Below are 56588 nucleotides of genomic sequence, written 5' to 3'. Positions count from 1 at the left end.
TTGTTTTTCGCCACTGCCAGCATCGGCCCGATGTTGCCGGCGCGAACCGACAGCGGCAGATCCATGAAGGAGCCGTGTTTGAGGAACTTGGTGGTGAAACCGGCGTATGGCCCGAACAGCAGGGACTTCTTGCCATCGACCACACGGGTGTCGAGGTGCGGCACCGACATCGGTGGCGAACCGACGGCAGCCTGGCTGTACACCTTGGCCTGGTGATGCTTGACCACTTCCGGGTTGTCGCAACGCAGCCATTGGCCGCTGATCGGGAAGCCGCCGAAGCCTTTGCTTTCTTCGATGCCCGATGCCTGCAACAGCGGCAATGCCGCGCCGCCCGCGCCGAGGAAGACGAATTTGGCGTCGACTTCACGGCTGCTGCCGCTGTTGACGTCCTTGATGCTCACGGTCCAGCCGTTGCCGTTACGCTTGAGGCCGGTCACGCGTTTGCAGTACTTGACCTGAGCATCCGGAGCGCTGGTCAGGTGCTTGAGCAACTGATTGGTCAGGGCGCCGAAGTTGACGTCGGTACCGTTCATCACGCGGGTGGCAGCGAGGACTTCGTCCGGCGAGCGGCCCGGCATCATCAGCGGCATCCACTCGGCCATTTTGGCCTTGTCTTCGGTGTATTCCATGTCGGAGAAAGCGTGGTGCTTGCTCAGCACGTCGAAGCGTTCCTTGAGGAAGGACACGCCTTTGTCGCCCTGCACGAAACTCAGGTGCGGCACCGGGCTGATGAAGGATTTGCTCGAGCCGAACGTGCCTTTCCTGGTCAGGTACGACCAGAACTGCTTCGACACCTCGAACTGGGTGTTGATGTGCACGGCTTTCTTGATGTCGACGGTGCCGTCGGCGGCTTGCGGTGTGTAGTTCAGCTCGCACAGGCCAGCGTGGCCAGTACCGGCGTTGTTCCATGGGTTGGAACTCTCGGCGGCACCGGAATCCATCAGCTCGACGACTTCCAGCTTGATCGCGGGGTCGAGCTCTTTGAGCAGCACTGCCAGGGTGGCACTCATGATGCCGGCCCCTACCAGAACTACGTCGACTGCTTCGTTATGCGCCATTTAACGCGTCTCCAAAATCTGCAGCACCAAATTGTCGGCATGGCTGCCAGGCGTTCCGGGACAGATCTGTTATGCCCCAGCTATCCATGGTCAGGTCGCCATGTCCGAATCTTCGCAATTTTTCGCAACTTCGACGGATGCGTGCGGCCTCGCTTCAAGAGCTCCATGAACTCATTTCAGCACGTGGCTGGCAATTCGACTTATGGTCGAGACATCCGTTTTTGTGCAACCAAATCCGTAGCGGACAGGCTTCAGGCTCCGATATTCGAGGTATACCCGGTCCTGTGTCGTTGGGCTGTTTCAGACGCTAATGGTGCATGTTCAGACGCAAAACTATTCATTTGCTCGCCACACTCTTGTGAAGTTGTGAAAACCCGTTTTTTTCACGCTCTTTTGAAGACGTGAACCTCAAAAAAGGGCTGTCCAAGCCTGGCACCCTGCCCCCAAGGGCAAAACAACGCGGTGGCCGAGCGTCATGACAGCTCTGCAGATTCGCGAAAAGCGGGTTTTTGCCGGAAGAACAGGCAAGCGCGCCAACTTCACTCGATCTGTGTGGGCGGCTCTCTGTGGGCGATTTTGATGTCGATGCATGCGCATTGACGCTGTTGCGGGGCCCGATCAGGAGACGTCCTTATAATCGGGGGGAGATTGTATCGAAGAAATGCGGGCAGTTGCTCGTGTTTAATGACTTTTATTAGGCATCCGGTCAGATGCTCAACATCGCCTGCACCCGTGCGCGGGGCTGCGACGCCATGACGCGGGCGCTGGCGGGCAGTGGCTGGTGCAACCAGTTGAGACGGATTTCTTCAATTTCCACCCAACCGTCGCCCATGGGTTGCAGGCTGCACTGCTTGAACGCCTGACAATGACCGTTGCGGTCGAGCAGGGCGAAGCTGCGATGCAGTGGGCGCGGGGCGAATAACGAGATCAGATAACGCATGGCTGAGTACCTTGTTGGAGGACTGCTTTGAAGGTTGGCGAAGGGGCGTGACGTCAACGTGTATGGCAGGTGAACAATCTGTGACAGGAACCGCTTTTGCCCGGGTTGGTCAGACATTGCAGTATTCGCTGCCGGGCGCTGGTTACCCGCAGTGGCCCACCGCTATACTGCCGGCCTGTTTGTGCCTGATTCTGGAGAGAAGAGCATGTTGCAACGCCTGTTGTTCGGTTTGATCACTGTGGCCGGTTTGACCCTGGCCGGCTGCGCCCACAGCCCGCAACAACTGAGCCCGGAGCCGAAGCTGACCACGCAACTGGCAGCGGTCGGCCGTGGCCAGCCAGTCGTCGTGCGTGTGGTTGACGGTCGTCCGTCGCCAACCCTGGGCACCCGTGGCGGTCTGTACCCGGAAACCAGCGCCATCACCGTGCAGCGCGAGCAGATCCTGCCGAAGTTGCAGGCTCAGGCGGAAGCCGCCGTGCGTCTGCTCGGCTTCACCCCGACCAACAACGCGCCAAACGCGCCGCAGTTGACCGTGACCCTGGCTGAGCTGAAATACCAGTCGCCGAAAGAAGGCATGTACGTGACCGAAGCGACCATCGGCGCAACCTTCCGCTCCGACGTGCAAAACGCCAACCGTCGCTACAGCGGCCGTTACGGTGCTTCGTTGGACCAGCGTTTCGGCATGGCGCCGAACCAGGAAACCAACACCAAACTGGTCAGCGATGTGTTGAGCGATGCGCTGACACGTCTGTTCAAGGACCCGACCGTGGGTCAGATCCTCGCCGAGTAAGTGTTGCGGCGGATGTAAAAAAGCCCGGTGCCAGTGATGGCCCCGGGCTTTTTCAGGCGGCCTGCGAGTAGAAGTCGAGGACACTGACGCCCGTCAGCAAATCAGTCTCAGGCAAATCCGCATGCTGATGCCCGCCCAGTGCGCAATACACCAGCCAATGGCGATCCTGAACATTGAAGGCGAGGCTGCCGACGAGGCTTTGCTGTTCGTCGTAAGGGGTGATGAGGTACAGGCGATCCTGGTTTTCAGCGTGAAGCATGTCGCGTTCCATGTGCGTTTCGAGGCGCGCAGGGTGGCGTATCCACATGACGATGCCGTGACACAGGACAGCCATCGGTCGATTGTCAGGTTATTTATCGCAAAGGCTGGGGCAGGGGGGGAAGGTTTCGGTAGAATTCGCGCCGCGGTCGTCGGTCTGGCGTCTGCCACACCGGTTTAGATTGAGGTCTGTGATGTCGCTGCACTTGATGACGCTGTTTACCACTCATCCCGCCAAATTGATCAACCTGCTGGCGTTGCTGTTGGCCTTTCCGGGCAGCTGGCTGCTGCACGCGACCCGCCGCCGTGAACAGCGCGCCATGGCCAGTATTGCCGCCCAGCGTCAGGCGCAACCCAATGCCGAGCCGATGCTGGATTGGGCGACGTTGCGCATGAACCGGTTTTTCTATCGTTTTGGTTTTGCCTGCCTGGGCCTGGCCCTGATCGTCTCCTGGATCAGCACCCGCTTCTGAAGCGAATGCAAAACCTTGTGGTGAGGGGATTTATCCCCGATGGCCTGCGCAGCAGGCCCATGATTTATCAGGCAGAAACATGGGGCCGCTTCGCGACCCATCGGGGATAAATCCCCTCGCCACAGGTGCGCAGTGCTGTTGAATTTACAACGGCAACCCAGCCTTCACCCGGTACTGATTACGCACCGGCGTCGCATATTGCAGCACCAGATACGGACGATGCTCCACAGGGCACGCGTCCAGCCGGCTCTGCCACTCTTCCTGCGCCTTGGCCAGTTCGTCCGCCGGGAATACCTCGGCAGCCTTCGGCACATTCAGTTGCGGATCGGCATCGGCCCACTGCGCGTACGCCAGGTAATGCACCGGAAACAGGCGATAACCGCCAAGAATCTGCTTGTCCATCTCGACTGCCAATTGCTTGGTGTCTTCGAACAGCTCGCTGATCGGCGCGGCGAAGTTTACGTGCACGCGGCCCTTGTAGCCGGTGATGCCCTTGGCAATGCTCACGTCATCTTCGCCCGGCGCTTTCGCGTAAGTGCCGGTGGTGGCGCGGATGTACAGCTCGCGAGCCTTGGCCTGGTCGCACGGGTCGTATTCGTAGCTGATCGACACCGGGGTGACATTCAGTGAGCGAATGACTTCGCCGAACGGCTCGTCCTTGCGGCTCATGTGGAACATTTTGAGGATCGCCGACTCGGTGCGATCGTCGCCATCCTTCGCCCGGCCCTCGGCCTGAGCAATCCAGATCGAGGCGCAATCGTTGCGGATCGAGTGGTTGATGTACGCCGACAGCAGTTGATACGCGGCCATCTTCTCGCGACGGCCGGTGATCGAACGGTGGACGATGAAGCTCTTGTTCAAACGCATCAGGTCGCTGACAAACGGCTTTTGCAGCAGGTTGTCGCCGATCGCGATGCGTGGCGTCGGCAGGCCGGCGTGGTACACGGCGTAGTTGACGAAGGCCGGGTCCATCACGATATCGCGGTGGTTGGCGATGAACAGATAGGCGCTGCCGGACTTGAATTGCTCGACACCGGTGTAGGTCACGCCGTCAGTGGCGCGCTCGATGGTGTGGTCGACGTAGGACTCGACCTTGTCCTGCAAAGTCGCCACCGATGTCACGTCGGCGAACTCACGACGCAGCCGATGGGCTATAAGTGGTTTGAGCATCCAGCCAAAAGCACCGGCAAAACGCGGGAAGCGGAAGTGGGTGAGGATATCTAGAAACGCCTTGTCGCCGAGCAGTCTTGCCAGTACCACAGGTACTTCGCTGTCGTCGTAAGGTCGGATGGCATCGAATTCGCCCATCATGCTCTCTTGTTGGAAACGGCTAGGGTAAGTAAAGGTTTTGATCGAAAACCAACGGGGCACGGTCTGAAAAGGTAGCCAGACAAAAATAGCCCTGCAAATAGACCGGCGATTATACGCACAAGTCACTTGGGAGACCGCGATGCTGGAAGCCGCTGAATACGAATGTCCTTATTGTGGGGAGCCGGTCGAGACGACAGTGGACCTGTCCGGCGGCGATCAGACCTACATCGAGGACTGTCAGGTGTGTTGTCGGCCGATCACGTTCGTATTGCAGGTTCATGGCGAGGATTGGTTTCTGGAAGTCTTCAGCGAAAACGAGTGAGGCGCGCCCATGCAGCGAATCTACGAGCCGGAAAACCTGATGGAAGGTGAAATGCTCAAAGGCATGCTCGCCAGCGAAGGCATCGAGGCGCATCTGGTCGGCCGCGATCTGCTCGGCGGTACCGGCGAATTGCCGATCTTCGGCCTGCTGGGGCTGTCCGTCGATAACGACCAGGCCGAGTACGCCCGTGAGTTGATCACCGCGTACAATGCCGCGCTGCCACTGCCCGGCGATGAACCGGAGAGTTTCCCCGGTACGCTGGTCTGTTAGGCTGACGTTCGTTTTATTCAGAGTCGTGTTGCCCCATGTGTGGACGTTATGCCCTGTTTCGCTGGAACCGCGACTTTGCGGCCCTGCCAGGTTTTCCTGCCGATCAACTGGCGCAGTGGAACATTTCCCCCAATGATTCGGTGTTGATGCTGCGTGCCGGTGAAGCCGGCGAGCGCACCCTGGCCCGCGCCCGTTGGGGGCTGACGCCGCCGTGGCTGACCGATTTGTCGAAAACACCCGCGCATGCCCGGGCGGAAACCGTGGCCGAACAGCCGATGTTCCGTGAGGCGCTGCGACTGCGTCGGTGTCTGCTGCCGGCCAACGGCTTTTACGAATGGCGCGGCACCCAGCGCAAACGCCCGTACTGGCTGACGCCGGGAGAGGGTTCTTCACTGTTTTTCGCGGCGATCTGGGAGGCGTATCCGGTGCAGGAGCAGGTCTGGCTGAGCACGGCCGTGATCACTCAGCCAGCGTCGAGTCAGCGCCGGCCGTTGATTCTCGATGAAGCGGGGCAGGCGGCATGGCTCGATCCTGCGACGCCGCTGCATACGCTACAAGCGCTGCTCGCCAGTGAACCCGGCGCGCTGCGCGAGCGGGTACTGGCGAATCTGATCAATGATCCGAAGCTCAATGGCCCGGAGTGTCTGACCCCGGGTTGATATGAAAAGCAAAAAGATCGCAGCCTTCGGTAGCTCCTACAGGAAAACGCGTATTTTCATGTAGGAGCTGCCGAAGGCTGCGATCTGTTGATCTTGCCCTTAAACCTTGAACTGATTGATCAACCGCCGCTGCTGCTCCGCCAGTTTGGTCAGATCGGCACTCGCCGAACTCGACTCATCCGCGCCGCCCGCGACTTCATTGGCCACTTGCCCGATGTTGATCACGTTGCGATTGATGTCATCCGCTACCGCACTCTGCTCTTCTGCCGCACTGGCAATCTGCGTGTTCATGTCGTTGATCACCGACACTGCTTGCGTAATCGTCTCCAGCGCTTGCGCCGCTTTCGCCGCGTGCTGCACGCTTTCGTCGGTGCGGTTCTGGCTGTCCTCCATGACCCGCACCACGTCGCGCGTGCCCTGTTGCAGTTGCTGGATCATGCTCTGGATTTCTTCGGTGGCTTTTTGGGTTTTCTGCGCCAGATTGCGCACCTCGTCCGCCACCACCGCAAAGCCGCGACCCTGCTCACCCGCGCGTGCCGCTTCGATCGCTGCGTTCAACGCCAGCAGATTGGTCTGCTCGGCAATCCCGCGAATCGCCGTGAGGATCGCGTTGATGTTCTCGCTGTCCTTGGCCAGCGTTTGCACTACGTCCACGGCCTTGCCGATTTCCACCGCCAGCACGCCAATCGAGTTCGACGTGTCACGGACGATCTGCATGCCCTGACTGGCCGCCTGATCCGCATGGCTGGCGGCTTGCGCAGCTTGCGTGGCATTGCGCGCAACATCTTGTGCGGTGGCAGTCATCTCCTGCACGGCGGTGGCCACCTGATCGATCTCGGCCATTTGTTTCTGGATGCCGATGTTGGTGCGAATGGCGATGTCGGCGGTGTGCTCCGAGGAATCGCTGACGCTCTGCACCGACGTCACCACCTGAGTGATCATCGCCTGCAACTTGCTCAGAAAAGTGTTGAAGCCCTTGGCGATCAAACCCAATTCATCGCTGCGATCACTGCTCAAGCGTCGGGTCAGATCACCTTCACCCTGAGCGATGTCATTGAGCATGGCGACCATTTGCTTCAGCGGTCGGGCGATGCCGTGACCGACCAGCCAGATCACCAGCAGGCCGATGCCGGCGATGAGCAGGCCGACCATGGCCATGCCGAAGGTGTCGGATTTGCGTTGGGCATCGAGATCACCCTGAAGCTTTTGCAGGTCAGCCATCACCGCGTTGAGCGGCAGTTGCAGCATCAGCGTCCAGCGCGCATCAGTCTGGCCGATGCCGAACGGCAGGTACAACTCGATGCGCCCCTTGTCCTTATTGACCGAATAGGTGACTTCGCCGCGCTGTAATTTGGCCATATTGGCGGTCTGTTCGGCATCAAGAATGTCGCTGACTTTCTCGCCGAATTTGCTCGGGTCTTTGGTGTAGGCAACGATCCGGCCATTGCCGCCGATCAGGGCCATTTGCCCGGCGCCGCTGTAGAGTTTCTGGTTCGCGCTTAGGAGCATTTCCTGAATGAAGTTCACCGACAGGTCGGCGCCGACGATGCCCTGGAACGTGCCATTGAGCATGATCGGTTCGATAAACGAGGCGAGCATGACGATCTTGTCACCGACCTTGTACGGCGCCGGATCGATCACGCAGGCTTTCTTGCTCTCTTTTGAACACAAGTAGTACTCACTGGCGCGCACGCCCGTGGAAAGCACTTTTTGATCGTCGACATCCGCCAGTTTGTCCAGGCCCAAGGTGCCGTCGTCATTGCGGAACCACCACGGCAGAAAGCGCCCGTTGGCGGCATCGATGCCGACCACGCTGGTGCCGACGTAGGCGGCGTCATTGTGATCAAGTGCGTTTTTTTCCCAGCCGATGTAGGTGCCGAGAATCTTCGGATTCTTCTCGACGTTCTCTTTGATCAGGCTGATCAGTTGTTCGCGGCTGACATTGAGGCGCGGCTGGCCATCGGTGCCCGGCGTACCGAGCAGAGCGTTGACCCGCACCAGTCCGCCGGCAATCAGCAGCGGCGCCTCGAGTTCGCGCTGGATCTGGCTGACCTGGGTTTGTGCCAGCGATGTCAGGCGCTGCTCGATGACTTGTTCGAACTGCGCCTGAGTGCGCTGCTGCACCATCTCCTGCGTGCGGGCGCCGGCAAACAGCGCGTAAAGCACCAGTGCGGCCACCACGCTAAGGACGATGGCGCCGGCGAGGGCGGCAACGGAAAACTGGATCGACTTGAACTTCATGGGAGCTCCGCACGCGAGAGGACGTCTGCGGTGATGTATCGGCAGCAAGCATTGGGCCATGAGTGCGAACAATTGCCATTGAACGCCGATGTCGCAAATGGATCAGTGTGCGACGCAGTTGCAGAGGGCCTGGCGCTCGGTATGAATCTTTTACGACAGCAGCGGTGGGACGCGTCTGAAAGTCGCTGCAATACGTCCGTTGTATCTGGCGTCGATACAATTACCCGCCTAGGATACGCGGCAGGTTTTCAGGGAGCTTTTGAATGAACAAGACATTGGTTGTAAGTGCACTGAGCGCAGCGCTGTTGCTGGCCGGTTGTCAGTCGGTCAACACCACCAGCGGCGGCGCCGTCGGTGTCGAGCGCAAGCAGTACATGTTCAGCATGCTGTCCTCGCAAGAGGTCGACCAGATGTATGCCCAGTCGTATCAGAAGACCGTTGGCGAAGCGTCCGGCAAAGGCGTGCTCGACAAAACCAGCGCCGATGCCAAACGTATTCAGGTGATCGCCGATCGGTTGATCGCCCAGGCGCCGACATTCCGGCCGGACTCCGCGCAATGGAAATGGGAAGTCAATCTGATCAAGAGCGATGAGCTCAATGCCAACTGTGGTCCTGGCGGCAAGATCATCGTTTACACCGGTCTGCTCGACAAACTGCAACTGACCGACGATGAAGCGGCCGCAGTGATGGGGCATGAAATTGCCCACGCTTTACGCGAACACGGTCGTGAAGCGATGTCCAAGGCTTACGGTATCGAGATGGCCAAGCAGGGCGCGGGTGCGTTGCTCGGTCTGGGGCAGGACAGTCTGGCGCTGGCCGACACCGTGGCCAACTACGGCATGACCTTGCCCAACAGTCGTACCAATGAAAATGAAGCTGACCTGATCGGTCTCGAACTCGCCGCCCGCGCCGGCTACAACCCTAATGCGGCGATTACGCTGTGGGAAAAGATGAGCAAGGCCAGTGAAGGTGCTCCGCCGGAGTTCCTCAGTACGCACCCGTCTTCCAGTAGCCGCACTTCTGCGTTGCAGGCGGCGATTCCGAAGGTCATGCCGCTGTACGAAAAAGCCCCGAAGTCCTAAGAGTCGAAGGACACAACGATTCTTCAGGTTGGGAGGGCTGTTGTGGCGAGGGGATTTATCCCCGATGGGCTGCGAAGCAGCCCCAAAATCTGCAAATGCGCTATGTCTGACACTCTGAGGCAGCAGGTTTGGGGGCGCTTCGCGCCCCATCGGGGATAAATCCCCTCACCACAGGTTTTGGGTAGTTCAGTAGACGGGGGTTAAACCCAGCCACTGCTCTGCATGGCCTTGTACACCGCGACAATTGCCAGAATCATGAACGCCGAAGCCGCGAGGCGACGGATCAAGGTCAGTGGCAATTTGTCTGCAGCAAAATTACCCGCCAATACCACCGGCACGTTGGCAATCAACATGCCCGCCGTGGTGCCGAGAATCACCAGCCACAGATCCGGATATTGCGCCGCGAGCATCACTGTGGCGACCTGCGTCTTGTCACCCATTTCGGCGAGGAAGAACGCAATCAGCGTGGTCAGGAACGGCCCGAACTTGCGCGCGGTGCTGGTTTCATCGTCGTCCATTTTGTCCGGCACCAGCGTCCACAACGCGGTGGCGGTGAAGCTGGCGGCGAGGATCCAGTGCAGCGTCGCATTCGAGAAGAAGCTGCCGAACCAGGCGCCTACCGCACCGGCTGCTGCGTGGTTGGCCAGGGTCGCGGCGACAATACCGGCAATGATCGGCCAGGGTTTGCGGAAGCGAGCGGCGAGAATCAGCGCGAGCAGTTGCGTCTTGTCGCCGATTTCGGCCAAGGCAACGATTGCGGTGGGAACGAGTAACGAGTCCAGCATCAGGATTTCCTAAGGGGCGGGTCGACACGGCTATGACACGTACAGCCTTCCCGCCCCGGGTAAGGTGTGCGTGTCATAGGTCTTGTCAAACCCTGCGATCCGTCTGGTGCGGACGCTTGGGTCGCATACGCCATGATCTGAGGATCAAGTATGTTGACGTATGCCGGACGAGCTTGGCGCTCGTGGGAGACTACTCCCCTAGGACGGAGCGGATTCTGCCTTCGCAAAACCGATACGGCAAGCCTCTTTTTGAAAAGAGTTTTCAGCCGCGCTTGGCTCGGTAAATGCGGAAACCATTGCCCTCGGCCTTGATTGCACACACACCCAGATGCTCTTCGATCAGCGGTTGATACTTGAGGAAACTGTTCGCGACCAAGCGCAGTTCGCCGCCGTTTTTCAGATGTTTGGCTGCTTTTCGCAGCAAGTTCTCGGTGGCGAAATAATCGGTGTGCACCCCGACATGGAACGGCGGATTGCTCAGAATCGCGTTCAAACCCATCGGCGCAGCGTCGATGCCGTCACCGGTCAGCACTTCGGCTTCCAGACCGTTGGCGGCCAATGTCAGACGGCTGCTGGCGGCAGCAAATGCATCGACGTCGAGCAAAGTCACCTGATTGTGCGGATAGCGACGTTTGACCGCCGCGCCCAACACACCTGCACCACAACCGAAGTCGAGCAGATGGCCACTCGGCAGTTTGTCCAGATGCTCCAGCAGCAGAGCGCTGCCGCGATCCAGGCGACCGTGGCTGAACACGCCCGGCAGGCTGATGACTTTCAACGGGCCTTCAGCCAGTGGCAGTTCATAGGTCTGCGCCAGGCTTTCCAGGGATTTCGCTTCAGGGGCGTTGGCCACGGTCACTTGCCAGAGTTGGCAGTGACGTGCGCTGTCGAGTTTGCGCGGTTTGCCGAACGGGTTGAGCTGTTTCGACGCACCTTCGATACCGCTGCGCTTCTCGCCGACCAGAAACACCTCGCGCCCGGCCAGACGCGAAGCCACGGCGTTGAGGATGTAATCGGTCAGATCCTTGGACTTGGGCAGGAACACCACAGCGCTGTCGAACTCACGCTCCGGGACATTCACGCCGAAATGGCTACGGCCTTCGAAGCGGGCGTCCAGTGCGGCTTGGTCGCCGGCATGCCAGCACCAGCCGAACGCGTTGGGCAGGCGCCCGAGCAAATCGTCGGCGGGCAAACCGGCCAGCAATAACGAACCTTGAAACAACTCGGGCTGACGAAGCAGTACTTCACTGCGCGGATCCATAACTGCTCCTCAAAAAAAAGTGCCGCAGTTTATCAACTGACGACACGCAGCGCCTTACCGCTGAAGAACGCTTGAGCGTTTTCGGTCAATTGGCCAACGATGCGCTGGCGCGCCTCGCGGCTGCCCCAGGCGTTATGCGGGGTGACAATGAGGCGCGGGATGTCCGCCGCCAGCAATGGATTGCCCTGAGTCGGGGGCTCGACGCTGAGCACATCGGTCGCCGCGCCGCCGAGATGACCGGCGCGCAAGGCATCGGCCAGCGCCTGTTCGTCGATCAGCCCGCCGCGGGCGGTGTTGACCACGAATGCGCCGGGCTTCATCGACGCCAACTCGCGGGCACCGATAAAGTGGCGAGTGTGTTCGTTGAGCGGGCAGTGCAGGGTGAGCGCGTCGATCTGCGGCAACAATGCATCCAGCGGCAGACGATCCGGGCGAGCAGGGCGCCCCGGAATTTGTCCGAGCAGTACGCGCATGCCGAACGCTTCGGCCAGCCGCGCCACGGCACCACCGAGTTCGCCGTGGCCGAGCAGACCGAGGGTTTTGCCTTCGAGCTCGACAATCGGGTAGTCGAGCAGACAGAACTGTTTGGCTTGCTGCCAGCGACCTTCACCGACGGCTTTCTGATAGTCGGCCAGTCGCGTGGCGAGGTTGAGCAGCAACATGATCGTGTGTTGGGCCACCGACGGCGTGCCATAACCCTGGCAGTTGCACACGGTAATGCCGTGGGCGCGGGCGGCTGCCAGATCAACGTTGTTGGTGCCGGTGGCGGTGATCAGGATCAGTTTCAGATCCGGGTTGGCGGCCATGGCGGCGGCGTCGATGTGGATCTTGTTGGTGATTGCCACGGTGGCGCCTTGCAGGCGTTCGCTGACTTGCTCGGGCAGGGTCTGGGCGAACAGTTGCAGGTCGCTGAAGCAGACGCGCAATGGACTGAGGTCGAGGTCGCCGAGGTCCAGCGAAGGGTGATCAAGGAAAACGGCGCGGCGCGTGTTCGTCATCAACTGTACCTTTTAGGCTTTGAGCGTAGGGCGTAATCTGCCGAGCCTACCAGATGAAACAAAACGTTACGCAGCCCCCGCAGTACCCTGTGGCGAGGGGATTTATCCCCGTTGGGTTGCAAAGCAGCCCTAAAACACCGCGTTGTAACAGTTGGACCGCATTGGCTGGACTTGCGACTGCTACGCAGCCGAACGGGGATAAATCCCCTCGCCACAAGGCACTGCGTTTCCTGCAGATTTTTTTTTGACCAAGCTGCCCCAGAGGAGCCCCCATGTACTGGACCGAGTTCTTGACCGTTGCACTGATCCACTTACTGGCCGTCGCCAGCCCCGGCCCGGACTTTGCCGTGGTGGTGCGTGAAAGCGTGACCCACGGTCGTCGCGCCGGTACCTGGACGGCACTCGGTGTCGGCACGGCGATTTTCCTCCACGTCGGTTATTCGCTGCTCGGTATCGGCCTGATCGTGTCGCAATCGATTGTGCTGTTCAACGCCCTGAAATGGGCCGCGGCGGCTTACCTGCTGTACATCGGCTTCAAGGCCTTGCGTGCGCAACCGGCGAAAGCGGTCACCGATGATCTGCACAAAGAGGTCGGTGAGCGCACAGCGCGCGGCGCGTTCACGTCGGGTTTCGTGACCAATGGCTTGAACCCGAAAGCCACGCTGTTCTTCCTGTCACTGTTCACCGTGGTGATCAACCCGCACACGCCGCTGTCGGTGCAGGCCGGTTACGGGGTTTATCTGGCGGTCGCCACCGCGTTCTGGTTCTGCCTGGTGGCGATGCTGTTCAGCCAGCAACGTGTGCGCGCCGGTTTCGCCCGCATGGGCCACTGGTTCGACCGCACCATGGGCGCTGTGCTGATCGCCATCGGCGTGAAACTCGCCTTCACCGAGATGCACTGATCCTGCTATGAAGGAGCTGCCGAAGGCTGCGATCTTTTGATCTTGTTTTTAAGGACCAAGATCAAAAGATCGCAGCCTTCGGCAGCTCCTACGTGGCTCCTATACGAGTTGGCTGAGCTTGCTCAGGGTGTTGAGGTAATCGCGGGGATTCTCGCCAAGCAAACGGCGAAACATCGCGCTGAAGGCGCGGGCACTGCCGTAACCCAAATCCCGCGCCACGCTCTGCACGCTGTCACCGGCGAGCAGGCGCGGCAGGGCTTCCATCAGGCGCAACTGCTGGCGCCAGGCGTTGAAACTCATCTGCAATTGTTGCTGAAACAGCCGCGCCAATGTGCGTGAGCTGGCGCCGACTTGCTGCGCCCAGTCTTCCAGCGTGTTGGGATGATCCGGGGTGTGTAGCAGCGCCAGGCAAATATTTTGCAGGCGCCGGTCGCTGGGCAGCGGAATGTGCAGCGGCAGGTTTTCGAGACTGGCGAGTTCCTCCAGCATCAATTGCTGAATCAGCGGATTGTCGGCGTGAGGCGGGCCTTGCACCGCACGCAGAATCAGTTCGCGCAACAGCGGCGTCACCGCCAGCACACAGCACTGTTGCAGGCTGGCCGGCGACAATTGCGGAGCGATGAACAGCGAGCGCATCTGCACATCGCCACTCATGAAGATCTCGTGCGCCACCTCGGGCGGAATCCACACCGCACGACTCGGCGGAATCACCCACGCGCCCGATGCAGTGACCACGCGCATGATTCCGCTGACCGCATACAACAGCTGCGCTTCGCGATGCAGGTGCAACGGCTGATGCGCACCGTCCAGGTAATCCCGGGGGTAGGCACTCACCGGGCCGTGTTCGAAGTGGCTGATCAACATGTCTGATTCGCTGACTTGCTTGGCAGGAATGCGCTTTCTAGCCAACTTAGCATAGGCCGCTCACAACAACGCAAAGCGTGCTGCCATGAATCAATCCAGAAACGTCATACGCTACATCAATGCCGCCCATGTGATCGATCACATGTTCATGCTGATTTTTCCTGCCGCCGTACTTGGCATGACGCAGGCCTTTGGCCTCGACTACGCCGCGCTGATCGCTCTGTCACTGGGGGGCTTCATTGCCTTTGGTGCGTGTTCGCTACCCGCTGGTTGGCTGGGCGATCACTGGAGTCGGCGGCAGATGATGCTGGTGTTTTTCTTCGGCATCGGCGCCTCGGCGATCTTCACCGGCCTGAGTAACAGTCCGACGATGTTGGTGGTGGGTCTGAGCCTGATCGGTATTTTTGCTGCGATCTATCACCCGGTGGGCACCGCGATGTTGGTCGCCTACGCGCAGAACCGTGGCCGCGAAATCGGCATCAACGGTATGTGGGGCAACCTCGGCGTGGCGTTTTCGGCATTGATCACCGGGTTGCTGGTGGCGCAGTTTGGCTGGCGTTCGGCATTTCTGATACCTGGGGCGGTGGCGATTGTTCTGGGGGTCGGCTTCGCCTTGCAGGTGCGTGAAGAACCGATTCCCAAGCGCCCGCACACACCGCTAAAAGGCGCCGCCGGCCAGCGTATTTCAATGGTCATGGTCTTCGGTGTGCTGGCGTTGGCCACGGCCACCGGCGGTGTGGTGTTCAACGCCACCACCATGACCTATCCGAAGCTGTTCCAAGAGCGTTTGCATGACGTGTTCGCCTCGCCGCAGACACTCGGTGTGGTGGTCAGCCTGGCGTATGCCTTCGGCGCTGTCGCACAGTTGAGCATCGGTCGAGTGCTGCACCGCGTCAGCCTGAAATGGCCGTTCATTGTGTTGACGTTGTGCCAGGCGCCGCTGTTGTTTGCGCTGGCGTATGCCGATGGCTGGGCCGTGATCGCCTTCGGTGCGGCGTTCATGTTCGTCGTGTTCGGTCAGGTAACAGTCAACGATGCGATGGTCGCCAACTTCGTCGCGCCACACTGGCAGTCTCGGGTGTTCGCCCTGCGTTACTGTTTATCGTTCGGCGCCAGCGCGACAGCGATTCCGCTGATTTCCTATGTCGAACCTCGCCATGGTTTCGTAGGCCTTTACTTGATTCTTGCGGGTTTTGGCGCGCTTACCTTCCTTGCTGCGGCAGTTTTCCCACGGACGCCTTCTGAGGAGGCTGTAGGGCAAACGATCTGATAGGTGACGAAAACCGGCAAATGCTGGCGCAAAGCTAGCATTTGTACGGCTCTGCAAATCATTCCTTTGGCTGATTTGGCTGGCGTATAAGGGTTCTAGAGTACAAATCTCTAAGCCAACACCGTGCAGCCAGAAAAGGGATTCATATGTTGCAGACTCGCGTCATTCCCCCGGCCGATGGGGCCTACCAGTATCCATTGCTGATCAAACGGCTGCTGATGTCGGGCGCCCGTTACGAGAAAACCCGCGAGATCGTTTACCGTGACCAGTTGCGCTACAGCTATCCGACCCTGATCGAGCGGGTTGCGCGGCTGGCCAACGTATTGACGGCCGCCGGTGTAAAGGCCGGTGACACCGTGGCAGTGATGGACTGGGACAGCCATCGTTACCTGGAATGCATGTTCGCGATTCCAATGATTGGCGCGGTGATCCACACGATCAACGTGCGCCTGTCGCCAGAACAGATCCTCTACACCATGAACCACGCCGAGGACCGCTTCGTACTGGTCAACAGCGAGTTCGTCGGGCTGTATCAGGCCATCGCCCCGCACCTGACCACGGTAGAGAAAACCCTGCTGCTGACCGATCTGCCGGAGAAAACCGCCGAGCTGCCGAATCTGGTCGGCGAGTATGAGCAACTGCTGGCCGCTGCAAGCACGCAGTACGATTTTCAGGATTTCGACGAAAACTCGGTCGCCACCACGTTTTACACCACAGGTACCACCGGTAATCCGAAAGGCGTGTACTTCACCCATCGGCAACTGGTGCTGCACACCATGGGCGTGTCGACGATCATGGGTTCCATCGACAGCGTGCGCCTGCTCGGCACCAACGACGTGTACATGCCGATCACCCCGATGTTCCACGTTCACGCCTGGGGCCTGCCCTATGTGGCAACCATGCTCGGGCTCAAACAGGTCTACCCGGGGCGCTACGACCCGGAGTTTCTGGTGGAGTTGTGGCGCAAGGAGAACGTCACGTTCTCCCACTGCGTGCCCACCATCCTGCAAATGCTGCTCAACGCCAAAGGCGCGCAGGGCAACGACTTCGGCGGCTGGAAAATCGTCATCGGCGGCAGTGCGCTGAACCGCACACTCTATGAAACCGCCAAGGCTCGCGGCATTCAGCTCACCGCCGCCTATGGCATGTCGGAAACCGGGCCACTGGTTTCCTGCGCGCACCTCAACGACGAATTGATGGCCGGCAGCGAAGACGAGCGCACCACATATCGAATCAAGGCCGGTGTGCCGGGGCCGTTGGTGGAAGCCGCGATCGTCGATGCCGACGGTAATTTTCTGCCGGCCGATGGCGAAACCCAGGGCGAACTGGTGCTGCGCGCACCTTGGCTCACCGAGGGTTATTTCAACGAGCCGCAAAAGGGTGCCGAGCTCTGGGCCGGCGGCTGGCTGCACACCGGTGACGTCGCCACGCTCGACAGCATGGGCGTGATCGACATCCGCGACCGCATCAAGGACGTGATCAAGACCGGTGGCGAGTGGATTTCTTCGCTGGACCTCGAAGACCTGATCAGCCGTCACGCCGCGGTACGCGAAGTAGCAGTGGTGGGCATCGCCGATCCGCAGTGGGGCGAGCGCCCGTTTGCCCTGCTGGTGATCCGTGAAGGGCACGTGATCGGGGCGCGTGAACTCAAGGAGCACCTCAAGCCGTTCGTTGAATTGGGCCACCTGAGCAAGTGGGCGATTCCGAGTCAGATCGCCCTTGTTACCGAAATTCCCAAGACCAGCGTCGGCAAGCTCGACAAGAAGCGCATCCGCCTCGACATCACCGAATGGCAGGCCAACAACAGCACCTTCCTCTCGACACTTTGAGTGTCTGCTGGCGCGCCGAAAACGGCGCGCCAGACCCACCAAGCAAGCGCTTGGCTTGTGAAATCGAAAAATTCAGCCATCCTTGCCGTGCCGACATGTGTCGGACTGGCGAAAGGACTGTTCCAGAGTGGCCGGCAGCTGCAAATCACACTTTAGAGGGATCAAGCAGTACCACCTGCTGGCTATAGTCCGCTCAAGGATTTTTAAGAACGGAGCACACGCACTAAACGGGGCGAGCAACTTTGGAGTGAATTCGGGCAGCCCTGGCGCCCGGTCCCTCCACAGCGTTTTTAAAAGTACTCACTGCCATAACAATAATGCACATGGAGTAGCGTCGATGACCTCAGTAAACCAGTTCTGGCGCCGGGCAAAATTGCCTCTGGCAGTCAGTCTTGCCTCTACGCTCGCCGGGCCCGCATTCGGCGTCAGTTTCAACGTCGGTGAAATCGAAGGCCAGTTCGACTCTTCGCTCTCCCTGGGCATGAGCGTTTCGACCCAGCAGCCGAACAAGGACCTGATTGGTGTCAACAACGGCGGCAAGGGCCTGTCCCAGACCTCCGATGACGGCCACTTGAACTTCAAGAGCGGGCAAGCCTTCTCGAAGATCTTCAAAGGCATCCATGACCTCGAACTGAAATACGGCGATACCGGTGTCTTCGTACGGGGCAAATACTGGTACGACTTCGCGCTGCAGAACGCCGACCTCGAATACAAGGACGTCAGCAACCACAATCGCGACGTAGCGGCCAGATCTTCTGGCGGTCAGATCCTCGACGCCTTCGTGTACCACAACTATTCGATTGCCGATGAGCCGGGTTCGGTGCGTCTGGGCAAGCAAGTGGTGAACTGGGGTGAAAGCACCTTTATCGGTGGCGGCATCAACTCGATCAACCCGATCGATGTGTCCGCGTTCCGCCGTCCAGGCGCCGAGATCAAGGAAGGCCTGATCCCGGTCAACATGTTCTATGTATCCCAGAGCATTACCGAAAACCTCTCGGCTGAAGCGTTCTATCAGATCGACTGGCAGAAGACCGTTACCGATAACTGCGGCACCTTCTTCTCGCAACCCGACATCGTGACCACCGGTTGCGACGACAATCTCCGGGTGCTGAACAAGCGTTCGACCATTCCAGGCATCGCGCTCGGCCCATTGGCCAACGCGGGCGTGGACGTCAACGAAGAGGGCGTGCTGGTGCGCCGCTCGCCGAACCGCAACGCGCGTGACAGTGGTCAGTGGGGCGTGTCGACCAAATACATGTTCGATCCGCTGGCGACCGAGTTCGGTGCCTACTTCATGAATTATCACAGCCGCGCGCCGATCTTCAGCGCCACGGGTGCGCCGCAGTCGATCTACAACGGTGTTGCGGCGCTGCCAGGGCCGTTCCAGGCGCTGGGGCCATTGGTGGTGGCGGGCAACTCGGAATACTTCATCGAATACCCTGAAGACATTCGCCTCTATGGCCTGAGCTTCTCGACCACCCTGCCTACCGGCACGGCGTGGAGCGGTGAGGTCAGCTACCGGCCGAACGCGCCGGTACAACTGAACTCCACCGACATCCTGTTCGCCGGTGTTCGCCCGTTGGGCGGTGCGCTGACCAATGCCTCGATCCTCAACGGTGTTCCGGGGCAGGACCTGCACGGTTACAACCGCAAGGAAATCACCCAGTTCCAGACCACCCTGACGCACTTCTTCGATCAGGTCATGGGCGCCAACCGTCTGACCCTGGTGGGTGAAGTCGGCGTGACCCACGTGGGTGGGCTGGAAAGCAAATCCGATGCTCGTTATGGCCGCGACCCGGTCTTTGGCCCGGGTGAACTGCCGGCCACCGGTGGCCTCGACACCTGCTCGCAGATTCTCAACACCTCCACCATCAACGGTGCAGGGCCGGGTGCATCGACCAGCAACCGCAGCAGCAACTGCAACAATGACGGTTTCACCACGGCGACTTCGTGGGGTTATCGCGGTCGTGCGATCTGGGATTACAGCGACGTGTTCGCGGGGGTCAACCTCAAGCCGAACGTGGCTTGGTCGCATGACGTCAAGGGTTACTCGCCAGGCCCAGGCGGCAACTTCGAAGAAGGCCGCAAGGCAGTCAGCCTCGGGGTCGATGCCGAATACCAGAACACCTACACAGCGAGTCTGAACTACACCAACTTCTTTGGTGGCGACTTCAGCACGGTGGATGACCGCGATTTCGTGGCACTCAGCGTTGGCGTGAACTTCTAAGCAGAGTTTTTTCAGGACGAACACACATATGAAAATAACAAAGAGTCTGTTCCACGCCGGTGTTCTGGGGCTTTCGCTGCTGGCGACCAGTGTGATGGCGGCCGTTCCCGCCGCTGAAGCCGACAAGCTGGGCAAGAGCCTGACCCCGATGGGCGCCGAGATGGCAGGTAATGCCGACGGCTCGATCCCGGCCTGGAAGCCGCTGCCGAAAAATGCCGGCACCGTCGACAGCAAGGGCTTCCTGTCCAATCCTTACGGCAGTGAGCAACCGCTGTTCACCATCACTGCGCAAAACGTCGATAAATATAAGGACAAGCTTGCGCCGGGCCAGTACGCGATGTTCAAGCGCTACCCGGACACCTTCAAGATGCCGGTCTACGCGTCCCATCGCGGTGCCACCGTGCCGGATGACGTGTTTGCCGCGATCAAGAAGAACGCCACCACGACCAATCTGGTCGCCGGCGGCAACGGTCTGGAAAACTTCGACACGGCCGTGCCGTTCCCGATTCCCAAAACCGGTCTGGAAGTCATCTGGAACCACATCACCCGCTATCGCGGTGGCAGCGTGACGCGCCTGGTTACCCAGGCAACGCCGCAAACCAACGGCTCGTTCAGCCTGGTGTATTTCCAGGATCAGTTCGTGTTCCGCGACAAGATGAAAGACTACGACCCGAAAAATCCGGGCAACGTGCTGTTCTACTTCAAGCAGAAAGTGACCGCGCCGGCCCGTCTGGCCGGTACCGTGCTGCTGGTTCACGAGACGCTCGATCAGGTCAAGGAACCGCGCAAGGCCTGGGTCTATGCCACTGGCCAGCGCCGTGTCCGTCAGGCACCACAAGTGTCCTATGACGGTCCGGGTACTGCGGCGGATGGTCTGCGGACCTCCGACAACCTCGACATGTACAACGGCGCACCGGATCGCTACGACTGGGCACTGGAAGGCAAGAAAGAAATCTACATTGCTTCCAACAGTTACAAGATCGACTCACCGACGCTCAAGTACGCCGACATCATCAAGGCCGGCCACATCAATCAGGACCTGACGCGGTACGAGCTGCGTCGTGTCTGGCATGTGGTTGCAACCTTGAAGCCGGGCCAGCGCCATATCTACGCCAAACGTGACTTCTTCATCGACGAAGACACCTGGCAGGCAGCGGTCATCGACCATTACGACGGTCGCGGTCAACTGTGGCGCGTAGCCGAGGCGCATGCCGAGGATTACTACGACAAGCAAGTGCCTTGGTACGCCCTGGAAACCTTGTACGACCTGCAATCGGGTCGCTACCTGGCGCTGGGTATGAAGAACGAAGAGAAGCAGGCGTATGACTTCGGCTTCTCTGCCAGCAAAAGTGAATTCCAGCCGGGCAACCTGGGCCAGGACGGTATTCGCTAAGGTGTAACCAGAGGCCGCATCCTCGAAACAACGCCCCGACCGGTTCGGGGCGTTTTTTCGTGTAGGAGCTGCCGAAGGCTGCGATCTTTTGATTTTTAAATATCAACATCAAAAGATCGCAGCCTTCGGCAGCTCCTACAGAGGGGACGTGCATACGTGTCTGTAGTCTTTTTGTAGCCATTTGTAGCAGCAACCTTCATAACCGGTTCGTTTAAGGCTAGTCTGCGGACATCTGCAACGCCGCCAACAGCAATTCGAACAAGAGCCGGCCATGACTGATCTGTCCCCACTTCCGGGTCCCGCAAGTGTTGCTGTCGCGGCATTGGACGGGCGATTTTTTCGCCCGCCATTGCCTGACGGATACGTATTGCGCCCACGCCTTTGCGAGCGCCTGCAAGCCGGGCTCGGTGGGCGGCTGTTGCTGATCAGCGCCCCCGCCGGGTTCGGCAAGAGTTCGCTGGCGGTGGAATTCTGTCAGAGCCTGCCGGCGTATTGGCAGAGTCTCTGGTTGGGGCTGAGCCCGCGAGACAGCGACCCCGGGCGGTTTCTCGAACGCCTGCTCGAAGGGTTGCAGGATTATTTTCCGCAGTTGGGCAGTCGCGCGTTAGGGCTGCTGAAAATGCGTCAACGCCATCAGCCGTTTGCCTTCGAAGAATGGCTCGACGGCTTGCTCGACGAGCTGGCGCTGCACCTTGATCCAGCGGCACCATTGCTACTGGTACTCGACGATTACCATCTCGCCCAGGGCCCGGTGCTCGACCGTTGCCTGCAATTTTTCCTCAATCATTTGCCTGACGGTTTGCTGGTGATGGTCACCAGTCGGCAGCGCCCGGACTGGCACCTGGCGCGGTTGCGCCTGTCCCGCCAGTTGCTTGAATTGCACGAACAGGACTTGCGCCTGACCCACGACGAAGCCCTGACCTTGCTCGATCGCCACAGCAGCTCATTGCGTGGCGAAGCGCTGGAGAACCTGATCCAGCGCAGCGAAGGCTGGGTTGCCGGGCTGCGCTTCTGGTTACTGGCGGTGGCCGAAGCCGGCAGTGACGCGACGTTGCCGCAAGCGTTGAACGGCGGGGAAGGGCTGATTCGCGATTACTTGCTGGAAGAAGTCATCGATTGCCTGCCTGCCGAAGTGCAGGCATTTCTTTACGACACCGCGCCGCAGGAACGCTTTTGCAGCGAATTGTGCGATGCGGTGCGTGAAGCCCATGACAGCGCCGAAATCCTGCGCTTTTTGCTGGCGCATCAGGTATTTCTGGTGCCGCTGGATGAGCACGGGCACTGGTATCGTTATCACCATCTGTTCTCCGATCTGCTGCGCAGCCGGCCGATTGCGCAAGCGTTGGTGCCGCCCGCGACCCTGCATCTGCGCGCCTGCCGCTGGTTCAGCGCGCAGGGTTTGCTCGACGAAGCGGTGGAGCAGGCGTTACGTGCGGGGCACCTCGATGTGGCGGCGAACCTGGTGCAGAACCTGTCCGAGGAGCAACTGTTGGCCGAGCAGAACGTCGGCATGCTCCTGCGCTGGAAAATGGACTTGCCCGACAGTCTGCTGGTCAGCACACCACGGCTGATCGTCCTCTACAGTTGGGCGCTGGGGCTGGCCTGTCAGCTGGACGCTGCGGAAGAGTTGTCCAGCCATTTGAGCCGCTTCCTGCCGGCGCCGTCGGCCACCGCGCAAAAATCGATGCTTGCGCAATGGCTGGCGCTGAGCGGGATCATCGCCCGCGGGCGCGGTCATCGCGAGTTGACCCTCAACTATTGCACCGAAGCCTTGGAGAGCCTGCCGGCGAAGCGGTACGGCCAGCGGCTGATGTGTTTATCGACGCTGTCCAATCTGGCCATTGCCGATGGCGATCTCTGGCGCGCGCGCGGCTTGAACCGCGAATCGCTTGAGTTGGCGCAGCGGGTCGGCAATCCACTGTTCGAAGCTTTGGCGCATTACGACCGCGCGCGGGTCTTGCAGGCGCGCGGCGAAATTCTGCGCGCAATGGATGAAGTCCATCAGGGCCTGGAGCGTCTGCGCGGTCTGTCGCCACAACGCTTGTACGCGGTGCGTGCTCGGCTGACGTTGTACGAAGGTTTTCTGTTGGCGATGCGCCTGCAGCCACAAGCCGCCCGCACGCGATTATTGGCCGGTATCGGTGAAGCACGCGCCTGTCGCGATATCAGCGTGCTGATCGGCCATTGCGTGATCGCGCGTCTGGACGGCGCCAGCGGCGAGTTCGCCAAGGCCTTCGCCGAACTGGCGGAAGCCGAACGGCTGATGCACATCTGGGACGTACCGCCCATTTACTATCTGGCAATGATTACGCTGGTCAAATGTGAGCTGTGGCTGGCGCAGGGCCGTACCGATCTGGCCGAAGCCTGGCTGGCGCGACTGGGCCAGACCTACACCGGCGAGCGCGCCGCCGCGCCGCCGGAATTTCATCCACAACTGCCCCTGCATGTAGAACTGCAACAAGCGCTGCTCGACCTGATTCAGGGCCAGCCGATGCTCGCCGAAGGGCGGCTGAACGTGTTGCATGAGAACGGTCAGCAAACCGGGCGGCAGTTACTGTGTGTGATGGCGTTGACGCAGAAGGTGGCGCTGTTGCTGGCAGGTGGACGTGAGCCGGAGGCGCGCAAAGCGCTGAGTCAGGCGCTGGAGGCGGCGGCAGGGGGCGTGTTGCAGCCGTTTGATGCATTAGTGAAAGAGCAGGGAGATTGGCTGCGTGGACAACTGTTGGCTTCGCCAGCGTTGGCAGGTCAGCAATTGCTCCAGCACTTCCCTTCAGCGCCGTCCCGTCCGGTCATTGATTCGAGTGGCACCGAGCAACTCAGCAGTCGGGAATTGTCGGTACTGCGCCTGATCGCCCAAGGCTGCTCGAACCAGGAGATCAGCGATCAACTGTTCATTTCGTTGCACACGGTAAAAACCCACGCCAGCCATATCAACAGCAAGTTGGGGGTTGAGCGACGTACGCAAGCCGTGGCGCGGGCGCAAGAACTGGGGGTATTGCAGTAATTGTTGCCTGAAGCCTCTGGCGCACGGCAGACCTTGAGCCAGAGGTTATCGGTTACTTCTGTTCGGCAGAGCCCACACTCTTTATCGATCCCTCACGGTTCAGAATCGAAATCAGGCCCAAGGCGCAATCATCCACCGTTTTGCTGGCAATTGACTGCTGCAGATTCTCGCTCAACACGGCTCTGAATTTTTTCACCGGCAAGGTTGCATTCCACTCCAGTAGTTTCTGGACGGCGGGTGCAGGAGCGCCGCTGGATTTTTGATAAAGGCTTTCTGCGGTGCCATCACTCATGATCACGAAACCCGTGGGCGCTTCGATATGCCCGCGGTACAGCCGCAGCTTGGATATCGCTTTAGGATCCGTCAGAAACCAGGTGGTATTGGCGAACTCGCCGTTTTCCGGAGGTGAAAGCGTTTGCAGTTGTCCGTTGGAATCAACACTGGCAATAACGCCGTCTCCCAAGTGCCCCGCGATATAGCGTCCGCGCGAGTACGCGACGAACGACAGCGTGCAGGCCAGGTCGTTGATGGTGCAGCCGAGCTTGGCGGATTTACGCCTGAACGCGTCCAGGCAGCGATTGACCAAGCGCTGGGTGGCCTTCGCGTTGTGCTTGTCCATGTTCTGCCAAAGGCTTTCGAAATTTTTGCAAACGTAGGCGAGGGTCGCGGTGACCGCGACCTGGGCGCCGATGTCTGATCGTTCTCTGGAGCCGGCACCGTCAGCCAATGAAATGCAGGTCACGCCGTTGGACTCTCTGGCTGCCACATAGTCCTGGCAAGGACTCCGGGTTTTCAGATGCGAGCGCCCAGCCACAGACGCGAATGCGGTTTTACAGGTGAAGTCGACCGAGAGCTCAGACATGGCTCAGACCTGTCCCCATGCTTCGATACCTTTGATATCCAGCGGCACCGCGTCACCCGGTGTCGACTGAGATGCACGTGAGACGCTTTTGCTCAGCCAGCCAAAGAACTCATTGAAACGCAGGCCTTTGAGGCGAAGCGGGGGCGCGACGGCGAAAAGCGAGCGAGCGACTGAACGTTTGCGGCTTCACCGATCGCGATCGGAAACACCGTCAGTTTACGTTTACTGATCAGGTCGGTTACGCGAGTGGCCGCTTCGTCGATGTCATCGGTTGGCTCGCCATCCGTCATGAGGACCATCCAGGGCTGGAAGTAGTCGACGCCGGCCTGTTGGTAATCTTCCTTGCGTGCCTCCAGCAGATCCAGAGCGATGCTCACGGCGTGTCCCATCGGGGTCATGCCGGAGGCGACCAGCGGTGGCACGTCCTGACGGCTGATGGAGCCGAAATCCATCACCTTTTGCGCTGTGCCGCCGAAAGTCACGATGCAGATTTCAGCGGCATATTGCGCCACGTCATCTTCGCGAATTGCTTCGAAAAACATCCTGACACCCGACTGCAGTTCCGCAATCGGTTGGCCTTCCATCGATCCGCTGACATCCAGAACAAGGCAGACGGGTACGCGTGTGGTCGGGTTTTCAGCGAGTTCTTCCTGGCTGAGGAGGTAATTGTTTTCTGGCATGGAAGTGTCCTTTTAGGGGGAGCGTTATAAAAAACGCTTCAAGAGTCTTTTGAACCAGCGCGTCACATAGCTTTCCGGTTGGCGCGGGCGCGCAGGTGGAGAGACGTGGGATTGCGGTCGAGTGGCGTTCGGTTGCTGTTGCGGTCTTGCCGACGCGGGGCGAGCAGGGGGAGGCGCAGCGACGGGGGCAGTGAGTCCAGGTACAGGCGTCACCACTTTGGGCACTGGCGGTGGAGTCGGTCGAGGCGTGACAGGTGCTGGGGGTGGCGCCGCACGTTGGCCAGCCTGCTCGATTTTCTTCTGGCTTTCACTGGCCAGTTTTTTCAGTTTTGCTGCTTTCTGGCATTCCGAGCAAATTGTCGGTTTGCCCGCCGCCTTCATTTTTTCAAACCATTTTTTGGAAACTTTGTGGTTTTTTTGCAACTGCCGCAGACATCCTCAATGGGGTCACTGATATGAAATTCGGCAGGAAACAAATCATCGCTATGCTTGTTTTTGCGCAGATCTTCGCCGTACTGCGTCAGCAGTTTCAGCCAGTCACTGATGGGGCGTCGCTGATTGTCTTCGAATGTATTGCTGAATGCCTGTTTGACCAGATACGGCAAATGGCTCCAGATGTGCTGCCATGTGCCCACCGGCGTGACGCTCGCTCTGCCAATGCCACTACCTTTTTTGAATCGGTAGGGGAAGTTCATGGCCTTGATATTGTCGGAAGCCGTTCCGCCACCCTGTTGAGAGTAGGGTGGTTTGCCGGGTAACAGGATCATGAACAGCATGGTGGCAATGGCGAACAACTCATGATTCTTTGTTCGCAGGTAGTCGCCATATTTTTTGTCCTGGATCTCCGGTGCGGTGAAGGGCACCGTGCCCACTTCACAGGGAAAATGCCCGATCTGGAAGCTATCGGTATCGACCACCCAGACCTTGTTGCTGTCCGATGTGACGAGCAGATTCATCGGGTTGATGTCGCCCACGATGATGTTCAGCGAGTGCAGGTATTGCACCTGTTTGAGAAACGCGGTCGCGACATTCACCAGATCGCGTCGAGTCCATTTCGCGAACTTACTCTGCAGTACGTGTTTGATAAACACCGTGGTGTGTAGTGGTTTGCCTTCTGCCTGAGGCATGACATAACCGACGAACTCTTTTTGCGCATTGAAAACCAACTCGCTCGGCCAGCAGATGCCGGGCTCGACGATCTTGCGCGTCACCATAAGGCTGATTTTCTCACGGCGCCGGGTTGTGAGTTTTTCAGTGTGATAGATCTTGCACACCTGCGCGTGGCCGACCACGGGGTGAATGGTTCCCTCTCCACCGGAGCTGATGGATTTGTCCAGCGTCAGTTGGCGTCCACTTGAGGTTGTGACGACCGAGCCCGCCGTGACGCGTTCACCTTTGTTACGGATAACAACGTCGGCAGTGAGCAGAGGGCTTTGGGGAAGATCGAAAGGTATGATTGGTGCAGGTGCAGGTGCAGGTGCAGGTGCAGGTGCAGGTGACGGTGCCCTGCCGGTCCAGCGTTGAGCTCTGGTCTGCGCGGCTTTGCATTGAGCGAGTTGCAACTCGTCACAAGTCAGTAACAGCAAGTCGTAGTGACGGCACCAGTCGACGACGTCACCGGAGGGGGTCCGTTCCAATGGCGCAGTCGTGCGTTTGAGCGCGAAGATCGAATGGCCATTGAAGGTGCACTCGCTCAGCAAGTCGTCGGGATGTAGCGCGATACCTTTCGGCAGCGCCCGCAGCGGTCGTGAGGCCTGGCTGCTGAAAAAGCGGAAAAAGTCGCGAGCGTTTTTGTGGACCTGCTCGGTTCCCTTTGTGAGGGACTCAAGCTTCAGAAGATCGGAATGGGTAATAAAGGGCAGTCCATTCCTTGCGCGGATGCGGTTGATAATATCCGGGTCCAAAAAAGGACGCTTTTATCGACGAGCACGTGTTCCATTGAAGGGGGCATTGGCTTCCTGCCGTCTTGTTTCAAAATTGGCACGGCGCGAGGATAACCTATCAATTTTGCGGATCACAACCGCGTTAAAACGCCTTGCTATCAGGATTTAAACCATGCAAACCCCGAATACCGCGCTCATCCGCGAAACCTTCCCCGTCGGTCCGCTTCAGTGCAACTGCACGATCATCGGCGACCCTGTTACGAAGAAAGCCATCGTCGTCGACCCGGGCGGCAACCCCGACCTGATCATGGCGCGCCTCGATGCTCATGGCCTCAAAGTCGTCAGCATCATCCATACCCACGCGCACCTCGATCACTTCCTGGCTTCCGGGCAGATGAAGGAGAAAACCGGCGCGACCCTGCATCTGCACAAGGAAGATCAGTTCCTGTGGGACAACCTGGAGATGCAGTGCCAGATGTTCGGCGTGCCCTACATTCCCGTGCCATCGCCGGATCGCTGGTTGAGCGATGATGAAGAACTGGCCTGCGGTTGCGGCGTGGCGCTGCATACGCCGGGGCATACGCCAGGTTCCATGAGCTTTTGGTTTTCCGAGGCTAAGCTGTTGATTGCCGGTGACACGCTGTTTCGTCGCGGCGTAGGGCGCACGGATTTGTGGGGCGGCGATCAGGCGACCATCGTGCGCTCGATCAAACAGCGGCTGTACACACTGGACGAAGACGCAACGGTCGTCACCGGGCACGGCCCGGATACGCGTCTGGGTGATGAAATGCGCGAAAACCCGTTTGTGCGGGCCTAAATATTTTGTCACGAGTCGTCGGCGGAATTTTTCTGCATTGTCATGATCCAACGCCCGCACAGGTCCATTGCCAAATGGCCACCATAGAATGCAAAAGTAGGAGCTTTCCATGTTCACCACGCGTCGTTTGATTATTGTCGCTACTGCCGTGGCCATGCTGTCCGGCTGCGCCTCGCCCAATCCGTATGACAATCAGGGCCAAGCTGACGGTGGCTCGCAAGGCATGAGCAAAACCGCCAAGTATGGCGGTCTCGGCGCTCTGGCGGGGGCCTTGGCCGGTGCCGCCATCGACCACAATAATCGTGGCAAGGGCGCTTTGATCGGTGCCGCCGTAGTCGGCGCTTCGGCAGCGGGTTACGGTTATTACGCTGACAAGCAGGAAGCCAAACTACGTGCCAGCATGGCCAACACTGGCGTGGAAGTTCAGCGTCAGGGCGATCAGATCAAGCTGATCATGCCGGGCAACATCACCTTCGCCACCGATTCGGCGAACATTGCATCGAGCTTCTACCAGCCGCTGAACAACCTGGCCAACTCGCTGAAAGAGTTTAACCAGAACCAGATCGAAATCGTCGGCTACACCGACAGCACTGGCAGCCGCCAGCACAACATGGACCTGTCGCAGCGTCGTGCGCAGAGTGTGGCGACCTACCTGACGTCGCAGGGCGTCAGTGGTGCCAACCTGACAGCCCGTGGCGCCGGCCCGGATAACCCGATTGCCAGCAACGGTGACGTCAATGGCCGGGCGCAGAACCGTCGGGTTGAGGTCAACCTGAAGGCGATCCCGGGTCAGCAGTATGGTGGTCAGCAGCAACAGCAACCGGGCACGGTTCAGCAGTATCCGTAAGCGAATGCCCGCATGAGGAAATGCCCGGTCCTGTGACCGGGCATTTTTGTGTGTGGACTGTGCTGGCCCCTTCGCGAGCAGGCTCGCTCCCACTTTGAAATGCAGTTCCCTGTGGGAGCGAGCCTGCTCGCGAAGGGCGCGCAACAGAAACCGAAGACAGCAGATACAAAAAAGCCCCCGGACACATCACTGTCCGGGGGCTTTTTGTTTGGCGCTAAGGCTGATTACTTCTTCAGACCATAATGCTCATCGAGCATGCCCGGCGCGTTCGGGGTTTTCGGTGCGTAGTCACGTGGCGGCTCCTGATCGCGCGGAGGCGTCAGGCGTTCGCGTGGGGTCTGTACGGCGTCAGCATGCAGGGCAGCGATCAGGCGTTGACGGGTCTGCTCGTCCAGGGCCAGACGGTTGGCACCCTCGGCGAGATGATCCTGCACTTCCTGGTAGCTCTGGGTCAGCTTCTTGACCAGCGTTGCGGTGCTGTTGAAGTGAGTGACCACTTCGTTCTGGTAGCTGTCGAAACGCTCCTGGATATCATCCAGTTGACGCTGCGTGCGGCTCGGTGCGGCGCTGGGCACAACGCGCGCGATCAGGAATCCAATGGCGACACCCACAACCAGGGCAAGAGTCGGTAACAACCAAACTAAGAGCGAGTGTTCCACGAGTCCTTCCTCTATAAACGGCTTTGCTTTACGTTAACGGCTCGAACCTGCGCTGTATACCGCGATTCACTCGCAATAGATTGGCACAGACAATTTGCTAGACGAGTCGACCCGATTCGAGGTCACGGAGTTCCTTCCTTGCTGATGCGTGAAACCCCAGTTGTGATTGACGGCCCGGTGGGTCAATTGGAAAGCTTGTACCTGGACAACGAGCAGCCGCGCGGCATCGCGCTGATCTGCCATCCGAACCCGGTGCAGGGCGGCACCATGCTCAACAAGGTCGTCTCGACCCTGCAGCGCACCGCGCGCGATGCGGGGTTGATCACCTTGCGCTTCAACTATCGCGGCGTCGGCGCCAGCGAGGGTTCGCACGACATGGGCACCGGTGAAGTCGACGATGCCCAGGCTGCCGCCCAGTGGCTGCGCGATAAACACCCGGAGCTGCCGCTGACGCTGTTCGGTTTCTCCTTCGGCGGATTTGTTGCGGCAAGTCTCGGCGGCCGTCTCGAAGCGCAGGGTGTGCAGCTCAAGCATCTGTTCATGGTCGCCCCGGCGGTGATGCGTCTTGGCGAGCAGGACCAACTGCCGCAACACGGCGAACTCACCGTGATCCAGCCAGAAACCGACGAAGTCATCGATCCGCAGCTGGTCTACGACTGGTCGGAAAAACTCCAGCGCCCCCATGAGCTGCTGAAAGTGGCAGAATGCGGACACTTTTTTCATGGCAAGCTGACCGATCTCAAGGATCTGATCCTGCCGCGTCTCTCGAATTGATTGCAGTCTGACAAGCGATTACCCATGACGAACCGTACCCGTATCCTCACCGGCATCACCACCACCGGCACCCCGCACTTGGGCAACTACGCCGGTGCTATCCGCCCGGCGATCCTCGCCAGTCGCGACAGCAATGCCGATTCGTTCTACTTCCTGGCCGACTACCACGCCCTGATCAAATGCGATGACCCGCTGCGCATTCAGCGCTCGCGTCTGGAAATCGCCGCGACCTGGCTGGCCGGTGGCCTCGATGTCGACCGCGTGACCTTTTACCGCCAGTCCGACATCCCGGAAATCCCTGAGCTGACCTGGCTGCTGACCTGCGTCGCCGCCAAGGGCCTGCTCAATCGTGCCCACGCCTATAAGGCCTCGGTAGACAAGAACGTTGAAACCGGCGAAGACCCGGATGCCGGCATCACCATGGGCCTCTACAGCTACCCGGTGCTGATGGCGGCGGACATTCTGATGTTCAACGCGCACAAGGTGCCGGTCGGTCGTGACCAGATCCAGCACGTGGAAATGGCCCGCGACATTGGCCAGCGCTTCAACCACCTGTTCGGTCAGGGTAAAGAATTCTTCACCATGCCTGAAGCGCTGATCGAAGAGAGCGTGGCGACGCTGCCAGGCCTCGACGGTCGCAAGATGTCGAAGAGCTACGACAACACCATTCCGTTGTTCTCCAGCGCCAAAGAGATGAAGGACGCGATCTCGCGGATCGTCACTGACTCCAAAGCGCCGGGCGAAGCCAAGGATCCGGATAACTCGCACCTGTTCACGCTGTTCCAGGCCTTCGCCACGCCGGCGCAGGCTGACGAGTTCCGTAGCGAATTGCTCAACGGTCTGGGTTGGGGTGAGGCGAAGAACCGTCTCTTCCAGTTGCTCGACAACGATCTCGGCGAAGCACGCGATAAGTATCACCAGTTGATCGAGCGCCCGGCGGATCTGGAAGACATCCTGCAGATCGGCGCGAAGAAGGCCCGTGCCGTGGCGACGCCGTTCCTCAACGAACTGCGCGAAGCCGTCGGCCTGCGCTCGTTCGTCAATCAGGTTCAGGTCGCTGCGACCACCAAGAAGAAAGCCGCAAAAGCCGCACGTTTCGTCAGCTTCCGTGAAGACGATGGCAGCTTCCGTTTCCGTCTGCTGGCGGCCGATGGCGAGCAACTGCTGCTGTCGCGCAACTTCGCCGACGGCAAAACCGCAGGCCAGGTGACCAAGCAACTGCAATCCGGCCAGCCGCTGGACGTGCGCAGCGCAGACCTGAGCTTCAACGTCTGGCTGGAAGGCGAGTGCGTTGGCGACAGCCCGGCGTTCGCCGACGCTGCTGCGCGGGACGCGGCCGTTGCGGCGCTGCGCGTTGCGCTGACCCCGGTTCAGGACTAATCGGCGGCACGGTCCGACCAAGGGCTGATTGCCATTCCCACGGGCCGTCGCTACAGTGACGGCCCGTTTTTGTTGCCTTGCTAACGAATTATGACGCCCCTAGAACGATACCAAGCTGATCTGAAACGCCCGGACTTCTTCCATGACGCCGCGCAGGAAACTGCTGTGCGTCATCTGCAGCGTCTGTACGAGGATCTGATCGCCGCCGATCAGAACAAACCGGGTCTGCTGAGCAAGCTGTTCGGCAAAAAAGATCAGACGCCGGTCAAGGGCCTGTATTTCTGGGGCGGCGTGGGTCGCGGCAAGACTTACCTGGTCGACACCTTCTTCGAAGCGCTGCCGTTCAAGGAAAAGACCCGCACCCACTTCCACCGCTTCATGAAGCGCGTGCACGAAGAGATGAAAACCCTCGGCGGCGAGAAAAATCCGCTGACCATCATCGCCAAGCGTTTTGCGACTGAATCGCGGGTGATCTGCTTCGATGAGTTCTTCGTCTCCGACATCACCGACGCGATGATCCTCGGCACCTTGATGGAAGAGCTGTTCAAGAACGGCGTGACTCTGGTCGCGACGTCGAACATCGTCCCGGACGGTCTGTACAAGGACGGCCTGCAACGCGCGCGCTTCCTGCCAGCCATCGCGCTGATCAAGCAGAACACCGAGATCGTCAACGTCGACAGCGGCGTCGACTACCGTCTGCGTCACCTCGAACAAGCGGAGCTGTTCCACTATCCGCTCGACGAAGCCGCTCACGAGAGCTTGCGCAAGAGCTTCAAGGCGCTGACGCCAGAATGCACAGCAGCCGTCGAGAACGACGTGCTGATGATCGAGAACCGCGAAATCCGTGCCCTGCGCACTTGCGATGACGTGGCCTGGTTCGACTTCCGCGAACTGTGCGATGGCCCACGCAGCCAGAACGACTACATCGAACTGGGCAAGATCTTCCACGCCGTGCTGCTCAGCGGTGTCGAGCAGATGAGCGTCACCACCGACGATATCGCCCGACGCTTCATCAACATGGTCGACGAATTCTACGACCGTAACGTCAAGCTGATCATTTCTGCTGAAGTCGAGCTGAAGGATCTGTACGCCGGCGGCCGTCTGAACTTCGAGTTCCAGCGCACGCTGAGCCGTCTGCTGGAGATGCAATCGCACGAATTCCTGTCGCGGGCGCACAAGCCTTAAGCGGATTCGCAAAACAAAAAAGGGCCTGCAATTGCAGGCCCTTTTTTATGCGCTGAAGATCTTCCCTGTGGGAGCGAGCCTGCTCGCGAAAGCGGTGTGTCAGCCAACAATCTTAGTGAATGTAAAACCGAATTCGCGAGCAGGCTCGCTCCCACATTGGAATTTCGCTGTTGCGCCTAGGTTATGCTGCCTGCTGAAACTGCTGCCGATACTGGTTCGGCGACAGCTCGGTGTGCTGGCGAAACAGTCGCGCAAAGAAGCTCGCATCGTCGTAACCGACCTCATAACTGATGGTCTTGATGCTCTTGCGGCTGCCCGAGAGCAAGCCCTTGGCGGTCTCGATACGCAGGCGTTGCAGGTAATGCAGCGGCTTGTCGCCGGTGGCGGTCTGGAAGCGGCGCATGAAGTTGCGGATGCTCATGCCGTGTTCGCGGGCGACGTCTTCGAAGCGGAACTTGTCGGCAAAATGCTCTTCGAGCCAATGCTGGATCTGCAGGATGATCACATCCTGATGCAGCTTCTGCCCGCCGAAACCGATACGCCCCGGCGAATAGTTGCGCTGTACTTCGTAAAGAATGTCGCGGGCCACTGCTTGCGCCACGTTCGCGCCGCAGAAGCGCTCGATCAGGTAGATGTAAAGATCGCAGGCCGACGTGGTGCCGCCGGCGCAATAAAGATTGTCAGCGTCGGTCAGGTGCTTGTCCTGATTGAGGTGCACCCTGGGGAAGCGTTCGGCAAAGGCGTTAAAGAAGCGCCAATACGTGGTCGCTTCCTTGCCATTGAGCAGCCCGGCCTCGGCCAGCCAAAACACCCCGGTGGCTTCACCGCAGAGCACGGCGCCGCGAGCGTGCTGCTCGCGTAGCCAAGGAAGGATTTGCGGGTAACGGCTGCACAACGTATCGAAATCATCCCAGAACGCCGGAAGGATGATGATATCGGTGTTTTCCAGACCGCCGTCCACCGGGATAACCACGTCACTGAAGCTTTTCACCGGTTTGCCGTCGGGGCTGACCAGGCGGGTTTCAAACGCCGGAGTCAGGCCGTGGCCCAGTTGCTTGCCGTAACGCAGGCTCGCCACATGGAAAAAATCCTTGGCTTGCATGAGGGTGAAAGCGAAAACCTGGTCGATCGCCAGGATGCTGACGCGCCGCAAGGGCGTGGAGACTTGCTTGGACATAATTCAACTTTTGTTTTGTTTTTATAAGGGAAAGTGGTCACCAGACGGCTGGATCGTCTTATTTTTTGTCGGATGTGTCCAGTGTCCTGTGTCGGAGGGTAGGCATAGTCTCTGAAGGTCATCTCCCTCCAACAAGAAAGAAAGGTGCCGCATGATTCCCAGAACCCTGTTCAGCCCCGAGCACGAATTGTTCCGCGACAGCGTACGAACATTCCTTGAAAAGGAGGCCGTGCCGTTCCACGGGCAGTGGGAGAAACAGGGCTACATCGACCGTAAACTGTGGAACAAGGCCGGGGAGGCGGGGATGCTCTGCTCGCATCTGCCAGAGGAATATGGCGGCCTGGGCGCAGATTTTCTTTACAGCGCGGTGGTGATCGAAGAGGTCGGTCGGCTGGGGCTGACAGGTATCGGGTTCTCGTTGCATTCAGACATCGTTGCGCCGTACATCCTGCATTACGGTAGTGAGGCGCTGAAGCACAAATACCTGCCGAAACTGGTCTCGGGGGAGATGGTCACGGCCATTGCGATGACCGAGCCGGGCGCGGGTTCTGACCTGCAAGGCGTGAAGACCACCGCCGTTCTGGACGGTGACGAGTATGTGATCAACGGTTCAAAAACCTTCATCACCAATGGCTTTCTGGCTGATCTGGTGATTGTCGTCGCCAAGACCGATCCGAAGGCGGGCGCCAAGGGCACCAGCCTGTTTCTGGTCGAGGCGAATACGCCGGGCTTCGACAAAGGCAAGCGTCTTGAGAAAGTCGGCATGAAGGCGCAGGACACCTCGGAATTGTTCTTCCAGGATGTTCGTGTGCCGAAGGAGAATCTGTTGGGGCAGGCCGGTGCAGGGTTTGCGTACCTGATGCAGGAGCTGCCGCAGGAGCGTCTGACCGTAGCGATTGGTGGCTTGGCCTCAGCCGAGGCGGCATTGCAATGGACGCTTGATTACACCCGTGACCGCAAGGCGTTCGGCAAGGCGATTGCCGACTTCCAGAACACCCGTTTCAAACTGGCAGAGATGGCCACCGAGATTCAGATCGGACGCGTGTTCGTCGATAAGTGCCTGGAGCTGCACCTGCAAGGCAAGCTCGACGTGCCGACGGCGGCGATGGCGAAATACTGGGGCACCGACCTGCAATGCAAGGTACTCGACGAGTGCGTGCAGTTGCATGGCGGTTACGGCTTCATGTGGGAATACCCGGTGGCGCGGGCATGGGCGGATGCACGCGTGCAACGGATCTATGCCGGCACCAATGAAATCATGAAGGAGATCATCGCGCGCTCGCTCTGAGTTTTTCAGTGATTTGAATGCCCCTTTCGCGAGCAGGCTCGCTACCACAAGGATCACGCTGTACCTGTGGGAGCGAGCCTGCTCGCGAAGCTTTCAGCGGTCAATCAAGGTGCCGGGTTAGGGTGATCCTTGTGAATCGCCTCAATCCCTTCGAGCACTTCATCGGAAAGTTTCAGATCAAAACTGGCAATGTTGCTATCCAGTTGCTCAAGCGTTGTCGCGCCAATGATATTGCTGGTGACGAACGGTTGCTGGGTCACAAACGCCAACGCCATCTGCGCCGGATCCAGGCCGTGCTCACGGGCCAGCGCCACATAGCGACTGCACGCAGCTTCAGATTGCGCGTTGAAGTAGCGGCTGAAGCGGCTGTAGAGGCTCAGACGACCCTTTGGCGGACGCGCGCCACCTTCGTATTTGCCCGAGAGGAAACCGAACGCCAGTGGCGAATAGGCGAGCAGGCCGCACTGTTCGCGAATGGCGATTTCCGCCAGGCCCACTTCAAAGCTGCGGTTGAGCAGGTTGTACGGGTTCTGGATCGACACCGCGCGCGGCCAGCCACGGGCCTCGGCCAATGCCAGAAAGCGCATGGTGCCCCACGGCGTTTCGTTGGACAGGCCGATGTGACGGATCTTGCCGGCTTTCACCTGCTCATCGAGCGCTTCGAGGGTGTCTTCGAGCGGCGTCAGGTTGGCTTCGATCTTGTGCTTGTAGCCCAGTTGTCCGAAAAAATTGGTGCTGCGTTCCGGCCAGTGCAATTGATACAGGTCGATGTAGTCGGTCTGCAGTCGCTCGAGGCTGGCATCCACTGCAGCGGTGATGTGCTGGCGGTTGTGGCGCAGGTTTTTGTCGCGGATGTAGTCGATGGTGTTGCCCGGGCCGGCGATTTTGCTGGCGAGGATCCAGTCGGCACGATCGCCGCGACTTTTGAAGTAATTGCCGATGTAGCGCTCGGTGGTGGCGTAGGTTTCGGCTTTCGGCGGCACCGGATACATCTCGGCGGTGTCGATGAAATTGATCCCGGCCTCTTTGGCCCTTTCGATCTGGGCGAAGGCTTCAGCTTCAGTGTTTTGCTCGCCCCAGGTCATGGTGCCGAGGCAGATTGCACTCACGTTCAGGTCGGTACGGCCTAGCTGGCGATAGTCCATCGGGTGCTCCTTGGGCAAAACAATCATAAAAGCAGGTTGAAATATTTTTCGCAATCTGCATAATTGCCGACCTCTTTCTGCAGTGGAAGTGATGCGCCGCCGCCGAAGAATCTTGCCGTTGAACGGACGCGCCGACCCGAGCCCCCGAAAGCGTCTGTATCCGGCTGCCTTTGACTTGTCAAAGTACGCACTATTCAGTAAGATCCGCCGTCTAATTTACAGGGCGGCCCCTGAGGCTATAAAGAATGAAAACTTTTACTGCTAAACCGGAAACAGTAAAGCGCGACTGGTTTGTCGTCGACGCTGCTGGTCAGACCCTGGGTCGTCTGGCCACCGAAATCGCGAGCCGTCTGCGTGGCAAGCACAAGCCTGAGTACACTCCTCACGTTGACACCGGCGACTACATCGTCGTAATCAACGCTGAGCAGATTCGTGTTACCGGTGCTAAAACCACTGACAAAATGTACTACTCCCACTCCGGTTTCCCGGGCGGCATCAAGTCGATCAACTTTGAAAAGCTGATCGCTAAAGCCCCTGAGCGCGTGATCGAGACCGCGGTTAAAGGCATGCTGCCTAAAAACCCACTGGGTCGCGACATGTACCGTAAGCTGAAAGTCTATGCGGGCGCTGCACACCCACATACTGCTCAGCAGCCCCAAGAACTGAAGTTTTAACGGAATAGTACATTATGTCGGCGACTCAAAATTACGGCACTGGCCGTCGCAAGACCGCAACCGCACGCGTTTTCCTGCGTCCGGGTACTGGTAACATCTCCATCAACAACCGTTCGCTGGATAACTTCTTCGGCCGCGAAACTGCCCGCATGGTAGTTCGTCAGCCGCTGGAGCTGACCGAGACTGTCGAGAAGTTCGACATCTACGTCACCGTGATCGGCGGTGGTGTAAGTGGTCAAGCTGGCGCAATCCGCCACGGCATCACTCGCGCTCTGATGGACTACGACGAAACCCTGCGTGGCGCTCTGCGCAAAGCTGGCTTCGTTACTCGCGACGCCCGTGAAGTTGAACGTAAGAAAGTTGGTCTGCGTAAAGCGCGTAAGCGTCCGCAGTACTCGAAGCGTTAATTCCGCTTCCACGTTCAAAAAGAACGCCCGATTCCTCACGGAAGCGGGCGTTTTTTTATGCCTGCGATTTATAAAAGAATTGCGCTGTGACAACTTGCCACATTCGTAGACCCCCTATACTGCAAGGCTTGAGGGTAAGAGCTCCGGGTAATTCCCTTGTCAGAATTGGGGCTTTTCATTACCATCTCGGCAAAATTTTTATAAGTAACATTGATTTATTTAGTAGATGCCTGATTTAACAGGCCACAAAGCTGATGGGAGAGGACTGAATGAGCAATGACGGCGTGAATGCAGGCCGGCGTCGCTTCTTGGTAGCAGCCACATCCGTGGTGGGTGCTGCAGGAGCGGTGGGGGCTGCGGTCCCGTTCGTGGGGTCATGGTTTCCCAGTGCCAAGGCGAAAGCCGCTGGTGCACCGGTGAAAGTGAATGTCAGCAAGATCGAGCCAGGACAGCAGATGATTGCTGAGTGGCGCGGCCAGCCGGTGTTCATTGTCCGCCGTACTGCGGAAATCCTGGGGAATCTCAAGAAGATCGAGGGCCAGCTCTCCGATCCGACTTCCAAAAACTCCACGCAACCCACCTATGTCGACCCTGAAGTGCGATCGATCAAGCCGGAAATTCTGCTGCTGATCGGGATCTGCACACACTTGGGTTGCTCTCCGACCTTCCGTCCAGAAGTGGCACCTGCAGATCTTGGTAAAGACTGGGTAGGTGGCTATTTCTGCCCTTGCCACGGTTCCCACTACGATCTGGCTGGCCGCGTCTACAAGTCGCAACCCGCGCCTTTGAACCTGCCAGTTCCCCCGCATTCCTATGAGACCGATGACCTGATTGTCATTGGCGTCGATACGGAGAAAGCGTGATGAGCAAGTTCATGGATTGGGTTGATGCACGCTTCCCCGCGACCAAAATGTGGGAAGACCATCTCAGCAAGTATTACGCTCCAAAAAACTTCAACTTCTTCTACTTCTTCGGCTCGCTGGCGCTGCTGGTGCTGGTCAACCAGATCGTCACCGGTGTCTGGCTGACGATGAGCTATACGCCGTCGGCAGAAGAAGCGTTCGCTTCCGTCGAATACATCATGCGCGACGTCGAGTACGGCTCGATCCTGCGTCTGCTGCACTCGACCGGCGCCTCGGCATTCTTCATCGTGGTCTATCTGCACATGTTCCGTGGCTTGCTCTACGGTTCGTACCAGAAACCGCGTGAGCTGGTCTGGGTCTTCGGCATGCTGATTTACCTGGCGCTGATGGCTGAAGCCTTCATGGGTTACCTGCTGCCGTGGGGTCAGATGTCCTACTGGGGTGCCCAGGTGATCATCTCGCTGTTCGGTGCGATTCCGGTTATCGGTAACGACCTGACTCAGTGGATTCGTGGTGACTATCTGATCTCCGGGATCACCCTCAACCGCTTCTTCGCTTTGCACGTCGTCGCTCTGCCGATCGTCATTCTTGGTCTGGTGGTGCTGCACATTCTGGCGCTGCACGAAGTCGGTTCGAACAACCCTGACGGCGTCGACATCAAGAAGCACAAAGACGAAAACGGCATCCCGCTGGACGGCATCGCCTTCCACCCGTACTACACCGTGAAAGACATTGTCGGTGTTGTAGTGTTCCTGTTCATCTTCTGCTTTATCGTGTTCTTCTTCCCGGAAATGGGCGGCTACTTCCTCGAAAAACCCAACTTCGAGCAAGCGAACCCGTTCAAGACGCCAGAGCATATTGCGCCTGTTTGGTATTTCACGCCGTTCTACGCGATCTTGCGTGCGATCCCCGACAAACTCATGGGCGTGATCGCCATGGGCGCCTCGATTGCCTTGCTGTTTGTCCTGCCGTGGCTTGACCGCAGTCCGGTCAAATCGATGCGCTACAAAGGCTGGATGAGCAAAATCTGGCTGGTGGTGTTCTGCATTTCGTTCGTGATCCTCGGCATCCTGGGCGTTCTGGCGCCGACGCCGGAGCGCACGCTGGTCTCGCAGATCTGCACCTTCCTGTACTTCGCCTACTTCATTCTGATGCCGTTCTACACCAGGCTCGAGAAGACCAAAAAGGTTCCGGAAAGGGTGACTGGCTGATGAAAAAGTTATTTTTTGCTCTGATTTTTGCTGCTTTGCCTGTCCTGTCTTTCGCCGCCGAACACGGTCCGGAGCTGGAAAAAGTCGACATCGACCTCGCTGATAAAGCGGCCCTGCAGGATGGCGCGCGTACCTTTGCCAACTATTGCATGGGTTGCCACAGCGCCAAGTTCCAGCGTTACGAACGGGTTGCCGATGACTTGGGCATTCCTCACGAACTGATGCTGGATAAGCTGGTGTTCACCGGGGCCAAGATTGGCGATCACATGAACATCGGCATGCAGCCGGCCGACGCCAAGACCTGGTTCGGCGCGGCACCACCGGACCTGACCCTGGTGGCGCGTGTGCGTGGCACTGACTGGCTCTACGGTTACCTGCGCTCGTTCTACGAAGATCCGGCACGCCCTTGGGGTGTCAACAACAAGGTCTTCCCGAACGTCGGTATGCCTAACGTACTCGTCGGCCTGCAAGGTCGTCAGGTCGTGGGCTGCAAACAGGTACAGATCGTCGAAGACGGAAAGAAGCAATATGATCCGTTGACCGGTACGCCGCTGACTCATGAAGCGTGCGATCAACTGACCATCGTGCCGAAGTCCGGTGCTCTGAACGAAGAGCAGTTCGATGAGAAGGTCAAGAATCTGGTAACCTTCCTGGCTTACTCGGCTAACCCGGTTAAGCTGCAACATCAGCGCATCGGTACTTACGTCTTGCTGTACCTGGCGTTCTTCTTTGTGTTCGCCTACTTGCTCAAGCGTGAATACTGGAAAGACGTGCACTGATACGCTTCAAGCATTGCTGTTAATCGCGCGCGCCCAAGGGCGCCTCCGAAAACGCAAGGTCTGGCTAGCCAGGCATTGCGGGAGGCGTCCTCTGGGCGCGCGCGTTTTTCCGGTTCCGACAAATTCAACAAGCGAGGAGGATCGCCATGGGCGTGACCAATCGGTTGGCCTGTTACTCCGACCCCGCCGACCACTATTCCCACCGAGTGCGCATCGTGCTTGCAGAGAAGGGTGTCAGCGCCGAGATCATTTATGTGGAAGCTGGTCGTCAGCCGCCTAAACTGATCGAGGTAAACCCTTACGGAAGTCTGCCTACGCTGGTCGATCGTGACCTGGCGCTATGGGAGTCGACCGTGGTGATGGAATATCTGGATGAGCGTTACCCGCATCCGCCATTGATGCCGGTTTATCCGGTGGCGCGTGCCAACAGCCGTCTGCTGATTCACCGCATTCAGCGTGACTGGTGTGGTCTGGTGGATCTGATTCTGGATCCGAAAAGCAAAGAGGCCGCGCGTGTCGTGGCGCGCAAGGAATTGCGTGAAAGCCTGACGGGCGTGTCGCCGTTGTTCGCCGACAAGCCATTTTTCCTCAGTGAGGAACAAAGTCTGGTGGATTGCTGCCTATTGCCAATACTCTGGCGTTTGCCGATTCTGGGTATTGAACTGCCGCGGCCGGCCAAGCCGCTGCTTGATTATATGGAGCGCCAGTTTGCGCGTGAGGCTTTCCAGGCGAGTCTGTCTGGTGTCGAACGCGATATGCGCTAAGGCTTAAGGAGCCGCTATGAACTCCAGTCGACCTTATCTGGTCCGCGCGCTCTACGAGTGGATTGTCGATAACGATTGCACCCCGCACATGCTGGTCAATTCCGAGTACCCGGCGGTGCAAGTGCCGCAGGGTTTCGCCAGTGACGGGCAAATTGTCCTGAACGTCTCGCCAAGTGCTGTGCGTCATTTGCACATGGACAACGACGTGGTGACCTTCGAAGGTCGCTTCGGTGGCGTCCCGCACAGCCTCTACGTGCCAATTGGTGCGATTCTGGGGATCTATGCCCGGGAAAACGGTCAGGGCATGGTGTTTGATCTCGAGTCGCCGATGGATGACGAGGAAGAGATCGAGTCGGATGACGACTTGCCGCCACCGGACAGCGAGCCACCGCGCCCTAGCGGCCGGCCAAGCTTGAAAGTGGTGAAATAAAAAAAGGCGATCCGGATGGATCGCCTTTTTTATAACCTGCGTTATCCCTCTGTAGGAGCTGCCGAAGGCTGCGATCTTTTGATCTTGTTTTTATAGATCAAAAGATCGCAGCCTCGTTTCACTCGACAGCTCCTACAGGAGTGGGCGTTCAGTCGATGTATTCGAAGAGTTTGACGATTTTCTGCACGCCGGAAACGCCCTGCACCAGATTGGTCGCCTGAGTGGCTTCCTGTTTGGTCAGCAGGCCCAGCAGGTAGACGATGCCATTCTCGGTCACGACTTTGATGCGCGAGCCGGGGATGCTGGCGTCGGTGAGCATCTGAGTCTTGATCTTCGAGGTCAGCCAAGTGTCATTCTGGCGAGCCAGGAAGCCCGACGGCGGTATGACCTGTAGTTCGTTATGAACGGTTTTCACGCGTTGGACAGCGGCAGCTGCCTGTTCGGCCTTGGCTTTGAGGTCTGCGCGAGGTGTTTGACCGGCGAGCAGGACAACGCCGTTGAAGCTGGTGACGACGATGTGCGAATCGTTGTCCAGAGCCGGATCGGCCTTGGCCACGTTTACGCCCACTTTGGTTTCGATCAACGAGTCGTCGATCTTGCTGCCGAAGGTGCGGGTGCCGCGGTCATCATCGATCGGCGCTTCACGGCTGGCATTTACCACCGAGGTGCAGCCGCTGATGCCAAGGCACAGAGTCAAGGCCAGAAGGCCAAGGCGATTAGGGGTCATTCTTCACTCCCGAACAGTTGGCTGTCGATCAGATCGCAGAGGCAATGGATCGCCAGCAAGTGGACTTCTTGAATACGTGCAGTGACATTGGCCGGTACGCGAATCTCGACGTCCTCTGGCAATAGCAGCGACGCCATGCCACCGCCATCGCGACCGGTCAATGCTACGACAATCATTTCGCGATCATGTGCGGCCTGGATCGCTTGAATAATGTTCGCCGAGTTACCGCTGGTCGAAATCGCCAGCAAGACATCGCCCGGCTGGCCGAGTGCACGAATCTGTTTGGAGAACACTTCGTTGTAGCTGTAGTCGTTGGCGATCGAGGTGATCGTCGACGTATCGGTCGTCAGCGCAATGGCCGGCAGGCTCGGGCGCTCGCGCTCGAAGCGATTGAGCAGCTCCGAGGAGAAGTGCTGGGCATCGCCGGCCGAACCACCGTTGCCGCACGAAAGCATTTTGCCTTCGTTGAGCAGGGCGTTGACCATGATCTGGCTGGCTTGCTCGATGTGCGGTGCAAGTACGTCCATCGCCTGTTGCTTGGTGTCGATACTGGCCTGGAAAAGCTGGCGAATTCGGGATTGCATGTCCATCTGTGTGACCTTAAGTAGCGCGGCTGTTCGGCACATGAATGTGCAGCCCGCAAAGCAAAGAGCAAAATTTGTCGGTGGGATTGTCCCGGTCGCAACGCAGACGATCAACTGTCGAAAGCATTCTGCAACCAGTTCAGTTGATCCGGGTGGCTGTCGATGGCCACCACGTCGAAGCGGCAGGGGGAATTGGCCCAACGCGACTCGCGCTGAAGAAAATACTGTGCGGCGAAAATCAGTTTCTGCTGCTTGCGCCCATCGATGCTAGCGAGCGCGCCACCCCATTGGGTGTTTTTTCTGTAACGAACTTCGACGAATACTACTGTATCGCCATCAAGCATGACCAGATCAAGCTCGCCACGTTTACACAACCAGTTCTGCGCCAACAGGCGCAGCCCCTGATTCTGCAGATGCTCGAGCGCCTGGCGCTCGGCATCCTTGCCGCTTTGCGAGCGTGACCGGTCAGGCATTAGCGCGGGGTGTCCGGCAGGCGTTGAACCTGGCCGCTGACGAACTGCGCCCAAGGCAGCTGACGCACAACGCGCTGGGTCTGGGTCATGCCGAGGCTGCCCGATTGACCTTCGATGCGGCTGTCCGGCAGGGCCTTCAGTTGACCCAGGCGCGGTGCCAGGTGGTAAGCGTCGACGCCCATGGCATACAGGCGGCCGAGGCTGCCGGCGGCTTGTGGCCACTGTGCAACAACTTGCTGGCGCAGTGGGTTGCTGGTTTCCAGCAGCCACGGGGTTTCGCAGAAGCGAATGCCGTTCATATCGTTGTACTGGTTCACATCGCCGCTGGCGCTGTACACGTGCGAAGTTGCGTAAACCGGAACGTCACCGGCGTACTGGAAGTTCAGCGTCGGCTTGATCTGCTGCGCCTGTTGCGGCGTCGCGGCGAGGAAGATGAACTCGATGTCCTGACGGCGCGAAGGCTGTGCCGCTACGTTGGCGCCCGCAGCATTCTGCAGGCTCTTGGCGCGGGCTTCGCTCTGACGCAGCTGGAACATGTCGGCAATCTGCTGAGCCAGTTGCACTGGCTGATCAACGCGTTCGATGGCAATGATGCTGCCGCCGTTAGCCTGCCAGTCCTGACTGAAAGCACGCAGTACGCGCTCGCCCCATTCGCCTTTCGGCACCATGATGGCAGCGCGGTGCAGGCCATCGGCACGGGCGCGGCGCGAGACTTCACGGGCTTCGTCTTCAGCGGCCAGACCAAACTGGAACAGCTGTGCCGGGCCTTGATCGCCTTCGCTGTAGTTCAGTGCGAGGGTGGTGATCGGCAATTGCGGGCGAGTGCTCAGTTGTTTGACCAGTGGCTTTTCCAGCGGCCCGACGACCAGTTGCACGCCGTCAGCCTGAGCCTTGCGGTAGAACTCGTCCATCGAGGTCAGCTTCGAGCTGTCGTAGAAGACGATGGCTGGCGGCTTCTGCCCGGCTTGTTGAGCCTGGTAGTGCGCAGCCATGAAGCCTTCACGCAGTGCTTTACCGACCGCTGCCAGTTGGCCGTCTTGTGGCAGCAGCAGGGCGATTTTGCTCAATGGCTGGCTGGCCAGCTCTTTGAGCTTGGTCAGTGGCTGCGGCAGGTTGATGGCTGCCGGGTGCTTTGGATTCTGCGCGCGCCAGGCATCGATTGCGGCTTGCTGCTGTTCCAGGGTGCCAGCGGTTTTCACCGCCAGCGCCAGGCCCATCCAGCCGCCGAGATCGTCGCTGGTGTTCGGTTGCAGTTGGTCAGTCGGCAGCGAGGCTATCAGCGTCCAGATCGCTTCGTGGTTCTTGCTCGCGGCTTCGCCTTGCAGCATCGGGGCGATGAAAATACGTTCGCGAGCGGCGGCCAGGGTCTGACCATCGGCTTCAAAGGCGCGGGCGTGAACGGTGCCGGTACGAACCTGCTGTTCTTGCGGCATTTCACCGAGGTGTTGCAGGCTCGGGTGGCTCAGAGCAGTCAGCGCGCCTTTCGGCTGATTGCGGGTCATGGCCAGTTCGGCATTCAAGGTGCTGGCGAAAATCTGCTGGCCCGGCTTCAGTTGCTCCATCGGCACTTGTTGCAGGATTTGCGCGGACTGCGCGGCATTGCCCTGACGATAAGCCAGGTCCGCTGCGCTCAAGCGCAACAGGGCAGCTTTTTCCGGGGTTTTAGCCTGGGTAGCCTGTTCGAGCAGTTGCTCGATGCTGGCATCCGGAGTCCGTGGAAGTTCGCCAAGGCTGGAGGAAGGGGAGCTGGCGCAAGCCGCCAATAAGGCAGCGAGGCAGAGGGCAGTGAACAGCCGCAGGCAAGCGATCATGTAAGTGTTCCTGATACTCGATCAAATTAGCGTCGAATTGTACCCAAGCACTGGCCGGGGCGCGATGTTAGTGGCGTGAAACGGGCAATTTAGCTGGAGTAAATGTTGCGACAGCACACAACTGCGGGCAAAACCGGGTTTGGCTCAGGCGTATCGCCTGTCGCGTGACGCGCTACAATGCCCGCTTTTACCGAACACGAGGTGTGCGCTTTGACTGCTCCAGGTCCTTTGAATTCCGCTGCGGGCTCGCTTTATGTGGTGGCGACGCCCATCGGCAACCTGGACGACATCAGCGCCCGGGCCCTGAAAATCCTCCGCGAAGTGGCGTTGATTGCTGCCGAGGACACCCGTCACTCGGCGCGGCTGATGCAGCACTTCGGGATTGCCACGCCGCTGGCCGCGTGTCACGAACATAACGAACGAGATGAAGGTAGTCGTTTTATTACGCGCTTGCTGGCAGGTGACAACGTCGCCCTGATCTCCGATGCCGGCACGCCGTTGATTTCCGATCCGGGGTATCACCTGGTGCGTCAGGCTCGTGCTGCCGGGATCAATGTAGTGCCGGTACCGGGTGCTTGTGCCTTGATCGCGGCGTTGTCGGCGGCAGGTCTGCCGTCTGACCGATTCATTTTTGAGGGTTTTTTGCCGGCCAAATCGGTCGGGCGCAAAGCGCGCCTTGAAGCCGTTAAAGAAGAACCACGCACGCTGATCTTTTACGAAGCGCCGCACCGCATTCTCGAATGTTTGCAGGATATGGAAACGGTGTTTGGTGGTGAGCGTCCGGCTTTGCTGGCGCGTGAGATCACCAAGACTTTCGAGACCCTCAAGGGTTTGCCGCTGTCTGAGCTGCGCGCGTTCGTCGAGTCCGACAGCAATCAGCAGCGTGGCGAATGCGTCGTGCTGGTGGCCGGCTGGACGGCGCCGGAGTCCGAAGACGCGGTCAGCAGCGAAGCCATGCGCGTCCTCAATCTGCTGCTCGAAGAAATGCCGCTAAAGCGTGCCGCCGCGTTGGCAGCGCAGATTACCGGTGAGCGAAAAAACGTCCTGTACCAGGTCGCGCTGGATCAGCAGAAGGGCGAGTAACCCGTCGCGCAGACAGGTTTTGCGGCTATTAGCGCTTGTTCTTCAGGCGCTCTGCCGTTAACCTGCGCGGCGGAGAGTCGATCGGACAGTCGCTGCCCTCTATGAAAATTAGGGGGGGGAGGAAAGTCCGGGCTCCATAGGGCGAAGTGCCAGGTAATGCCTGGGAGGCGTGAGCCTACGGAAAGTGCCACAGAAAATAACCGCCTAAGCGCTTCGGCGCCGGTAAGGGTGAAAAGGTGCGGTAAGAGCGCACCGCACGTCTGGCAACAGTTCGTGGCTAGGTAAACCCCACTTGGAGCAAGACCAAATAGGGTCCCAAGGCGTGGCCCGCGCTGGGACCGGGTAGGTTGCTAAAGATGTCCAGTGATGGCCATCGTAGACGAATGACTGTTCAAGACAGAACCCGGCTTACAGATCGACTCTCCACCTTTTTCTTTCCCTGCTTGAATCAAAGGCGACAGGGCTGTGTAATATCAGCAGGCCTGCTCTGAAAGTTCGGCAGCGGCAAATGCAGTAATAGCCATTTCCCACCCTGCTTCAATCAACAGCAGAAGCGCTTTTGTAATACCGAAAAAATCTTACTCTTAACAAATTACTTTAACTTTCGAGCGCAGCTTTCAGTGCTGCATCAAGTTATGGGTCGAAACTCCGCGCCAGATTCTCGTTGCTCCTCCTTTTATGCTCCTAAATCTCCGTTCTGTAAGGGTTTTCCTTTAATCCGCGCCTTGACGGTGTGGTGGGCGCATTCCTATAGTGTGCGCAAGTGGCGGAAAGTGGCATGAAGTGGGTTTTTTGAGCTCAAAACGATAAAAATTGGAGAAACGCAGACGTGTTTCGCGGAGCTAACGCTATCAGTCTCGATGCAAAGGGCCGTCTCGCCATGCCGAGCCGGTACCGTGACGAGCTCGATTCGCGCAGTTCCGGCCAATTGATCGTGACCATTGATGCCGTTGATCCATGTTTGTGCGTCTATCCGCTCGACGAGTGGGAAATTATTGAAACCAAGTTGCGTGCACTCCCTTCGCTTCGTGAAGAGAACCGTCGCTTGCAGCGTTTATTGATCGGCAACGCCGTCGACCTCGAGCTCGATGGCAGTGGCCGTTTTCTGGTTCCACCGCGTCTGCGCGAATACGCCAAGCTCGATAAGCGCGCGATGCTGGTGGGCCAGCTGAACAAGTTCCAATTGTGGGACGAGGATGCATGGGACGCGGTATCTGCCGCTGACCTTGCTGCTATTCAACAACCGGGCGCTATGCCTGATGAACTGCGTGATTTGATCCTGTGACTATTGATAGCGGCTTTAACCACATCACCGTACTGCTTGACGAAGCCGTCGAGGCTCTCGCCGTACGCCCTGATGGCTGCTATCTGGACGGTACGTTCGGACGCGGTGGCCACAGCCGGCTGATCCTCAGCCAGCTCGGGACGGACGGTCGGCTCATCGGGTTCGACAAAGATCCACAAGCGATTGCCACCGGGCAAACGCTAGCGGCCGAAGACGGCCGCTTTGTCGTTGTGCAGCGTAGCTTTGCCGAGCTGGGTTCGGTCGTCGCCGAACAAGGTCTGGCCGGCAAGGTCAGCGGCATTCTGCTCGACCTCGGCGTGTCTTCGCCGCAGCTCGACGATGCTGAGCGCGGCTTCAGTTTCCTCAACGACGGCCCGCTGGACATGCGCATGGATCCGTCCCGTGGCATCAGCGCTGCCGAATTCGTCAACACCGCGCCGGCTGAGGAAATCGCCCGGGTGTTCAAGGAGTACGGTGAAGAGCGTTTCTCCGGGCGCATGGCCCGTGCCGTCGCCGAGCGTCGCGATATCACGCCTTTCGAGCGCACCGCCGATCTGGCTGAAGTGCTCAAGGTCGCCAACCCTGCATGGGAAAAGGGCAAGAACCCGGCCACCCGTGCATTCCAGGGTTTGCGCATTCACGTCAACAACGAACTGGGCGATCTGGAAACCGGCCTCGAAGCCGCACTGGAAGCGCTGGAAGTTGGCGGTCGTCTGGTGGTGATCAGCTTCCACTCGCTGGAAGACCGCATCGTCAAACTGTTCATGCGCAAGCTGGTGAAAGGCGAAGCCGACAACCTGCCGCGCAACCTGCCGGTTCGCCACGTGGCGTTCGAACCGAAAATCAAAGTCCATGGCAAAGCGCAGACGGCCTCCGACGCCGAACTCAAAGCCAACCCACGTTCCCGTAGCGCCGTCATGCGCGTCGCGGAGAAGCTGCGGTGAGCAAGCTTTTCGCCAAGCCACTGCCTGGCGGCAGCTTTTTGATGCTGCTGCTGTTCATCGGCGTGCTCGTATCGGCCATCGCCGTGTCGTACAGCGCGCACTGGAACCGTCAGTTGCTCAACACCCTTTATAACGAACTCAGCGTGCGCGACAAGGCGCAGGCCGAGTGGGGTCGCTTGATTCTTGAGCAAAGCACCTGGACCGCGCACAGCCGGATCGAAGTGCTGGCCACCGAACAACTGAAAATGCACATTCCGGGCGCGGCTGACGTGAAGATGGTGGCGCCATGATGAAACTCGAAGGCGCATTGTTCCCGTGGCGCTTCCGCCTGATGGTGGCGCTGCTCGGCGTGATGGTCGCGGCGATCTGCTGGCGCATCATCGACCTGCAAGTGGTTGACCGTGACTTCCTCAAAGGTCAGGGCGATGCGCGCAGCCTGCGTCATATCCCGATTCCGGCTCACCGTGGTCTGATCACCGACCGTAACGGCGAGCCTTTGGCCGTCAGTACCCCGGTGACCACGCTGTGGGCCAACGCCAAGGAAATGCAGACCGCCAAGGAAAAGTGGCCCGCACTCGCCGCCGCCCTGGGTCAGGATCCGAAAGCCCTGACCGAGCGCCTTGAAGCGCAAGCCAACAAAGAATTCATTTACCTGGTGCGCGGGCTGACGCCTGAGCAGGGCCAGGCTGTACTCGACCTGAAAGTGCCGGGCGTTTACGGCATCGAAGAATTCCGCCGGTTCTATCCGGCCGGTGAAGTCACCGCGCACATGGTTGGTTTTACCGACATCGACGATCACGGTCGCGAAGGCGTCGAACTCGCCTACGACGAGTGGCTGGCCGGGGTGCCGGGCAAACGACAGGTCATCAAGGATCGGCGCGGACGGCTGATCAAGGATGTCCAGGTCACCAAAAACGCCAAGGCCGGCAAGCCCTTGGCGTTGTCGATTGACCTGCGTCTGCAATATCTGGCCAACCGCGAGCTGCGCAACGCAATCATCGAAAACGGTGCCAAGGCCGGCAGCCTGGTGATCATGGACGTCAAGACCGGCGAGATTCTCGCCATGGTCAACCAGCCGACCTACAACCCGAACAACCGTCGCAACCTGCAACCGGCGATGATGCGTAACCGCGCGATGATCGACGTGTTCGAACCGGGTTCGACCATGAAAGCCATCTCGATGAGCGCCGCTATCGAGTCCGGCCGCTGGAAACCGAGCGACACCGTCGAGGTGTATCCGGGCACGCTGCAGATCGGTAAATACACGATCAAGGACGTTTCCAAGAGCGAAGGTCCGGTGCTGGACATGACCGGCATTCTGATCAATTCCAGTAACGTCGGCATGAGTAAGGTTGCCTTCGATATTGGTGGCGAAACCATTTACCGTCTCGCGCAGAAAGTCGGCCTCGGCCAGGACACCGGCCTGGGCTTCCCGGGCGAGCGTGTCGGCAACCTGCCGAACTACCGCGAATGGCGCAAGGCTGAAACCGCAACACTGTCCTACGGCTACGGTATTTCCGTGACCGCGATTCAGCTTGTTCATGCCTTCTCGGCGCTGGCCAACAATGGTCGTCTCGCGCCGTTGACCCTGATCAAAACCGACAAGCCGCCGCAAACGACGCAAGTGCTGCCGGAAGCTGTCGCGAAAACCATGCAAGGCATGCTAACGCAAGTGATCGAAGCCCCGCGTGGCGTATTCCGTGCGCAGGTGCCGGCGTATCACGTGGCCGGCAAGTCGGGTACTGCACGTAAAACGTCGGTGGGCACCAAGGGCTACGCCGAAAACTCCTATCGCTCGCTGTTCGCCGGTTTCGGCCCGATGAGCGATCCGCGTTACGCCATTGTTGTGGTGATCGATGAACCGTCCAAGGCCGGTTATTTCGGTGGTCTGGTGTCCGCGCCGGTGTTCAGCCGTGTGATGTCCGGCACCCTGCGTCTGATGAACGTGACTCCGGACAACCTGCCGACCACTCAGCAGGCCAACGCCACCCCAGTCATTCCGCTGAAAGCCAATGGAGGGCGCGGCTGATGTCATTAAGTCTGAACAAGATATTCCCCCACGCCGGCCACGATCTGTTGATCCGTGAATTGGCGCTGGACAGCCGCAACGTGCGCGCAGGCGATTTGTTCCTCGCCGTGCCCGGTGGCAAATTTGATGGCCGCGCGCACATTGCCGATGCATTGCAACGCGGCGCCGCTGCTGTAGCGTATGAAGTGGAAGGCGCCACCGTGCTGCCGATCACCGACGTGCCGCTGATTCCGGTCAAAGGCCTGGCGGCGCAACTGTCGGACATCGCTGGTCGCTTTTATGGCGAGCCAAGCCATCACCTGAATCTGGTCGGCGTAACCGGCACCAACGGTAAAACCAGCGTGACCCAACTGGTTGCGCAGGCACTGGATCTGCTAGGTCAGCATTGCGGTATCGTCGGTACCCTCGGTTCCGGCTTCTATGGCGCACTGCAAAGTGGTCTGCACACCACGCCGAATCCGATTGCCGTACAGGCGACGCTGGGCGACCTGAAAAAGGCCGGCGCCAAAGCCGTGGCCATGGAAGTTTCGTCCCACGGTCTGGATCAGGGCCGCGTCACCGCGCTGGCATTCGACGTGGCGGTGATGACCAACCTGTCCCGCGATCATCTGGATTATCACGGCACCATGGAAGCGTACGCTGAGGCCAAGGCCAAGCTGTTCGCCTGGAATGACCTGAAGTGCCGCGTGGTCAACCTCGACGACGATTTCGGCCGGCAACTGGCCGCTGAAAAACGTGAATCGCGTTTGATCACCTACAGCCTGCTCGACAGCAGCGCGTACCTGTTCTGCCGCGAAGCGCAGTTCGACGACCACGGCGTGCGCGCCACGCTGGTGACGCCGCAGGGCGAACATCATCTGCGCAGCACCTTGCTCGGTCGCTTCAACCTGAGCAACGTCCTGGCGGCGGTCGGCGCCTTGCTCGGTCTGGATTACGCGCTCGACGAAATTCTCAAAGTGCTGCCGAAACTCGAAGGCCCGGCCGGTCGCATGCAGCGTCTGGGCGGTGGCACGCAGCCGTTGGTGGTGGTCGATTACGCCCACACCCCGGACGCGCTGGAAAAAGTCCTGAGCGCTCTGCGCCCGCACGTCAAAGGTCAATTGCTGTGCCTGTTCGGCTGCGGCGGTGACCGTGATCGCGGCAAGCGTCCGCTGATGGCCGAAGTGGTTGAGCGTCTGGCCGATCAAGTGCTGGTCACCGACGACAACCCGCGCACTGAAGACCCTGCGGTGATTTTCGATGACATCCGCGCCGGTTTCACGGCTATGGATAAAGTCACCTTCGTCGCCGGTCGTGGTCAGGCCATTGCACAACTGATTGCCGGCGCTTCAGCCGATGACGTGATTGTGCTGGCCGGTAAAGGTCACGAGGACTATCAGGAGATCAATGGCGAGCGCCACGCTTTCTCCGACCTGGTCGAGGCCGATCACGCGCTGACCGCGTGGGAGGTGGCCCATGCTTAAGGCCCTCAAACTCAGCGAACTGACCAATGCGCTCGATGCACGCTTGATCGCTGCTGATGCCAGCTTCGACGGCGTCAGCATCGACAGCCGTGCGATCCAGCCTGGCCAACTGTTTATTGCCCTGACCGGTCCGCGCTTTGACGGTCACGATTATCTGAACGACGTCGCCGCCAAAGGCGCCGTTGCCGCACTGGTCGAGCGTGAAGTCGCCGACAGTACGTTGCCGCAATTGCTGGTCAAGGACACCCGTCAGGCTCTCGGCCAGTTGGGGGCGCTGAACCGTGCTGCATTCACTCAGCCAGTCGCCGCGATCACCGGCTCCAGCGGCAAGACCACCGTCAAGGAAATGCTCGCGAGCATCTTGCGCACGCGCGGTCCGGTGCTGGCGACTCGCGGCAATTTGAACAATGACCTCGGCGCGCCACTGACTCTGCTCGAACTGGCCCCGGAACACACGGCGGCCGTCATCGAACTGGGTGCCTCGCGCCTCGGTGAAATCGCCTACACCGTCGGGCTGACCAAGCCGCATGTGGCAATCTTGAACAATGCCGGCACCGCTCACGTCGGTGAGTTCGGCGGCCCGGAAAAAATCGTTGAAGCCAAGGGTGAAATCATCGACGGGCTGGCGGCTGATGGCGTCGCCGTGCTCAATCTCGATGACAAGGCCTTCGGCATCTGGAAGACCCGCGCGGGCGCTCGCCAGGTGCTGACTTTCGCCCTGAGCAACACTCAGGCGAATTTCCATGCCAGCGATCTGACCACCGACGCCCGTGGCTGCCCGGCCTTCAATCTGCATACACCTGAAGGTGTCGAGCGCGTTCAACTGAACCTGCTCGGCACTCACAACGTCGCTAACGCCTTGGCCGCCGCCGCTGCTGCGCACGCTTTGGGCGTGTCGCTGTTCGGCATCGCCACCGGGCTTGGCGCCGTGCAACCGGTCAAGGGTCGCACCGTCGCGCAACTGGCGAAAAACGGTATGCGCGTGATCGATGACACTTACAACGCAAACCCCACCTCGATGTGCGCGGCCGTTGATATACTCGCCGGCTTTTCCGGCCGCACCGTCCTGGTGCTCGGAGATATCGGCGAGTTGGGCGATTGGGCGGAGCAGGGGCACCGCGACGTGGGCGAATACGCCCGGGGCAAGGTTTCCGCGCTTTATGCCGTTGGGCCAAACATGGTTCACGCCGTAAACGCTTTCGGTGAACAGGCGCATCACTTCGGCACGCAAGCCGAACTGATTCAGGCCCTCGACGCCGAGCAGGACACAAACACCACCATTTTGATCAAGGGTTCGCGCAGTGCAGCGATGGAAAACATCGTTGCGGCTCTGTGCGGGTCCAGTCTGGAGAAACATTAATGCTGCTGCTGCTAGCGGAGTATCTGCAACAGTTCTACAAAGGCTTCGCGGTCTTCCAGTACCTGACCCTGCGCGGGATTCTCGGTGTGCTGACTGCGCTGGTTTTGTCGCTGTGCTATGGCCCGTGGATGATCCGCACTTTGCAGAACCGTCAGATCGGTCAATCCGTACGTAACGATGGTCCGCAATCGCACTTGTCGAAATCCGGTACGCCGACCATGGGTGGCGCGCTGATTCTGTCTTCGATCGGCGTCAGCACTCTGCTCTGGGCTGACCTGAGCAACCGTTATGTCTGGACTGTGTTGCTGGTGACCCTGCTGTTTGGCGCCATTGGCTGGGTCGACGATTACCGCAAAGTCATCGAGAAAAACTCGCGTGGTCTGCCGAGTCGCTGGAAGTATTTCTGGCAGTCGGTGTTCGGCCTCGGCGCAGCGATCTTCCTTTATATGACCGCCACTACCCCGGTGGAAACCACGCTGATTCTGCCGATGCTCAAGGACTACAGCATTCCGCTGGGCCTGGGCTTTATCGTGCTGACCTACTTTGTGATCGTCGGTTCGAGCAACGCGGTCAACCTGACTGACGGCCTCGACGGTCTGGCGATCATGCCGACGGTGATGGTTGGCGGCGGTCTGGGCATCTTCTGCTACCTGTCGGGTAACGTGAAATTCGCTGAATACCTGCTGATCCCTTACGTGCCGGGCGCGGGCGAGCTGATCGTGTTCTGCGGTGCGCTGATCGGTGCCGGCCTGGGCTTCCTCTGGTTCAACACCTATCCGGCGCAAGTGTTCATGGGTGACGTCGGTGCCCTGGCACTCGGCGCGGCACTGGGCACCATCGCGGTGATCGTCCGTCAGGAAATCGTCCTGTTCATCATGGGCGGCGTGTTCGTGATGGAAACCCTGTCAGTCGTCATTCAGGTTGCTTCCTTTAAGCTGACCGGTCGCCGTGTGTTCCGCATGGCACCGATACACCACCACTTTGAACTCAAGGGCTGGCCCGAGCCGCGCGTGATCGTCCGTTTCTGGATCATCACCGTGATTCTCGTGCTGATCGGCCTTGCCACCCTGAAGCTGAGGTAGAACGAGTGTCTCTGATCGCTTCTGACCACTTCCGCATCGTTGTCGGCCTCGGCAAGAGCGGCATGTCCCTGGTTCGCTTCCTGGCGAACCGGGGCACGTCGTTTGCTGTGGCTGATACGCGGGAAAATCCACCGGAACTGGCCGCGCTCAAGCGTGACTATCCGCACGTGGAAGTGCGTTGTGGCGAGCTGGACGTCGAATTCCTGTGCCGTGCCGACGAGCTCTACGTGAGCCCCGGTCTGGCGCTGGCGACCCCGGCCCTGCAAGCCGCTGCGGCCCGTGGCGTGAAACTGTCCGGCGACATCGAGCTGTTCGCGCGTAACGCGCAGGCGCCGATCGTGGCTATCAGCGGCTCCAACGCGAAAAGCACCGTCACCACTTTGGTCGGCGAGATGGCGGCTGCGGCCGGCAAACGTGTCGCCGTCGGCGGCAACCTCGGCACTCCGGCGCTCGACCTGCTCAGCGATGACGTCGAGCTGTACGTGATGGAGCTGTCGAGTTTCCAACTGGAAACCACCGACCAGCTCAACGCCGAAGTGGCCACCGTGTTGAACATCAGCGAAGACCACATGGATCGCTACAGCGGCCTGCCGGCGTACCATTTGGCCAAGCACCGGATCTTCCGTGGTGCCAGGCAGTTCGTGGTCAACCGCCAGGATGCGCTCAGCCGTCCGTTGATGGGCGAGGGCCAGCCGTGCTGGACCTTCGGTCTGACCAAACCGGATTTCAAGGCATTCGGTATCCGTGAAGAGGACGGCGAGAAATACCTCGCGTTCGAATTCCAGAACCTGATGCCGGTGCGTGAGCTGAAGATTCGCGGCGCGCATAACCAGTCCAACGCCCTCGCGGCGCTGGCGCTTGGTCATGCGGTCGGCCTGCCGTTCGACGCCATGCTTTCGGCGCTGCGCACATTTGCCGGTCTGGAGCATCGCTGCCAGTGGGTGCGTGATCTCAACGGCGTCGCTTACTACAACGATTCGAAAGCCACCAACGTTGGTGCCGCGCTGGCGGCCATCGAAGGCCTCGGTGCGGACATCGACGGCAAGGTCATCCTGATCGCCGGCGGCGATGGCAAGGGTGCCGAGTTCAACGATCTGCGTGATCCGGTGGCGGCCAACTGCCGCGCCGTGATCCTGATGGGCCGCGACTCCGACAAGATCGGCGAAGCCATCGGTGATGCCGTGCCACTGATTCGCGCGACCTCGCTGGTTGACGCCGTTGCGCAATGCCGCGCCGCTGCTCAACCGGGTGACGTGGTGCTGCTGTCGCCGGCCTGCGCCAGTTTCGACATGTTCAAGAATTACGAAGACCGTGGTCACCAGTTCGTCCGCGCCGTGGAGGAATTGGCATGAGCCTGCGCAATATCATCAAACCGTATCCGTCGCCGATCATCACCGGGCGCGGCATCGACCTCGATTTCCCGATGCTCGCCGGTTGCCTGGCGCTGCTCGGTCTCGGTCTGATCATGATCGCCTCGGCTTCCACCGAAGTGGCGGCTGCGCAGTCGGGCAGTCCGCTGTATTACATGATTCGCCACCTTATTTATGTGGTGCTGGGATTGGGCGCCTGCATCGTCACCATGATGATTCCGATCGCTACCTGGCAGCGCCTCGGCTGGCTGATGCTGATTGGTGCGTTCGGCTTGCTGGTGATGGTGATCATCCCCGGCATCGGTCGCGAAGTGAACGGTTCGATGCGCTGGATCGGTTTCAGCTTCTTCAATGTGCAGCCGTCCGAAATTGCCAAAGTATTCGTGGTGATCTACCTCGCCGGTTATCTGGTGCGTCGCCAGAAGGAAGTGCGCGAGAGCTGGATGGGCTTCTTCAAACCGTTCATCGTGCTGCTGCCGATGGCCGGCCTGTTGCTGATGGAGCCGGACTTCGGTGCCACCGTGGTCATGATGGGCGCTGCTGCCGCGATGCTGTTCCTTGGCGGGGTCGGGTTGTTCCGTTTCTCGCTGATGGTGGTGTTGGCGGTCGGGGCGG

54 protein-coding genes, 1 other RNA gene and 1 riboswitch (2 of these 56 running past the window's edge) are annotated in these 56588 nt (G+C 59.3%); of the genes, 36 read left to right on the top strand and 19 right to left on the bottom strand.

Translation table 11 applies throughout. From position 1 onward, the window contains the following. On the bottom strand, positions 1–1058 hold the 5' portion of the coding sequence (mqo, locus tag JFT91_RS00540) for a malate dehydrogenase (quinone) (protein ID WP_201147732.1). The gene continues 451 nt to the left of window position 1, outside the view; the window shows 1058 of its 1509 coding nt (coding positions 1–1058); its start codon is at positions 1056–1058; its stop codon lies off the left edge, out of view. Between the two features lie 706 nt (positions 1059–1764). Next, positions 1765–1998 (bottom strand): hypothetical protein, encoded by a 234-nt coding sequence (locus JFT91_RS00535; RefSeq protein WP_025109325.1) that lies wholly within the window; start codon positions 1996–1998, stop codon positions 1765–1767. Between the two features lie 205 nt (positions 1999–2203). On the opposite strand from JFT91_RS00535, the gene JFT91_RS00530 reads away from it, so the two are divergent. Beyond that, a complete protein-coding gene (locus JFT91_RS00530) occupies positions 2204–2788 on the top strand; it encodes a YajG family lipoprotein (RefSeq protein WP_201231305.1) in 585 nt (194 codons plus the stop codon). A 52-nt stretch (positions 2789–2840) separates the two neighbouring features. On the opposite strand, the gene JFT91_RS00525 is transcribed toward JFT91_RS00530, so the two are convergent. Continuing rightward, positions 2841–3047 carry a hypothetical protein gene (locus JFT91_RS00525; protein WP_008083982.1) on the bottom strand — a complete coding sequence of 69 codons (207 nt, stop codon included), beginning with the start codon at positions 3045–3047 and terminating at the stop codon, positions 2841–2843. Between the two features lie 193 nt (positions 3048–3240). Here JFT91_RS00525 and JFT91_RS00520 point away from each other — a divergent pair, with 193 nt between their 5' ends. Next, positions 3241–3519 (top strand): hypothetical protein, encoded by a 279-nt coding sequence (locus JFT91_RS00520; protein WP_201231304.1) that lies wholly within the window; start codon positions 3241–3243, stop codon positions 3517–3519. Positions 3520–3663: 144 nt separating this feature from the next. Here JFT91_RS00520 and JFT91_RS00515 read toward each other — a convergent pair whose 3' ends face one another. Then, on the bottom strand, positions 3664–4827 hold the full coding sequence (locus JFT91_RS00515) for a 1-acyl-sn-glycerol-3-phosphate acyltransferase (protein WP_201147728.1): 1164 nt from the start codon (positions 4825–4827) through the stop codon (positions 3664–3666). A 142-nt stretch (positions 4828–4969) separates the two neighbouring features. On the opposite strand from JFT91_RS00515, the gene JFT91_RS00510 reads away from it, so the two are divergent. From JFT91_RS00510 to JFT91_RS00500, 3 genes are read left to right on the top strand one after another with little or no spacing between them, the layout of a single operon-like run. Further along, positions 4970–5152 carry a CPXCG motif-containing cysteine-rich protein gene (locus tag JFT91_RS00510; RefSeq protein ID WP_201147727.1) on the top strand — a complete coding sequence of 61 codons (183 nt, stop codon included), beginning with the start codon at positions 4970–4972 and terminating at the stop codon, positions 5150–5152. 9 nt (positions 5153–5161) lie between these two features. Further along, on the top strand, positions 5162–5422 hold the full coding sequence (locus JFT91_RS00505; RefSeq protein ID WP_025109321.1) for a putative signal transducing protein: 261 nt from the start codon (positions 5162–5164) through the stop codon (positions 5420–5422). A 35-nt stretch (positions 5423–5457) separates the two neighbouring features. Beyond that, the gene (locus JFT91_RS00500) at positions 5458–6081 is read left to right on the top strand and encodes an SOS response-associated peptidase (protein ID WP_201228454.1); all 624 of its coding nucleotides are present in this window, start codon (positions 5458–5460) and stop codon (positions 6079–6081) included. 99 nt (positions 6082–6180) lie between these two features. On the opposite strand, the gene JFT91_RS00495 is transcribed toward JFT91_RS00500, so the two are convergent. Next, positions 6181–8322 (bottom strand): methyl-accepting chemotaxis protein, encoded by a 2142-nt coding sequence (locus tag JFT91_RS00495; protein ID WP_201231303.1) that lies wholly within the window; start codon positions 8320–8322, stop codon positions 6181–6183. A gap of 263 nt (positions 8323–8585) precedes the next feature. Between JFT91_RS00495 and JFT91_RS00490 the strand changes: the two genes are divergently transcribed. Continuing rightward, positions 8586–9404: a M48 family metallopeptidase gene (locus JFT91_RS00490; protein ID WP_201231302.1), complete on the top strand. Its 819-nt coding sequence runs from the start codon at positions 8586–8588 to the stop codon at positions 9402–9404. Positions 9405–9604: 200 nt separating this feature from the next. Here the strand turns inward: JFT91_RS00490 and JFT91_RS00485 are convergent, their stop codons facing one another. The 3 genes from JFT91_RS00485 to JFT91_RS00475 form a co-directional block, all read right to left on the bottom strand. Next, positions 9605–10189: a TMEM165/GDT1 family protein gene (locus JFT91_RS00485; protein ID WP_129395459.1), complete on the bottom strand. Its 585-nt coding sequence runs from the start codon at positions 10187–10189 to the stop codon at positions 9605–9607. A gap of 87 nt (positions 10190–10276) precedes the next feature. Further along, positions 10277–10401: riboswitch (yybP-ykoY riboswitch) on the bottom strand. A gap of 50 nt (positions 10402–10451) precedes the next feature. Continuing rightward, on the bottom strand, positions 10452–11450 hold the full coding sequence (locus JFT91_RS00480) for a methyltransferase (RefSeq protein WP_102901153.1): 999 nt from the start codon (positions 11448–11450) through the stop codon (positions 10452–10454). Between the two features lie 32 nt (positions 11451–11482). Then, positions 11483–12448 carry a 2-hydroxyacid dehydrogenase gene (locus JFT91_RS00475; protein ID WP_201231301.1) on the bottom strand — a complete coding sequence of 322 codons (966 nt, stop codon included), beginning with the start codon at positions 12446–12448 and terminating at the stop codon, positions 11483–11485. 272 nt (positions 12449–12720) lie between these two features. Here JFT91_RS00475 and JFT91_RS00470 point away from each other — a divergent pair, with 272 nt between their 5' ends. Continuing rightward, a complete protein-coding gene (locus JFT91_RS00470; protein WP_201228450.1) occupies positions 12721–13350 on the top strand; it encodes a LysE family translocator in 630 nt (209 codons plus the stop codon). A gap of 99 nt (positions 13351–13449) precedes the next feature. On the opposite strand, the gene JFT91_RS00465 is transcribed toward JFT91_RS00470, so the two are convergent. After that, positions 13450–14214 carry an AraC family transcriptional regulator gene (locus JFT91_RS00465; protein WP_201231300.1) on the bottom strand — a complete coding sequence of 255 codons (765 nt, stop codon included), beginning with the start codon at positions 14212–14214 and terminating at the stop codon, positions 13450–13452. 85 nt (positions 14215–14299) lie between these two features. Here JFT91_RS00465 and JFT91_RS00460 point away from each other — a divergent pair, with 85 nt between their 5' ends. The 5 genes from JFT91_RS00460 (at position 14300) to JFT91_RS00440 (ending at position 23937) form a co-directional block, all read left to right on the top strand. After that, complete coding sequence (locus tag JFT91_RS00460; RefSeq protein WP_201231299.1) at positions 14300–15484, top strand: MFS transporter; 1185 nt, start codon at positions 14300–14302, stop codon at positions 15482–15484. A gap of 146 nt (positions 15485–15630) precedes the next feature. Then, positions 15631–17313, top strand: coding sequence for a fatty acid--CoA ligase (locus JFT91_RS00455; protein ID WP_201147723.1), 1683 nt, complete (start codon positions 15631–15633; stop codon positions 17311–17313). A gap of 337 nt (positions 17314–17650) precedes the next feature. Beyond that, positions 17651–19540: a DUF1302 domain-containing protein gene (locus tag JFT91_RS00450; RefSeq protein ID WP_201231298.1), complete on the top strand. Its 1890-nt coding sequence runs from the start codon at positions 17651–17653 to the stop codon at positions 19538–19540. Positions 19541–19568: 28 nt separating this feature from the next. Next, on the top strand, positions 19569–20933 hold the full coding sequence (locus JFT91_RS00445) for a DUF1329 domain-containing protein (protein ID WP_201228447.1): 1365 nt from the start codon (positions 19569–19571) through the stop codon (positions 20931–20933). A gap of 271 nt (positions 20934–21204) precedes the next feature. After that, positions 21205–23937, top strand: a complete 2733-nt coding sequence (locus JFT91_RS00440; protein WP_201231297.1) for a winged helix-turn-helix domain-containing protein — start codon at positions 21205–21207, stop codon at positions 23935–23937. A gap of 52 nt (positions 23938–23989) precedes the next feature. Here JFT91_RS00440 and JFT91_RS00435 read toward each other — a convergent pair whose 3' ends face one another. From JFT91_RS00435 to JFT91_RS00425, 3 genes are all read right to left on the bottom strand, one after another. After that, positions 23990–24799 (bottom strand): PP2C family serine/threonine-protein phosphatase, encoded by an 810-nt coding sequence (locus JFT91_RS00435; RefSeq protein ID WP_201231296.1) that lies wholly within the window; start codon positions 24797–24799, stop codon positions 23990–23992. Positions 24800–24891: 92 nt separating this feature from the next. Continuing rightward, a complete protein-coding gene (locus JFT91_RS00430) occupies positions 24892–25479 on the bottom strand; it encodes a VWA domain-containing protein (protein ID WP_242489201.1) in 588 nt (195 codons plus the stop codon). Between the two features lie 377 nt (positions 25480–25856). Then, entirely contained in the window at positions 25857–27383 is a 1527-nt protein-coding gene (locus tag JFT91_RS00425) for a protein kinase domain-containing protein (RefSeq protein WP_201231295.1), read from the bottom strand. A gap of 151 nt (positions 27384–27534) precedes the next feature. Between JFT91_RS00425 and JFT91_RS00420 the strand changes: the two genes are divergently transcribed. Continuing rightward, on the top strand, positions 27535–28179 hold the full coding sequence (locus tag JFT91_RS00420; RefSeq protein WP_201231294.1) for an MBL fold metallo-hydrolase: 645 nt from the start codon (positions 27535–27537) through the stop codon (positions 28177–28179). Between the two features lie 109 nt (positions 28180–28288). Further along, entirely contained in the window at positions 28289–29026 is a 738-nt protein-coding gene (locus JFT91_RS00415; RefSeq protein WP_201228444.1) for a YiaD family glycine zipper/OmpA-like lipoprotein, read from the top strand. 224 nt (positions 29027–29250) lie between these two features. Here JFT91_RS00415 and JFT91_RS00410 read toward each other — a convergent pair whose 3' ends face one another. Beyond that, positions 29251–29685 carry a Z-ring associated ZapG family protein gene (locus JFT91_RS00410; RefSeq protein ID WP_008086953.1) on the bottom strand — a complete coding sequence of 145 codons (435 nt, stop codon included), beginning with the start codon at positions 29683–29685 and terminating at the stop codon, positions 29251–29253. A 144-nt stretch (positions 29686–29829) separates the two neighbouring features. Here JFT91_RS00410 and JFT91_RS00405 point away from each other — a divergent pair, with 144 nt between their 5' ends. From JFT91_RS00405 to zapE, 3 genes are all read left to right on the top strand, one after another. Then, a complete protein-coding gene (locus JFT91_RS00405; protein ID WP_201231293.1) occupies positions 29830–30459 on the top strand; it encodes an alpha/beta hydrolase in 630 nt (209 codons plus the stop codon). 24 nt (positions 30460–30483) lie between these two features. Further along, positions 30484–31839: a tryptophan--tRNA ligase gene (locus JFT91_RS00400; protein WP_201231292.1), complete on the top strand. Its 1356-nt coding sequence runs from the start codon at positions 30484–30486 to the stop codon at positions 31837–31839. A gap of 90 nt (positions 31840–31929) precedes the next feature. After that, positions 31930–33024 carry a cell division protein ZapE gene (gene zapE, locus JFT91_RS00395; protein WP_201231291.1) on the top strand — a complete coding sequence of 365 codons (1095 nt, stop codon included), beginning with the start codon at positions 31930–31932 and terminating at the stop codon, positions 33022–33024. A gap of 181 nt (positions 33025–33205) precedes the next feature. Here the strand turns inward: zapE and JFT91_RS00390 are convergent, their stop codons facing one another. After that, positions 33206–34102 (bottom strand): GlxA family transcriptional regulator, encoded by an 897-nt coding sequence (locus tag JFT91_RS00390; protein ID WP_177323306.1) that lies wholly within the window; start codon positions 34100–34102, stop codon positions 33206–33208. A 250-nt stretch (positions 34103–34352) separates the two neighbouring features. Between JFT91_RS00390 and JFT91_RS00385 the strand changes: the two genes are divergently transcribed. Then, a complete protein-coding gene (locus JFT91_RS00385) occupies positions 34353–35489 on the top strand; it encodes an acyl-CoA dehydrogenase family protein (RefSeq protein ID WP_201146582.1) in 1137 nt (378 codons plus the stop codon). Between the two features lie 104 nt (positions 35490–35593). Here the strand turns inward: JFT91_RS00385 and JFT91_RS00380 are convergent, their stop codons facing one another. After that, positions 35594–36634 (bottom strand): NADP(H)-dependent aldo-keto reductase, encoded by a 1041-nt coding sequence (locus JFT91_RS00380; RefSeq protein WP_008080271.1) that lies wholly within the window; start codon positions 36632–36634, stop codon positions 35594–35596. 245 nt (positions 36635–36879) lie between these two features. Between JFT91_RS00380 and rplM the strand changes: the two genes are divergently transcribed. The 7 genes from rplM (at position 36880) to JFT91_RS00345 (ending at position 41762) form a co-directional block, all read left to right on the top strand. Further along, positions 36880–37308: a 50S ribosomal protein L13 gene (gene rplM / locus JFT91_RS00375; protein ID WP_007917032.1), complete on the top strand. Its 429-nt coding sequence runs from the start codon at positions 36880–36882 to the stop codon at positions 37306–37308. A gap of 14 nt (positions 37309–37322) precedes the next feature. Continuing rightward, on the top strand, positions 37323–37715 hold the full coding sequence (gene rpsI / locus JFT91_RS00370) for a 30S ribosomal protein S9 (RefSeq protein WP_003205364.1): 393 nt from the start codon (positions 37323–37325) through the stop codon (positions 37713–37715). Between the two features lie 269 nt (positions 37716–37984). After that, complete coding sequence (gene petA / locus JFT91_RS00365) at positions 37985–38578, top strand: ubiquinol-cytochrome c reductase iron-sulfur subunit (protein ID WP_003228055.1); 594 nt, start codon at positions 37985–37987, stop codon at positions 38576–38578. Then, positions 38578–39789 (top strand): cytochrome b, encoded by a 1212-nt coding sequence (locus JFT91_RS00360; protein WP_201146584.1) that lies wholly within the window; start codon positions 38578–38580, stop codon positions 39787–39789. The genes petA and JFT91_RS00360 overlap by 1 nt, the downstream gene beginning before the upstream one ends. Further along, a complete protein-coding gene (locus JFT91_RS00355) occupies positions 39789–40568 on the top strand; it encodes a cytochrome c1 (RefSeq protein ID WP_201146585.1) in 780 nt (259 codons plus the stop codon). Before JFT91_RS00360 ends, JFT91_RS00355 begins: the two co-directional genes overlap by 1 nt. Positions 40569–40714: 146 nt before the next feature. Next, positions 40715–41332 (top strand): glutathione S-transferase N-terminal domain-containing protein, encoded by a 618-nt coding sequence (locus JFT91_RS00350; protein ID WP_007961620.1) that lies wholly within the window; start codon positions 40715–40717, stop codon positions 41330–41332. Between the two features lie 16 nt (positions 41333–41348). Then, a complete protein-coding gene (locus JFT91_RS00345) occupies positions 41349–41762 on the top strand; it encodes a ClpXP protease specificity-enhancing factor (RefSeq protein WP_201146586.1) in 414 nt (137 codons plus the stop codon). A 148-nt stretch (positions 41763–41910) separates the two neighbouring features. Here the strand turns inward: JFT91_RS00345 and JFT91_RS00340 are convergent, their stop codons facing one another. The 4 genes from JFT91_RS00340 to JFT91_RS00325 form a co-directional block, all read right to left on the bottom strand. Beyond that, positions 41911–42489 (bottom strand): BON domain-containing protein, encoded by a 579-nt coding sequence (locus JFT91_RS00340; RefSeq protein ID WP_007917023.1) that lies wholly within the window; start codon positions 42487–42489, stop codon positions 41911–41913. Continuing rightward, on the bottom strand, positions 42486–43079 hold the full coding sequence (locus JFT91_RS00335) for a phosphoheptose isomerase (RefSeq protein WP_008082788.1): 594 nt from the start codon (positions 43077–43079) through the stop codon (positions 42486–42488). The genes JFT91_RS00340 and JFT91_RS00335 overlap by 4 nt, the downstream gene beginning before the upstream one ends. 104 nt (positions 43080–43183) lie before the next feature. After that, the gene (locus tag JFT91_RS00330) at positions 43184–43546 is read right to left on the bottom strand and encodes a YraN family protein (RefSeq protein WP_126366239.1); all 363 of its coding nucleotides are present in this window, start codon (positions 43544–43546) and stop codon (positions 43184–43186) included. Continuing rightward, positions 43546–45357 carry a penicillin-binding protein activator gene (locus tag JFT91_RS00325; protein WP_201231290.1) on the bottom strand — a complete coding sequence of 604 codons (1812 nt, stop codon included), beginning with the start codon at positions 45355–45357 and terminating at the stop codon, positions 43546–43548. The genes JFT91_RS00330 and JFT91_RS00325 overlap by 1 nt, the downstream gene beginning before the upstream one ends. A 177-nt stretch (positions 45358–45534) precedes the next feature. On the opposite strand from JFT91_RS00325, the gene rsmI reads away from it, so the two are divergent. The 11 genes from rsmI to ftsW form a co-directional block, all read left to right on the top strand. Beyond that, entirely contained in the window at positions 45535–46440 is a 906-nt protein-coding gene (gene rsmI, locus JFT91_RS00320) for a 16S rRNA (cytidine(1402)-2'-O)-methyltransferase (protein WP_201228440.1), read from the top strand. 73 nt (positions 46441–46513) lie between these two features. Then, an RNA gene (gene rnpB / locus JFT91_RS00315) (RNase P RNA component class A) lies at positions 46514–46867 on the top strand. Between the two features lie 402 nt (positions 46868–47269). Continuing rightward, the gene (gene mraZ, locus JFT91_RS00310; protein ID WP_053154948.1) at positions 47270–47725 is read left to right on the top strand and encodes a division/cell wall cluster transcriptional repressor MraZ; all 456 of its coding nucleotides are present in this window, start codon (positions 47270–47272) and stop codon (positions 47723–47725) included. Beyond that, complete coding sequence (rsmH, locus tag JFT91_RS00305) at positions 47722–48669, top strand: 16S rRNA (cytosine(1402)-N(4))-methyltransferase RsmH (RefSeq protein ID WP_518524852.1); 948 nt, start codon at positions 47722–47724, stop codon at positions 48667–48669. Before mraZ ends, rsmH begins: the two co-directional genes overlap by 4 nt. Further along, positions 48666–48959 (top strand): cell division protein FtsL, encoded by a 294-nt coding sequence (gene ftsL, locus JFT91_RS00300; protein ID WP_007917008.1) that lies wholly within the window; start codon positions 48666–48668, stop codon positions 48957–48959. The genes rsmH and ftsL overlap by 4 nt, the downstream gene beginning before the upstream one ends. Continuing rightward, entirely contained in the window at positions 48959–50698 is a 1740-nt protein-coding gene (locus JFT91_RS00295) for a peptidoglycan D,D-transpeptidase FtsI family protein (protein WP_201230578.1), read from the top strand. Before ftsL ends, JFT91_RS00295 begins: the two co-directional genes overlap by 1 nt. Then, positions 50698–52161 carry a UDP-N-acetylmuramoyl-L-alanyl-D-glutamate--2,6-diaminopimelate ligase gene (locus JFT91_RS00290; RefSeq protein WP_201231289.1) on the top strand — a complete coding sequence of 488 codons (1464 nt, stop codon included), beginning with the start codon at positions 50698–50700 and terminating at the stop codon, positions 52159–52161. Before JFT91_RS00295 ends, JFT91_RS00290 begins: the two co-directional genes overlap by 1 nt. Then, entirely contained in the window at positions 52154–53521 is a 1368-nt protein-coding gene (locus JFT91_RS00285; protein ID WP_201231288.1) for a UDP-N-acetylmuramoyl-tripeptide--D-alanyl-D-alanine ligase, read from the top strand. Before JFT91_RS00290 ends, JFT91_RS00285 begins: the two co-directional genes overlap by 8 nt. Next, positions 53521–54603, top strand: coding sequence for a phospho-N-acetylmuramoyl-pentapeptide-transferase (gene mraY / locus JFT91_RS00280; protein ID WP_201146592.1), 1083 nt, complete (start codon positions 53521–53523; stop codon positions 54601–54603). Before JFT91_RS00285 ends, mraY begins: the two co-directional genes overlap by 1 nt. 5 nt (positions 54604–54608) lie before the next feature. Next, positions 54609–55955 (top strand): UDP-N-acetylmuramoyl-L-alanine--D-glutamate ligase, encoded by a 1347-nt coding sequence (gene murD, locus JFT91_RS00275; protein ID WP_201231287.1) that lies wholly within the window; start codon positions 54609–54611, stop codon positions 55953–55955. Further along, positions 55952–56588, top strand: partial view of a putative lipid II flippase FtsW gene (gene ftsW, locus JFT91_RS00270; protein WP_007916996.1) — the 5' portion only. It continues 581 nt past the right edge of the window; only the first 637 of its 1218 coding nucleotides appear in the window; its start codon is at positions 55952–55954; its stop codon lies beyond the right edge, outside the window. Before murD ends, ftsW begins: the two co-directional genes overlap by 4 nt.

The organism is Pseudomonas sp. TH08 (genome assembly GCF_016651275.1).
In the GTDB taxonomy this organism is placed as follows: domain Bacteria; phylum Pseudomonadota; class Gammaproteobacteria; order Pseudomonadales; family Pseudomonadaceae; genus Aquipseudomonas.
The sequence above is the reverse complement of the archived record's forward strand: the minus strand, read 5'-3'. Positions and strand labels throughout refer to the sequence as shown.

Coding starts and splice junctions, on each gene's coding strand:
- JFT91_RS00535 (WP_025109325.1), bottom strand. CDS start 1,998: ATGCGTTATCTGATCTCGTTATTCGCCCCGCGCCCACTGCATCGCAGC.
- JFT91_RS00530 (WP_201231305.1), top strand. CDS start 2,204: ATGTTGCAACGCCTGTTGTTCGGTTTGATCACTGTGGCCGGTTTGACC.
- JFT91_RS00525 (WP_008083982.1), bottom strand. CDS start 3,047: ATGCTTCACGCTGAAAACCAGGATCGCCTGTACCTCATCACCCCTTAC.
- JFT91_RS00520 (WP_201231304.1), top strand. CDS start 3,241: ATGTCGCTGCACTTGATGACGCTGTTTACCACTCATCCCGCCAAATTG.
- JFT91_RS00515 (WP_201147728.1), bottom strand. CDS start 4,827: ATGGGCGAATTCGATGCCATCCGACCTTACGACGACAGCGAAGTACCT.
- JFT91_RS00510 (WP_201147727.1), top strand. CDS start 4,970: ATGCTGGAAGCCGCTGAATACGAATGTCCTTATTGTGGGGAGCCGGTC.
- JFT91_RS00505 (WP_025109321.1), top strand. CDS start 5,162: ATGCAGCGAATCTACGAGCCGGAAAACCTGATGGAAGGTGAAATGCTC.
- JFT91_RS00500 (WP_201228454.1), top strand. CDS start 5,458: ATGTGTGGACGTTATGCCCTGTTTCGCTGGAACCGCGACTTTGCGGCC.
- JFT91_RS00495 (WP_201231303.1), bottom strand. CDS start 8,322: ATGAAGTTCAAGTCGATCCAGTTTTCCGTTGCCGCCCTCGCCGGCGCC.
- JFT91_RS00490 (WP_201231302.1), top strand. CDS start 8,586: ATGAACAAGACATTGGTTGTAAGTGCACTGAGCGCAGCGCTGTTGCTG.
- JFT91_RS00485 (WP_129395459.1), bottom strand. CDS start 10,189: ATGCTGGACTCGTTACTCGTTCCCACCGCAATCGTTGCCTTGGCCGAA.
- JFT91_RS00480 (WP_102901153.1), bottom strand. CDS start 11,450: ATGGATCCGCGCAGTGAAGTACTGCTTCGTCAGCCCGAGTTGTTTCAA.
- JFT91_RS00475 (WP_201231301.1), bottom strand. CDS start 12,448: ATGACGAACACGCGCCGCGCCGTTTTCCTTGATCACCCTTCGCTGGAC.
- JFT91_RS00470 (WP_201228450.1), top strand. CDS start 12,721: ATGTACTGGACCGAGTTCTTGACCGTTGCACTGATCCACTTACTGGCC.
- JFT91_RS00465 (WP_201231300.1), bottom strand. CDS start 14,214: ATGTTGATCAGCCACTTCGAACACGGCCCGGTGAGTGCCTACCCCCGG.
- JFT91_RS00460 (WP_201231299.1), top strand. CDS start 14,300: ATGAATCAATCCAGAAACGTCATACGCTACATCAATGCCGCCCATGTG.
- JFT91_RS00455 (WP_201147723.1), top strand. CDS start 15,631: ATGTTGCAGACTCGCGTCATTCCCCCGGCCGATGGGGCCTACCAGTAT.
- JFT91_RS00450 (WP_201231298.1), top strand. CDS start 17,651: ATGACCTCAGTAAACCAGTTCTGGCGCCGGGCAAAATTGCCTCTGGCA.
- JFT91_RS00445 (WP_201228447.1), top strand. CDS start 19,569: ATGAAAATAACAAAGAGTCTGTTCCACGCCGGTGTTCTGGGGCTTTCG.
- JFT91_RS00440 (WP_201231297.1), top strand. CDS start 21,205: ATGACTGATCTGTCCCCACTTCCGGGTCCCGCAAGTGTTGCTGTCGCG.
- JFT91_RS00435 (WP_201231296.1), bottom strand. CDS start 24,799: ATGTCTGAGCTCTCGGTCGACTTCACCTGTAAAACCGCATTCGCGTCT.
- JFT91_RS00430 (WP_242489201.1), bottom strand. CDS start 25,479: ATGCCAGAAAACAATTACCTCCTCAGCCAGGAAGAACTCGCTGAAAAC.
- JFT91_RS00420 (WP_201231294.1), top strand. CDS start 27,535: ATGCAAACCCCGAATACCGCGCTCATCCGCGAAACCTTCCCCGTCGGT.
- JFT91_RS00415 (WP_201228444.1), top strand. CDS start 28,289: ATGTTCACCACGCGTCGTTTGATTATTGTCGCTACTGCCGTGGCCATG.
- JFT91_RS00405 (WP_201231293.1), top strand. CDS start 29,830: ATGCGTGAAACCCCAGTTGTGATTGACGGCCCGGTGGGTCAATTGGAA.
- JFT91_RS00400 (WP_201231292.1), top strand. CDS start 30,484: ATGACGAACCGTACCCGTATCCTCACCGGCATCACCACCACCGGCACC.
- zapE (WP_201231291.1), top strand. CDS start 31,930: ATGACGCCCCTAGAACGATACCAAGCTGATCTGAAACGCCCGGACTTC.
- JFT91_RS00385 (WP_201146582.1), top strand. CDS start 34,353: ATGATTCCCAGAACCCTGTTCAGCCCCGAGCACGAATTGTTCCGCGAC.
- JFT91_RS00380 (WP_008080271.1), bottom strand. CDS start 36,634: ATGGACTATCGCCAGCTAGGCCGTACCGACCTGAACGTGAGTGCAATC.
- rplM (WP_007917032.1), top strand. CDS start 36,880: ATGAAAACTTTTACTGCTAAACCGGAAACAGTAAAGCGCGACTGGTTT.
- rpsI (WP_003205364.1), top strand. CDS start 37,323: ATGTCGGCGACTCAAAATTACGGCACTGGCCGTCGCAAGACCGCAACC.
- petA (WP_003228055.1), top strand. CDS start 37,985: ATGAGCAATGACGGCGTGAATGCAGGCCGGCGTCGCTTCTTGGTAGCA.
- JFT91_RS00360 (WP_201146584.1), top strand. CDS start 38,578: ATGAGCAAGTTCATGGATTGGGTTGATGCACGCTTCCCCGCGACCAAA.
- JFT91_RS00355 (WP_201146585.1), top strand. CDS start 39,789: ATGAAAAAGTTATTTTTTGCTCTGATTTTTGCTGCTTTGCCTGTCCTG.
- JFT91_RS00350 (WP_007961620.1), top strand. CDS start 40,715: ATGGGCGTGACCAATCGGTTGGCCTGTTACTCCGACCCCGCCGACCAC.
- JFT91_RS00345 (WP_201146586.1), top strand. CDS start 41,349: ATGAACTCCAGTCGACCTTATCTGGTCCGCGCGCTCTACGAGTGGATT.
- JFT91_RS00340 (WP_007917023.1), bottom strand. CDS start 42,489: ATGACCCCTAATCGCCTTGGCCTTCTGGCCTTGACTCTGTGCCTTGGC.
- JFT91_RS00335 (WP_008082788.1), bottom strand. CDS start 43,079: ATGGACATGCAATCCCGAATTCGCCAGCTTTTCCAGGCCAGTATCGAC.
- JFT91_RS00330 (WP_126366239.1), bottom strand. CDS start 43,546: ATGCCTGACCGGTCACGCTCGCAAAGCGGCAAGGATGCCGAGCGCCAG.
- JFT91_RS00325 (WP_201231290.1), bottom strand. CDS start 45,357: ATGATCGCTTGCCTGCGGCTGTTCACTGCCCTCTGCCTCGCTGCCTTA.
- rsmI (WP_201228440.1), top strand. CDS start 45,535: ATGCCCGCTTTTACCGAACACGAGGTGTGCGCTTTGACTGCTCCAGGT.
- JFT91_RS00295 (WP_201230578.1), top strand. CDS start 48,959: ATGAAACTCGAAGGCGCATTGTTCCCGTGGCGCTTCCGCCTGATGGTG.
- JFT91_RS00290 (WP_201231289.1), top strand. CDS start 50,698: ATGTCATTAAGTCTGAACAAGATATTCCCCCACGCCGGCCACGATCTG.
- JFT91_RS00285 (WP_201231288.1), top strand. CDS start 52,154: ATGCTTAAGGCCCTCAAACTCAGCGAACTGACCAATGCGCTCGATGCA.
- mraY (WP_201146592.1), top strand. CDS start 53,521: ATGCTGCTGCTGCTAGCGGAGTATCTGCAACAGTTCTACAAAGGCTTC.